At 46.3% G+C, this 57,671-nt stretch carries 21 protein-coding genes (1 of these 21 running past the window's edge); 8 read left to right on the top strand and 13 right to left on the bottom strand.

Translation table 11 applies throughout. From position 1 onward, the window contains the following. Positions 1-92: 92 nt before the first annotated feature. The 6 genes from Xind_RS04635 to maeB all read right to left on the bottom strand — a co-directional run bounded on the left by Xind_RS04635 (position 93) and on the right by maeB (position 9,401). The gene (locus Xind_RS04635) at positions 93-323 is read right to left on the bottom strand and encodes a hypothetical protein (RefSeq protein ID WP_187649560.1); all 231 of its coding nucleotides are present in this window, start codon (positions 321-323) and stop codon (positions 93-95) included. 238 nt (positions 324-561) lie between these two features. Next, positions 562-2,814: a TonB-dependent receptor domain-containing protein gene (locus Xind_RS04640; RefSeq protein WP_187649561.1), complete on the bottom strand. Its 2,253-nt coding sequence runs from the start codon at positions 2,812-2,814 to the stop codon at positions 562-564. A gap of 123 nt (positions 2,815-2,937) precedes the next feature. Further along, the gene (locus tag Xind_RS04645; RefSeq protein WP_187649562.1) at positions 2,938-5,127 is read right to left on the bottom strand and encodes a S9 family peptidase; all 2,190 of its coding nucleotides are present in this window, start codon (positions 5,125-5,127) and stop codon (positions 2,938-2,940) included. Between the two features lie 24 nt (positions 5,128-5,151). Then, entirely contained in the window at positions 5,152-5,955 is an 804-nt protein-coding gene (locus Xind_RS04650; RefSeq protein WP_047684250.1) for a TonB family protein, read from the bottom strand. Positions 5,956-6,067: 112 nt separating this feature from the next. After that, the gene (locus Xind_RS04655; protein WP_187649563.1) at positions 6,068-6,970 is read right to left on the bottom strand and encodes a ChaN family lipoprotein; all 903 of its coding nucleotides are present in this window, start codon (positions 6,968-6,970) and stop codon (positions 6,068-6,070) included. Between the two features lie 151 nt (positions 6,971-7,121). Further along, positions 7,122-9,401, bottom strand: coding sequence for an NADP-dependent oxaloacetate-decarboxylating malate dehydrogenase (gene maeB / locus Xind_RS04660; protein WP_187649564.1), 2,280 nt, complete (start codon positions 9,399-9,401; stop codon positions 7,122-7,124). Positions 9,402-9,954: 553 nt separating this feature from the next. Between maeB and Xind_RS04665 the strand changes: the two genes are divergently transcribed. The 5 genes from Xind_RS04665 (at position 9,955) to Xind_RS04685 (ending at position 13,521) form a co-directional block, all read left to right on the top strand. Further along, positions 9,955-10,590, top strand: a complete 636-nt coding sequence (locus Xind_RS04665; RefSeq protein WP_047684258.1) for a response regulator — start codon at positions 9,955-9,957, stop codon at positions 10,588-10,590. Between the two features lie 456 nt (positions 10,591-11,046). Further along, positions 11,047-11,469 carry an ArsC family reductase gene (locus Xind_RS04670; RefSeq protein ID WP_047684263.1) on the top strand — a complete coding sequence of 141 codons (423 nt, stop codon included), beginning with the start codon at positions 11,047-11,049 and terminating at the stop codon, positions 11,467-11,469. 11 nt (positions 11,470-11,480) lie between these two features. After that, positions 11,481-12,608 (top strand): succinyl-diaminopimelate desuccinylase, encoded by a 1,128-nt coding sequence (gene dapE, locus Xind_RS04675; RefSeq protein WP_047684266.1) that lies wholly within the window; start codon positions 11,481-11,483, stop codon positions 12,606-12,608. Then, a complete protein-coding gene (locus Xind_RS04680) occupies positions 12,605-13,282 on the top strand; it encodes a M15 family metallopeptidase (protein WP_187649565.1) in 678 nt (225 codons plus the stop codon). Before dapE ends, Xind_RS04680 begins: the two co-directional genes overlap by 4 nt. Before the next feature lie 29 nt (positions 13,283-13,311). Further along, positions 13,312-13,521, top strand: a complete 210-nt coding sequence (locus Xind_RS04685; protein WP_072032546.1) for a YpfN family protein — start codon at positions 13,312-13,314, stop codon at positions 13,519-13,521. On the opposite strand, the gene Xind_RS04690 is transcribed toward Xind_RS04685, so the two are convergent. Together Xind_RS04690 and Xind_RS04695 are read right to left on the bottom strand one after the other, a co-directional pair. Beyond that, a complete protein-coding gene (locus Xind_RS04690; RefSeq protein ID WP_187649566.1) occupies positions 13,451-15,706 on the bottom strand; it encodes a tRNA(Met) cytidine acetyltransferase TmcA in 2,256 nt (751 codons plus the stop codon). The two genes, Xind_RS04685 and Xind_RS04690, sit on opposite strands and share 71 nt — an antisense overlap. Next, on the bottom strand, positions 15,703-16,155 hold the full coding sequence (locus Xind_RS04695; protein WP_047684274.1) for a DUF441 domain-containing protein: 453 nt from the start codon (positions 16,153-16,155) through the stop codon (positions 15,703-15,705). Before Xind_RS04695 ends, Xind_RS04690 begins: the two co-directional genes overlap by 4 nt. A gap of 302 nt (positions 16,156-16,457) precedes the next feature. Between Xind_RS04695 and Xind_RS04700 the strand changes: the two genes are divergently transcribed. Then, complete coding sequence (locus Xind_RS04700) at positions 16,458-16,793, top strand: hypothetical protein (RefSeq protein WP_047684277.1); 336 nt, start codon at positions 16,458-16,460, stop codon at positions 16,791-16,793. Between the two features lie 141 nt (positions 16,794-16,934). Here the strand turns inward: Xind_RS04700 and purC are convergent, their stop codons facing one another. The 3 genes from purC to dapA all read right to left on the bottom strand — a co-directional run bounded on the left by purC (position 16,935) and on the right by dapA (position 19,715). After that, on the bottom strand, positions 16,935-17,648 hold the full coding sequence (gene purC / locus Xind_RS04705; protein ID WP_187649567.1) for a phosphoribosylaminoimidazolesuccinocarboxamide synthase: 714 nt from the start codon (positions 17,646-17,648) through the stop codon (positions 16,935-16,937). 104 nt (positions 17,649-17,752) lie between these two features. Beyond that, positions 17,753-18,799, bottom strand: coding sequence for an outer membrane protein assembly factor BamC (gene bamC / locus Xind_RS04710; RefSeq protein WP_047684283.1), 1,047 nt, complete (start codon positions 18,797-18,799; stop codon positions 17,753-17,755). A 16-nt stretch (positions 18,800-18,815) separates the two neighbouring features. Next, the gene (gene dapA / locus Xind_RS04715) at positions 18,816-19,715 is read right to left on the bottom strand and encodes a 4-hydroxy-tetrahydrodipicolinate synthase (protein WP_187649568.1); all 900 of its coding nucleotides are present in this window, start codon (positions 19,713-19,715) and stop codon (positions 18,816-18,818) included. Between the two features lie 246 nt (positions 19,716-19,961). On the opposite strand from dapA, the gene Xind_RS04720 reads away from it, so the two are divergent. Next, positions 19,962-20,519 (top strand): glycine cleavage system transcriptional repressor, encoded by a 558-nt coding sequence (locus tag Xind_RS04720; RefSeq protein WP_047684291.1) that lies wholly within the window; start codon positions 19,962-19,964, stop codon positions 20,517-20,519. Positions 20,520-20,631: 112 nt separating this feature from the next. On the opposite strand, the gene Xind_RS04725 is transcribed toward Xind_RS04720, so the two are convergent. Then, on the bottom strand, positions 20,632-40,908 hold the full coding sequence (locus Xind_RS04725; RefSeq protein ID WP_187649569.1) for a non-ribosomal peptide synthase/polyketide synthase: 20,277 nt from the start codon (positions 40,906-40,908) through the stop codon (positions 20,632-20,634). A 483-nt stretch (positions 40,909-41,391) separates the two neighbouring features. Between Xind_RS04725 and Xind_RS04730 the strand changes: the two genes are divergently transcribed. Then, complete coding sequence (locus tag Xind_RS04730; RefSeq protein ID WP_187649570.1) at positions 41,392-42,618, top strand: MFS transporter; 1,227 nt, start codon at positions 41,392-41,394, stop codon at positions 42,616-42,618. 74 nt (positions 42,619-42,692) lie between these two features. On the opposite strand, the gene Xind_RS04735 is transcribed toward Xind_RS04730, so the two are convergent. Next, positions 42,693-57,671, bottom strand: the 3' portion of a protein-coding gene (locus tag Xind_RS04735; RefSeq protein WP_222941728.1) for a non-ribosomal peptide synthase/polyketide synthase. The gene runs 8,301 nt beyond the window's last position; only the last 14,979 of its 23,280 coding nucleotides appear in the window; its start codon lies off the right edge, out of view; its stop codon occupies positions 42,693-42,695.

A 57,671-nucleotide genomic window follows, 5' to 3' on the forward strand; every position in this document is an offset into this window, starting at 1 on the left:
ACTCTTAGTGTGCGTTGAAGAATTTATGACCGCCTTTTCATCAGGGCAACAGCCGGGAGTGAGAAAAATGAGTGTATCGTTATTATGAAAGCTTATTTATACTCTCCATTGACATCATAAACATCATATACCCCGCCACCTCTACTATAGAGATAGCCAATACAAAGACCTGTTTCATCGTCGATGATAGGAGATGATTTTGTTATTTTATCTTTATTTTTTTGTGGTTCAGTTGAAAAAAACTCATTCCCGGAAAGCGGAGAGTTGAAAGTGTAATATCTCCCATTATCACTAAGTTTTAAATACCCATTTTCATCATTCATTATAATCCTTATGATATTATTTTAATTAGAAATAAAACTTATAAATAAGAATGCATACTATATATAGTATGGCGAACATCTAAAAAATAAACAATTTTAAAATTTGTGGTAATAATAAGAAAACGAAAGATTTTTGATACAATAATATATAAAAAAGATATGTAAAAAAGTGGTGCATACGCACCACTATTATTTCTATTAATTGTTATCAAAAACATAGTTATCAGAAACATAGTTATCAGAAGCGAACTTCTGCACTCATAACATAAGTTCTGCCGCGGGCTGTTTGAGCTACAACTTCCCCTTCCGATATATTTGGTGAAGAATTCATGCGATTCAGGGCATCTGCATAGTTTTTGTTAGCCACGTTCTGTACAGAAAATTTAACAGAAATATTCTTATTGATTTGATAATCCGTATATAAATCAATAATGGTCGGTATCTTATGATCTTCTACCATTTTATTACTGATTTCCGCATTTCCATCTACATTAGAATCTTGGTGATAAGACTGACCTGTATATTTCACTATCGCACCAACACGAATTTTTTCTTCCAGTAAACGAACGCCAGTATCCAATGTCATATAACGCTTCGGTAACTGAGATGCGTAGCTTGTTCCCATAATACTTGCCGAAAGTGAGGCTGGCTGTTGTGTTTTCTGCTGGCTATATGCTAATAAGCTGTAGAATATACCAGCATCATAATTGACCGAAAGCTCATAGCCACGCATAGTTACCGGTGTCAGACTATTACCATAAATATATATATTAAAGTTAGGATCAACCCCTCCCCACTCTTCATCTGTCAATGTTCCATCATTTTTACAAATTCTACCTTCTGCACAAACCAGATAAGATTCACTGAAGATATAATTTTTGATTTTGGTATGAAACATCGTTGCTTTTAAACGGAATGAATCCCCTTCTATAAATAAATTCGGACGATAACTATTAAACCCAATCTGATAAGTATCTGCCGTTTCTCCTTTCAGGAATGGATTCATAGAAATTCCGCCTTCATTGGAATAGAAAACTTCCTGTGTATTTGGTGCCCGCATTGCATGAGTATAAGTTATGAATGGCTGGAATGCAGGTGTAATTTCTGCTGATAATAGAATACTTGGATTAAATCCACGTGATTTAATATCTAATTGTGCTTCTCCCTGTGGGAAACAGTTTACTCTCTTATCACAAGCTGGTTTTTTTCCCTTTATGCTGGAGTCTAAATAGCTTAATCCCAAATTAGCAGTATAAATACCATGTTCAATTTTTAACTGACTGTAAATACTTTTAATATCTTGCTTCCCGCTTGGTGAAAATGGATTGCGTTTCTCTGAGGATTTATATTCTCCACTAAGTCCGATGCCTGTTTTTCTTTTGTACTCACTGTGCATCAATTTACTACCAAGAGTAAACGCAAAGTCTGTATCACCATAATTAAACCGGCTGGTATTTTTAATATCAATAGCATCAGATTTATTATGTGATTCACCTTTACCTAATCCACTCATAGGATTAACAAAGGACTGTTCATTCTTTCCTGAACTAAGTAAAATCTTAGTATCAATTAATTCACTAAATGGTGTGTAGTGATATTTCAAATAATAATCATAGCTATCGACATGACGTTTAGTAAACTTATTATGATAAAAACGTCCAGACAACTCCAAATCATGAAAATCATTTGGCTTAATATTTATTTTCATCAATTGTGAATTTGGTCTCTGTTTAAATGCCTTATCCGTACCAAATTCTTCGCTGCTGATACCCATGCCATTTTTGTAGTGAGCATCAATACTGTGACCACTAACAGCAAGCATAGCACCAATGGAACCTTCTGAGCTGAACGCCTGCTTTTTTCCTGCAATAGTAATCATGCCGTTTTTACCTATGCCATTAGTACCATAAGTTGATTTAGCCCGTATACCCAGTTTGTTGCCCTCGAAAATAACATCATCAATCCCAATGGTACGAAAGTTAGCACTTCCCACCAACGCATTGACTGAATCACCATCGTTAGCCTGCCCACGATCAATATCTGTCCGGATAATAAAATTAGGGTCAATCAAAGTACCAAACTGATTATAAGGCATTCCCCCGTGCCCAAATGAATTCGGAGCTATACCATAAAAACTCTGGCTAACACCGTCTACCATCATATTGACACGGCCAAAACCACTTAATCCACGGATATTGACAGCGACTGTTCCCTGACTTGCATCCATCTGAGTGTAAGTCCCCGGCAAACTCCGCAATACGCTATCCATAGATTCAAGTTTATTATCTTCCCCTACAGAACTATAAGCACCGGGTTTTTCCATTGCTTCAATTTGCGGCGAATTCTTATTATCCTGAGAACCTGAAACTTTCAGTGTGCTAAATCGCATGACTTTTTGATTTTTATTGTCATTTGTATTTTCAGCATAAGCCAATCCCTGAAGCCCAATAAATACTGCGCTGGCTCCAGCTATTTTTGCCATGATTTTCATTAATATCATCCTAAATCAAAAAATATTCATTAAGGCTCACATTGCTTCGCAAATTTGGCGATAAAAAATCCGGATACTGATAAATAATTACCAGCATCCATAATTATTAATATATATTTTTTATTAATCTTTTAAGGTTGGAAAATATGTTTTAGCATCATCCAACATAAGCAGAAAACTATAATCAAGAGCGATATCATTTAATCGGTTAAAACGCCCCGGCTTTCCGCCATGACCGGTATCCATGTTGGTTTCCAATAACAACAGGCTATTCCCTTTTTTCATTTCCCTTAATTTAGCCACCCACTTTGCAGGCTCCCAATATTGTACCTGAGAGTCATGTAAACCCGTCGTCACTAATAAATGGGGATAACGCTGGTGTTTAATATTATCGTAAGGGCTATAAGATTTAATACGGAAATAAACTTCCTTATTATTCGGATTTCCCCACTCGTCATATTCACCTGTTGTTAAAGGAATAGAGGGATCAAGCATGGTAGTCACAACATCAACAAAAGGAACTTTAGCAATCACACCACGGTATAACTCCGGTGCCTGATTAATCACCGTCCCCATCAGTAAGCCGCCTGCACTGCCACCTTCCGCATAAACACGCTTACTGTCACCATATCCATCAGCAATTAATGTCTTAGTCGCATCAATAAAATCGTGGAAACTGTTCATCTTATTTTCGAGCTTACCTTGCAGATACCAGTTCCGGCCTAAGTCGCCACCACCACGTATGTGCACCAAAGCATAAACAAAACCACGATCCAGAAGACTCAGCATTGGAGAGCTAAAATACGGGTCCATGCTGATACCATAAGCACCATAGCCATAAATCAGAATTGGGTTCTGGCCTTTTTCAAACAGAGACTTACGGTAAACCAGAGAAACAGGGACTTCCACACCATCTCTGGCTTTTATCCAGATACGCTGGCTTTCATAGTTCTCTTTATTGAATCCTTTAACTTCTTGCTGTTTCAGCAATTCACGTTCGCCCGTTTGCATATTCCATTGGAATACAGAACTTGGAGTTGTCAGAGATGAATAGCTATAACGCAGTAAATCAGTATTTGGCTCCGGGTTATAACTTAGTGATGCCATATAGGCTGGATCGTCAAACTTAACCCGTTTTTCCTGCTGCGTTTTCCAGTCAATCTGACGGATTGAAGTTAATCCCTTTGTACGCTCCTGCACCACTAACCAATTGTTGAACAGTTCAAAATCTTCTAAATCAGTATTTTCCTGTGGCGCAATCACCGTTTCCCATGGCTTATCGAGAGCTTCTGTCCGGTATAAACCAAATAATGGATTTTCATAGTTGGAGCGGATATAAAATTGGCCACGGAAATGATCGACATAATATTCACGTCCAGCCTGACGAACAGAGAAAATCTGTGGTTCTAATTGTGGGTTATTAGCATCAATCAGTCGATATTCTGACGTTGAATAACTGGTAACCGAAATCAGAATATAATCAAGAGAAGTACTTTTCGAAATTGACAAACGGAAGCGATCATCATCTTCTTGATAGATTTTTTTATCCTGCTTCGTGTCTGTACCATATTGATGGCGAAATAGCTGGTAAGGCAGCAGGGTTTGTGGATCTCTGCGTACATAAAACAAAGTATTACCCTCATTAGCCCACAAAATATTGCCTGAAGTATTTTCTATGACATTATTCTGCCATTCATTATCAGCAAAGTTTTTGAAAGAAATTTGGTAGTTACGACGGCCTTGAGTATCTTCTGCTACAGCAATACGCTTATTGTCACGAGTAATCGCAAATCCACCGATTTGATAAAACTTATGGCCTTTTGCTCGTTCGTTACCATCAACCATTACCTGCCAGTCAGTTGAATTATCAACTGGCTTACGCTGATAGATTGGAAAATCTTTTCCTGCCTGATAAACGGTACGATAAATATAACCATTGTAAGTATAAGGAACTGACTGGTCTTCTTTACTCATTCTGCCAGTCATTTCGTTATACAGTGTTTTCCGCAACTCTTGCCCAGATTCCAGCACCTCTGCGGTATGCTTATTTTCAGCCGTCAAATAATCAATGACTTCTTTATCCTGACGGTTATCGTCACGTAACCAGTAATAATTATCAATGCGAGTATCACCATGAATAGTTATTGCATGTGGCTGTTTTTTTGCCATAGGCGGCACCATGTTTTCCTCCATCGCGATGGTCGTAACACTATTACTTAATAAACTTCCCCCCAACAAAAAACTAAGTATGATCCTTTTTGTTAGCACGGCTTTTTGGTTTTTTGGTGAAAACACCGTTTTATACTGTGACATGCCATTCGTCCTATTTTTTTATTGTTAGTGAGATAAAGTGAAATCAATTGGCAGTTCAACTGTAACACTGCCATTGGTTAAAATGACATCAGGTGGAGCTGGTAAAGGCTGTGCTCTTTCCAATACAAGCCTTGCTTCTCGGTCAAGTGAGTTCGTCCCGGAACGTCTTACTAATTCACCGTCAATCACTGCACCAAATTGATTAACCGTGAATTTCACCATTGGACGCCCTGTCCGTTTTCTTCTCTGAGCATCTGCCGGATATCTTTTATAACGGTTTAAATGACCACTAACCTCAGCCTGCCAAACTGCTTTTGCATCAGCAACTGCATCCGAGTTACTTTCATAAGATGCGGCTGTTCGGGAAGTCACATTATCCGCTGTAGCGCTACTGGTTGTTGGTGCTGAACGACTCTGGGATTTTTCACTTTCCTGCTCTTTTGCCTTCACTCGCTTAACAGGTTGGGCTTTTTTAGGTGCATCCTGCTCTTTTTGTTTTTTCTTTGGCTTATGAACTAAAATCTGTGCTTCTTCATTCACCGCCAATTTGGGCATACTGATTTCATCAACCTTGCTTTCTTGTTGATGGCTGGCAACAGATAATAATTGTTCAATACCAATCGGTTGTTTTTCGACCTTACGTATTGCTTCTGTCTGTAGTGATACTTCCATCATAACCGCAGGTGGAGGCAAAAATTCCTCAAGATCAAGATCCTGCGGTTTATAAATCAACCATCCGACCAATAAGGCATGAAGTGTGATAGCAGCGAGAAAGGATTTTGTCACGTGACCAACGTGAGTGGTTTGATACGTTGTATACGTCAACATTTTTTATAACACATTATGTCAAAGATAAATTCAGATAATGATAATCAATTGAATATATAAATGAAAACTATTTTTATTTATTAAGTTCATCACATCCTTGTGATAGATACCACTAATTATTTACGTTACTGGTCACTTTAGGGGTAAACCAGACAAAATCAGCATATTCGTTGTTCAAAGAAACCCCTTGTTCAGCGATAACAAGCACAACAACCCGTTCATTGGGCGCTATTTTTTTCACATGCTGAGGTACACCCATCGTTTTTACGGCGTGATACCCTCCTGCAAATAACAACGCTGGTGATGGCGCTTTCATCAATTGTTCTGCCATTCGCTGATCACGTAATTGCTGAATTTTGCTCATGGCAGAGAGAGATAGTTCATCTATATTTCCACCATGGGAATTTTTGATAGTGTCGTCGATACGTTTTTTGACATCACCGGAAACTAGTGAAGTTCTATCTCCAGCCCTGTAATTTTTGTATGCCTGATCGACTTCACTACGATCCAAGTTTGCCGCTAACAATGGGTAAGGTGCTTTCATCAGCTCCACAACCAGTTTTCCATATAACACCCAAGGCCAGCCTTGCTGCCACGCTAATAGATTTTTAATGCGTTCATCTCTGACTATTGGATTTCCCTGCAACCAGCTTTTCACTTTGTTCACTTTCTCTTGCTGGTCTGGGTTTATCATTTCCAGTAATACAGAGCCATGAGGGCGTTTTTGCTCAAGTTGTTGAACCAGCCATAACTCGATTTGATGATGATAAGGATTATCGTGTTTTTCACCCACAATGATTCTGGGATAGGTTGCCAATTGTTCGAGCAATTCATCAGAAGTGATAGATTTGCCTGCGTTCATATCAAGCAAAGCACCTGATTGGGTTAACTCACTGGGAAGAGATTGTTTTACTTCTTGAGAGTTATATTGAGTGGTAGTCAGTGATGTTGCACAACCACCAAGCAGGAAAGCACATACCAAAAAAGTTGTTTTTATATAAATAGATTTTTTCATTGATATTCATTATCACATTAAAAATTTTCCTGCATATTATAGATAATGAGAATTATTTACAAATAAAATACCCTGCCAGGCAAAGGCCCGGCAGGGCTGCTTACTTATTCATCTTGTTTATTACTTCAACCAGAATATTAATACGAATGAGTTATAGAGGGTCGGTTTGTGCTTCAACGGCGGCTAATGCCACCATGTTAACAATGCGACGAACAGAAGCGATCGGGGTCAATACATGTACTGGCTTTGAGACCCCCATCAATACCGGGCCAACCGTTACACCATCTGAGCCGGTAACACGTAATAGGTTATAACTAATACGTGCCGCTTCCATATTCGGCATAATCAACAGATTAGCAGAACCTTTTAATGGACTGTCCGGCATGATGTCACGACGAATACTTTCTACCAAGGCTGCATCACCATGCATTTCACCGTCAATTTCCAGTGACGGAGCCATTTGCTGTACCAGTTCCAGCGTCTTACGCATTTTTTGTGCAGAAGCACAATCAGAAGAACCAAAACTTGAACGCGATAATAAAGCAACCTTTGGTTCAATACCGAAACGACGTACAGTTTCAGCCGCCATCAGTGTGATTTCAGCCAATTCCTCTGGTGTCGGATCTTCATTGACATAAGTGTCAGCAATAAAGGTATTCCCCATTGGCAACAATAAGGCATTCATTGCACCGGCTGTACACGCTCCTTGACGGAAACCAAGGACATCTTTTATAACTTGATAGTGTTCACCATAGCTGCCAACCGTACCACAAATTAGGCCATCCGCTTCACCACGATGTACCATGATGGCTCCGATCAATGTCGGATTACCAATCACGGCGCGACGAGCCTGTTCCTGAGAAACACCACGACGTTTCATCAGTTGGTAATATTCCTGCCAGTATTCTTTGAAGCGCGGGTCATTTTCGTTGTTGACCACTTCAAAATCTTTATCGGCTTCAATGTGAAGCCCTTGCTTTTTGATACGCATCTCAATCACACTTGGGCGACCAATCAGGACAGGGAATGCCAATCCGAGAGACACGAGTTCCTGAGTTGCATGCAGCACCCGAATATCTTCCCCTTCCGCCAATACAATGCGTTTCTTCTCTTTTTTCGCCTGAGCGAAAATCGGCTTCATAAATAAGTTGGTTTTGTAGACAAACTCACTCAGTTTTTCAATATAAGCGCCAAAATCAGCAATAGGACGTGTTGCAACACCAGAGTCCATCGCCGCTTTCGCTACAGCAGGCGCAATTTTTACAATCAGCCGTGGATCAAATGGCTTCGGTATGATGTATTCAGGTCCAAAGAACAGATCCTGATCGCCATATGCAGAAGCAACTTCCTGACTCTGTTCAGCCAATGCCAGATCTGCAATTGCATGCACACAGGCCAGTTTCATCTCTTCATTAATGGTGGTTGCCCCAACATCCAGTGCGCCACGGAAGATGAATGGGAAGCAGAGTACATTGTTAACTTGATTAGGATAATCAGAACGGCCAGTGCAAATAATCGCATCAGGACGCACAGCTTTTGCCAGTGGTGGCAAAATCTCAGGTTCCGGATTTGCCAAAGCCATAATGAGCGGATCTTTCGCCATGGTTTTGACCATCTCTGGTGTCAGAACACCCGGCCCGGAACATCCGAGAAAAATATCAGCATCGGGAATGACATCAGCGAGTGTACGGCTACCGTTATCCTCAATAGCATAATCAGCTTTGGTTTTTTCCATGTTTTCTTCGCGACCACGATAAATAACACCTTTCGAGTCACAAACAACAATATTTTCACGTTTTAAGCCCAAAGCCACCAGCAGATTCATACAGGCAATGGATGCTGCACCCGCACCAGACACTACCATCCGTACTTTACTGATGTCTTTATTAACAACGCGCAACCCGTTAAGTACTGCCGCAGTACAAATAATTGCCGTACCATGCTGGTCATCATGGAATACAGGAATTTTCATCCGCTCACGAAGTTTCTGTTCAATGTAGAAACATTCTGGCGCTTTGATATCTTCAAGGTTGATACCACCAAAAGTCGGCTCCAACGCCGCAATGATATCGATTAATTTATCAGGATTGGACTCTTCAATTTCAATGTCAAAAACATCAATACCCGAGAATTTTTTGAATAGCACCCCCTTCCCTTCCATGACAGGTTTACCCGCCAATGCCCCGATATTACCCAACCCCAATACGGCACTACCATTGGAGATAACAGCCACCAGATTACCACGTGCAGTATATTTATAAGCCGCCAATGGATTTTCTGCTATTTCAAGACAAGGAGCTGCGACACCTGGCGAATATGCTAAGGCTAAATCACGCTGTGTAGTCAGCGGCTTAGTCGGAGTAACAGTGATTTTCCCCGGTTGTGGGAATTCATGAAAATCAAGGGCACTTTGTTTTAATTTTTCGTCCATCGTCTGATCCTTTATGAGTCATGTCTAAGTAAAAATCTGCTCAGTATAATAGTTAAGGAAGGTTATATCATGATACTAACAATATTTTTATTAATAGCCACTGAAATAACAGATCATAAAATGATCTGTTAATGGTTTAATATTAGTCAATAGTATATGAAAATACCTCAATTATACTCATAGAGAGGTATTCCCATTTTCCATTCATTAATAACTCACTAAATTAATTAAGAGAGACATCTAAGAAACAACTTAAAATGAGTTTACAAAAACAAAACTTAATCGATAAAATAATCGTAGACATTTGATTTGGAAAATTATTAGCAATTAGGGAAACTCATTTTCTTATGCCTGTGAATTTTATTTCACCTAAATGGATAAACCTGTTTGCGATATTTCTTTTTTTATATCAGGATATATTTTCAGGATCTCTATTATAGATGATTCAATATACTCCATAAAAATCACACAGCTATTTAACATAAAGCAGAATTCTGTTTTTTTATGTTTTATCAAAACATAAGATCTGCATTTCTATTATGGGAGAAGGAACATGCATAATCATACAGTCATGATAGTCGATAATCATCCTATCATTCGTCATGGTTTAAAAGGGTTGATTGAATCAGAGCGCGAACTCATTGTGACTGCTGAGACCGATAACGGCGAAGATGCCATTAATATCGCTTGCCAAATAAAACCAGATATTATTTTAATGGGTTTGGAAATCAACGGCTTTTCCGGGATTGATACGATTAAATCACTCCGCCGCAAAGGGCTTGATTCCTACGTTCTGGTACTTTCTGATTCAGCTAGCCGAAGCGATGTTTATGATGCTGTTGATGCAGGTGCGAATGGTTATTTATTAAAAGATATTGAACTATCCCCCCTGCTGGTTAACATAAAAAAAGCTGTAAATGGGCAAGCAGTATACAGTGAAAAAGTTTACCAATATTTATCTACTCGTCATCTTTATGTTGATCCTTTATCAAAATTAACTAAACGTGAATTAGACGTTTTAAAAGAAATCTCAGAAGGAATGACAAATAAAGAAATTGCTGATTTTCTTTTTATCTCAGAAGAAACTGTGAAAGTTCATACCCGTAACCTATTGAAAAAACTTAAATCCCGCTCCCGTCTCGAAGCTACCATCATCTATCTGAAACATAGAAAATCAGATTTAATATAACATCTGACAGTCAATCTCTATAATAGAGAGACACAATTTCCCTGTTGATAAAAATCAGGGAAATTGTGAATTAAATCAGATAAAAGTTAATTATAATTAATTCAATATAATTCATAGTCAATTATATTATAATAAATGCAATTATTGTATTTATTCGAAACTAATATTTTAGAATTAATTTGTTTATGAAATATATATATGGAAATTATGCCTAATGGTTCTTAAATTGCCGTATGTTGTTGAATGAGTATAAGCAATCAGAACATTATTTGACAGACAACCAGGTAAAATACAGCGTTTGGTTCAGCCAGAGTATATGAAAGGTTCGTGTTATCTGGATAAAATGGTAAATTTGCCGCATTATACCCAATGGACTTCAAGATGCGACTAGCAAAGCGGCAACCTGGCAGATGACAAATATATGCCGGATGTGTAAACAAAACTAAGGATCTCATAATGTCAGATACCACTCCTCAAAAAACATTCACTCTGTACGGTATCAAAAATTGCGATACTGTGAAGAAAGCTCGTCGTTGGTTAGAAGATCAAGAGATCCCATATCAATTTCATGACTACCGTGTTGATGGCTTATCCCCGGAACGACTGCAAATATTCATTGAACAAGTAGGTTGGGAGGCTTTACTGAATACCCGTGGCACAACCTGGCGCAAATTGACTGATGAGCAGAAGTCCACTATCAACAACGCTGAAACAGCTAAGGCACTGATGCTGGAACAGCCCGCTATCATTAAACGCCCACTGTTAGTTTCAGAATCAGTAACCTCAAAACCATCAGCAACAGAAAGCTACTTACTGGGTTTCAAGGCTGAACAATACCAACAGTTTTTTTCTCATGACTGTTCTCTTACGGCTAAATAAGGGCTTACATAATGACTTGTCCAGTGATTGAACTGACTCAGGAATTAATTAAGCGGCCTTCCGTCAGCCCCGATGATCAAGGCTGCCAGGAACTTCTGATCCAACGTCTGCAAAATACGGGTTTTACAATAGAAAGGATGCCTTTCGGTGATACGCTGAATTTCTGGGCCTATCGTGGAACCGGCGTAACTTTTGCTCTCGCTGGGCATACTGACGTTGTTCCCGCTGGTGATACCTCAGAATGGCAAAGCCCCCCATTCGAGCCAATTATCCGTGACGGTATGTTGTATGGTCGTGGTGCAACAGATATGAAAGGCTCCCTGGCTGCGATGGTAGTTGCAGCAGAACGCTTTGTTGCTGATAACCCTAATCATCAGGGTCGCCTTGCTTTTTTGATTACTTCAGATGAAGAAGCTAATGCAGTAAATGGCACTGTCAAAGTTGTTGAAACATTAATGTCACGTCATGAACGACTGGATTATTGCCTGGTGGGCGAACCTTCCAGCCAGAAACGTCTCGGTGATATGATCAAAAATGGACGCCGTGGCTCCCTGACTGCCAATGTAACCATTCACGGTGTTCAAGGGCATGTTGCATATCCTCAATTCGCTGATAATCCTATTCACCATTCCCTCCCCTTCCTACAGGAGTTAGTCAATACTCAATGGGACGACGGTAATGAATTCTTCCCTGCCACCAGTATGCAAATCGTGAATATTCTGGCAGGTACGGGAAGCAATAATGTCATACCGGGTAAATTGCAGGTTCAGTTTAATTTCCGCTTCAGTACCGAGCTGACAGACACCAAGATCCGCCAGCAGGTCGAAGACATGCTGAAAAAATATGAGTTAACACATGAAATCGAATGGTGGTTATCCGGTCAGCCTTTCCTGACCTGTAAAGGAGAACTTGTTGATGTTACGGTTGAAGCCATCAAACATTATTGCGGATATCAGCCAGAACTATCGACAAGCGGCGGCACATCTGATGGACGCTTTATTGCCAAAATGGGCGGGCAGGTCGTGGAATTGGGGCCTATTAATGCAACTATTCACAAAACAAATGAATGTGTCAGTGTGTCTGATTTACAGGAATTAAGCCTGATCTATCAACGTATCATGGAGCAATTAATCAAATGATGACGTCTGAAATGCTGACTGGTGTATCAACAGATCACTTGGTGACACTATCTGGTAATCATCGTTTACAATTTGACGCCACCAAAGCATTCCTTGCCATGCAACGAGACGCTGTCAGGGCAGGCTTTAAGTTACAACCCGCCAGCTCTTTTCGGGATTTCACACGCCAACAAACTATCTGGAATGAAAAATTTCGCGGTCAACGACCGGTATTAGATGTCAACAGCCAGCTTCTTAATATTACTCAAATGACCGAAGGAGAAATTTGTGAAGCTATTCTCCGTTGGTCTGCCTTACCGGGGGCCAGCCGTCATCATTGGGGAACTGAGCTGGATATTTATGATCCTTTTCTGTTGCCACAAGGCAAACAGTTATTATTGGAACCGTGGGAATATGAAGATGGTGGTTACTTTGAACCGCTATCAGACTGGTTAACAGAAAATATGTCACGCTATGATTTCTACCGGCCATTTACCCATGCCACGGTGCGAGGTGTAGCTTATGAACCATGGCATATTAGTTACTGGCCGCTATCTCACGAAGCCGAATGTTTATTCAATGAGCAAATTTTATTAGACGTCTGGCAGGATCGTGACATTGCCGGCGTTAATTGGTTGACAGCAAACCTCTCCTATGTTTTTGAAAAATACATCAAAATAACAGAAAAGGTTTAAGGTCAATCACAATATTAGAGGAGCTTGTTATGCACTGGCTAACGGATTATTGGTGGGGAGTTCTGCTGTTACTCGCAGGCATTATTATCAATGCGATAAAAGAACTGAGCCGTATCAATACAAAGCGTTTTTTGGATAACAAACCTGAACTCCCTCCTCACCGGGATCTTAACGCTGCATGGGATGATGAGGACGACTGGCCTCAGACGGATGGCAAGAAGACAAATCACAAGAAATAACTCGACCTTTCCATTGTCTGGCAAGTATTTCATCAATACTTGCCAATGCACTTGCTGTCTCTTCTCGCCAGCATTTTAACAACGCCTTACGTCCATTCAGAGACAAATCACTCACACATTGTTCAATCTCGATCTTCTGTTGGAGATGTTTTCTCAACGCAGGCAGAGCCAGATCATTCGCTAACAATAAGCGTTGCAAGGCAAAATAAGAAGCGGATAAAGGACGATGTGCAAATGCAAAACCAGCCAGCTCTTGCCAATCATTCTCATTAAGTTGGCTATCATCTTGGTGCGCAATAGGCAAAACAAACCCAATTAATGACTCCAACCAATTCGCATCACGGGATAAGTGTTGCTGTGCAGACTGAGCAAGCCATATCCCTTGTTCACTCAACGGCAAAATTGCCATCGCGGTATAGCAACCACTGCTCGCTTCAAGGTATGTTCCCATCCGCACTAACCGAAAACCGCATTTTTGCCAAAGTGCCCAAAGTTCAGCAGTGTAACCAAAACTGACCGACAAGAAGTCCAGATTTTGCTCGTGTGCTGCCTGACATTGTTGAGTAATCAACCCCTGCGCGATGCCAAGACGACGATATTGTGCTTGTACAGCAATGCGACTGACTCTTTGTGACCGCATTGTAGCAGCCTGCGGAAAACCACTGTGCGCAGCCAGCGATTGAGCCACCAGATTTCCCCTTGGACGACGGCGGCCAGCCCATATCTCATGCGCCAGTGCCGGTGACAACCCTCCTTCATTCACCATCCACAGTGCACCAATCAGTTGTGGGTTATCATGCACAGCACAAGAAGACATAGCAGCCAGAAATGTCATTCCATTGCCATCCAGCAAACGACGCAAATCAAGGGGGGAAGTTCGATAATGGGCACTTGTTAATAATCCATAGAACTGGCGCAATAACCAAGGTTGCTGTAACCACGTTGCTTGTTCAATGAAATTGAAGGATAAATTTTTTTCAATATCAAAATGAGGCGCTTGTTGAGAAAATAATCGGCTATCATCAATACCGTTATCAAATAACAATGCGCTATCCAGCCATGTTTCTAATGGATCATTTTCGGCCCAACGCATTGGTGTTTTCAGCTCTCTGATATGACAATCGGGTAAAGCAGAACAGAATTTCAATAAAAATCCTCGTCCGGTTCCTTCATAACCTTGTACAGTCGTGGTTAATAACACACGTGGAAAATGCCGAATAAGTTCCGTTAACTGTGGAATTGGCATTGCAGCCGCCTCATCAATTAAAAGCCAGTCTGCCGCTATCTTCTGCTCTGCACTATTGTTGTCTATGATATTGTTGTCTGTGCTCTGAAATTCTTTCAGTCGAAAAAATTTCAGTAAATTATCGGCCGACCAGAATGGTGTCCCCTGTTCATCAAGATCAGAATGATCACTCCCCCTGGAATAACAACGAATAATTTCTGTCGTTACTTTTGCTGGTGCACATAACCAACATTTTCCTTGCCACTGACGCACCAACATTCCGGCAAGCGCAGATTTTCCTCGCCCACGCGGTGCAGTGATCACCCAAACACCTTGTGAAACTTGTAACAACTGTTCAAGGATCAACTGCTGACTGATTGTCGGATTACCATCCGGCATGTTCCACGGCTGAGTTTGAGGCAATAACTCCGGATAAAAAGACGTTTCTTGCCGCCATAATAAACAATGCGGAGAAGTAAGGAGCTGCCATTGAATATGCTGAATAAAGCGCGGCGTGGGGATCACACCAACAGACTCATTCCAGCGAGAACTATCTTCATCTGGCAAATTAGCCCATTGTTTCCAGACAGGGACGCGCATCACCAGCCAGCTTCCTGCTTTCAGCGTCCCCGCCAGTATCGCTAACGCTTCAGCATTAAAGCCACGGGTTGCATCAAAAACCCCATGTAAAAATTCTCTTCCCAGTAAACCAGCCGATTTTGTGGGCTCAACAGCATTTATGGGTTCAACAACACCGTGAGTTTTAATCGTATCGGAAGTGTGGATAACATTATGAGCGTTGGAAGTTATTGTGATCCAATCTCCTTGAAACACCCCTTTCAAATAAGTGACGATCTGTTCACTCCACTGACTCTCACCGCTTAATACCAGCAAACGGCGCTGCCCTTGTCGTTGCATTTGTTCCTGCAACGCTCTCCATTTCAAATCCAGTTCTGTCATGATTTACCAATTACAATGGACAATATGCCTGCCGCAATCAATGGGCCGACCGGAACGCCTTTAAACAATGCTACACCTAACACCGTACCGACCAATAATCCCGCGACTGTAGCAGGTTGATTTGACATCAGGGATACACCCCGACTACCTAGCCACGACACAAGAATACCGACGACAATAGCAAGCAACGATTTCCAATTCAGGAATGAACTGAAAATTTCTTGCGTAGAAATTTTCCCACTGGCGATAGGAGCCATGACTCCTATTGTGAGAATCAAAATACCCAGAGTTAAACCATACTTTTCGACCCAAGGGAAAAATTGGTTCAATGGGGTAATGCGGACGACCAGCAAAAACAACATGGCCAATGTTATCGTCATGTTGTGGCTAATAATGCCAAGTCCAGCCAGCATTAATAAGATAAGTAAAGTGGGATCAATCTGACTCATAAATTCCCTGTTTTCTATAAACCTGTTTACTACAAAAATAGAAGATCATGCTTCTGACAATAAACCAATGTATTATCTGACGCAGCGCAGAATAATAGCTTAATCGTCTGGCATGTAAGCAAACCTATTGATGTTCTGTGGAAATATACCAACGAATAACTATATTTTCATAATAAAATAGTTGCTAAGATATCTTTAATCTTTCAAGTTACCTCTATGATAGATATTAATGCTTTTATTAAGGTGAATGCGGAAAGGTTGTGGGGAATACCTCGCAAACAGGATGCGTTCGTACAGGAAATATGAAAAAATCAGCACTTTTAATCACTATAAGTATGCTATTAACCGGTTGTACCACTCAATGGGTACCCGCAAGGAGTAACCCCACACCTTTTCACGAAGCAGATGCAGAGTGTAATATAAGCGCTATGCAACAATTTCCGGTGAAAAACGAAGTGGCTCAAACTTCCCACCTCCAAAAAGTCAAAAATTCCTGCGGTAAAGATTGTTTTTATGAACAAAGTGTTCCTATGACCCAAAGTTATATCATTGACGTCAACACGCGTCCCAGGAATCAGGTTTACCATTTTTGTATGCAGCAGAAAGGCTGGCAGCAAAAAACAAAATACCTGCTGTAACCCGTAGTAACTAATACATAATTGCTTTCACTTTCATACACTTCATCTTTCAAGTTGCAGCTTTGTTAGCTGCAACTTGAAATTTATTGGAATATAAATATAGCCCATTGGCTATATCCATTTAAGTAATCGTTTGCGTCATCAATCCAAAATAACGCCAATACGGTGAGCTACCTCTTCATACGCTTCAACTAAGCCACCAAGACTTTGGCGAAAACGATCTTTATCCATTTTATCCATCGTTTGCTTATCCCATAAGCGACTACCATCTGGTGAAAATTCATCACCTAATACGATTTTCCCTTTGAACAGACCAAATTCCAGCTTAAAGTCCACCAAAATTAAACCGGCACCATCAAATAACTGACGCAAAACTTCATTGGCTTTGTAACTTAGTCGCTTCATCTCAGCTAAATGTTCCTTGCTGACCCAGCCGAATGTTTCGCAATACGATTCATTAACCATCGGATCATGTCTGGCATCATCTTTCAGGAACAAATCAAACAAAGGTGGATTCAAAACCATCCCCTCTTCCACACCGAGGCGTTTCACAAGTGAACCAGCCGCACGGTTACGAATAACACATTCAACAGGCACCATATCCAGTTTTTTGACCAGAGATTCATTGTCTGATAACAACTGTTCCATCTGGGTCGGGATACCTGCCTCTTCCAATCTACGCATAATGAAATAGTTGAATTTATTATTCACCATTCCCTTACGATCAAACTGTTCAATGCGTTCACCATCCAATGCTGATGTATCATTACGGAATTCCAGCACAAGCAAATCAGGATTATCAGTAGCGTACACTGTTTTTGCCTTTCCACGATACAACTCAGCTTTTTTCTGCATATTACACTCCAGAGATGCGACATCTTTAAACGGAAAATTAAACAAAACATCTAACCTAAAACATTTCACTCAAATATATAAAGGGGCTTAAGCCCCTTTATATGTTATTTGTTTGTGGTCTTGCTAAATGCTGCTTGCAGCACCGCGACCATTTGATCATTTTCGGATTGAGTCAGTGGCTTACCTTTTTCGTTAATAAATTGCAAACTGCTTCGGTTATCCAGATCACCTACCTGTAACTTGTAGTTTCCTGCACTGATAGTCGGTGCCTCAACACCTAATGCTTCCCAACCTGAAGAAGATAGTTCCTTATATGTTAGCGTTATCGCGCCAGTCGAACGAGAGCGATCGGTAACTTGCATACCAATGCTTTCCAATGCATATGGCAGCCTGTTCCAGACTGTATTGTATGTTGCACGGACAATAATTTGTGGCAATCCTGTGTTATCGCTACCACTTTGTACCGCCAAAGCACCAGCATCTGGCGTGCCGTTCTGAGCCAACAATTCTTGTTGTTCACTCAAACCACTAACCAGTTCGTTAAACATTAATGCGTTGTAATGCTGGATTTCCAGTGGGTTGTCAACAACCTTGCCGCTATGTTCCAAACCTGCGTTTGAAACAGTCAAGGCTATCTGATAACCCTGCTGAGCAACCGAAATATGGTAACGTCCCTTATAAGGAACATTTTCATCTGACCGTGGCCACAAAATCCAGTCAGTTGTCAACGTCTTAGTGGCATCATTTCGTTGACTGACCGGATAACCTTTCTTAGCCAAGAAACTATTCACTTGTGACCACAATTTGCTGTATTCAGGCGTATTTTCAAGCAACAGCTTACTGCTTTGGGCGCTATTTTCAACACGCGATCCTGTCAATAACGCCAATGTCTGCAATGGTGGACGTATATCAACAGCCTTTCCAGTTGCCCCTTGTGAAGCCACTGGCGGAATATCATATTCACCATTTTGTAGTGGTAAGTTCATCCCTGCGGGAATATTCAATATCTTCAGAGGAGGAGTTTCAAGATAAGACTCATCCCCACTTACCTGACGTTTATAGCGCTGATCGCTGGAGCAAGCTGCCAGCAAAACAACCAATGACAGGCCAGCAACCTTCATGACCTTCGATTTTTGCAATAATGTTGCCATTAAAATTCCCTAAATTTTACAATAATTCAGCCGCTTTCAAGGCATTCTCAACTGAAATTTGCCCTTCTTGCGTCAATGAAATCATTGGCAGACGCAATGTGTCACCGGCAATTAACCCCAGTTTATGACAGGCCCATTTAGCTGGCGCCGGGCTAGGTTCAACAAATAGTTTATGATGCAATTCCATCAATCGGCTGTTCAGGCTACGCGCTTGCACAAATTCGCCGCGACGAGCCAACTCGCAAATTTGTGCCATTTCTGCGGCAGCCACATTCGTTGTTACCGAAATAACCCCTTTTCCACCAAGATGCATGAAATCGAGAAAACTTGCATCATCACCACTTAGCAGAATGAAATTTTCATCATTAACCAATTCTCGGATCTGACTGACACGACTTAAGTTCCCTGTTGCTTCCTTGATTGCGATAATATTTTTCAATTTCGCCAAGCGTGCAACAGTCGATGGCAGCAAATCACATCCAGTACGAGATGGTACATTATACAGAATTTGTGGTAAGTCGGTATTCTCAGCTATCGCTTTATAGTGCTGATATAAACCTTCCTGTGATGGTTTATTATAATAAGGTGTCACAGACAGGCAACCAACAACTCCCGTATTTTCAAAGCACCGGGTCAGTGAAATTGCTTCCGCAGTCGCATTTGCGCCTGTTCCGGCAATAATCGGAATACGGCCATCAGCGAATTCAAGTGTTGTCAGTACAACATCGACATGCTCATCATGAGTCAGTGTGGCACATTCTCCGGTTGTCCCAACAGAAACAATTGATGATGTACCACTGGCGACATGATAATCAATCAATTTTTTCAAACTGGCTTTGTCAACCTGACCAGTTGAATCCATCGGTGTGATTATTGCAACCATACTGCCCGTAAAATCGAAGTGACCACTCTCCATTACCATTTCCTCTTAACTGAACCTTACACTGCAAACAAGAAAATCATGGTACTTTCTTGTCATAAGGAAGGAAACTCTTTAACCATACGATTTCAATGAATTTTGTTAATACCAAGTGTAGACGATTAAACAGAGATTATAATCATGCTCTTTCTCCCATAAATGCCATTGACCTTCTCCTGATCATTTTTTATGTTTAATAACGACATGTATAGCAGACATCTACCATAGATAAGGAAAATCGCTTTGCCAAAACCAAAACAACATTTTTTAGTGATCACTGCTCTCGGTGCAGATCGCCCTGGTATCGTCAATACCATTACCCGTCTTGTGAATACATGCGGCTGTAATATTGAGGACAGCCGTCTGGCAATGTTTGGCGAAGAATTTACCTTTATCATGCTGCTATCTGGTAGCTGGAACTCGATTACCTTGATTGAATCCACTCTGCCCCAAAGAGCGGCTGAACTTGAATTACTTGTTGTGATGAAACGTACTCGCAGCGGCGCTCAGACAAAATTTCCTTCAATGGTTTCAGTCCGGGTAGATGTAGATGATTCTCCTGGTATTGTTGAACGTTTCACTAATCTGTTCACAACCCAGAATTTCAATATTGCTGAACTGGTATCAAAAACCCATCCAGTTGATGAAAATATGCCCGCTCGTTTGCAGATCCAAATTACAGGCCATAATCCACTGGATGATAATGGGATTGTATTTAAAGAAACCTTTTATCGCCTGTGCACCGAATTGAATGCGCAAGGCAGTATTAATGTGCAGGAAGCGTTGGATGGTAAAGCTTGAGTACACTCGCCATGATAGGAGTTGGCCCCAGAGCAGATTTTCCGCATGGACACCTTTAGTTAAAACCCCACCTTACTTTATCGAATAAAAATAAGGTGGGATCACCGGATACTTACCTTGCTAACGCCGTATTAAGCGCCTGAGATAAAACAATTCTATTTTCTTTCTCCTCAAATAAACTGGAATGATTACCAGGTATCGCAATCAACCGCATTAAAGAAGTTGGCATCACTTCGCGCCATCCTAATGAACAGTCCATAATTAAAGAGGTCTGTTCGGAATCTGTGGAAGCTGACGGAGATATAGAAGGAGAAGTATCTATCGCATAGAACTGATGTAATGTCACTGTCAATGTTTCTGGCACATAATCTTTCACTATTTGCGCATAATTTTCTCTCTGTTCCATCTGTTTTGCGGCTAAATCTGCACGCAAATTTGAGGGGTATAATCCTAATTTCTGAGCAAACTCAATTAATTGAACCCAATTTAATTCATCAACTTGTGGATACAATGCTGCTATCACCTCAGTGTGTTTGTTACCTGATTGCCTTTCCAACTCTGCCAGGAATTGATGTTTTTGAGTTCCCTGCTCCCTGAAACAGTGAGGAGCATATGTATCAATCAGTCCGAGGAAATTGACCTTATCACCACTATTCAACAGTTGCTGAGCAATAGCATAAGCCAGTATCCCACCAGAAGAATAACCACATATCCGGTATGGGCCCTCAGGCTGAACGGCTTTCATAAAGGTGATAACTCTGGCGGCCAGCATTTCCATTGTCGATATCAGTTCCTCATTCATAGAGGGCCAGGGTAAGGCATAAATCGGATAACCTGACTGGATATGTTCAGTCACCCCGAAAGCATAGGAATAATCACCTATTCCAGTGGGGACAAAGAATAAAGGTGGCAATGTTCCGCCAGAACGTACAGTAACGGCCCTGTTTTGTGGCTGAGACAATCCGTCTGATATGATTTTTGCAGCCAGTTCTGCCAGCACTGGGAATTGGAACAGTGCATTCAAGGTACAATACAGACCACGTTTTGTTGCAAGGTTTATCATTCTCATAGCAAGTAACGAATGACCACCCAATACGAAGAAATTATCATACCGTCCCACCTGCTCGACGTTCAGCAACTCTTGCCAAATTGCTGCAAGAGTAATTTCCGTCTCCCCTTGTGGTGCTTCATACACCTGACGAGCAAATGCCGCTTCGCCCGGTGCCGGCAACGCGCGGCGATCCAGCTTGCCATTTGGTGTTAACGGCAGTGCTTCCAAACGGACAAAGGCGGCCGGCACCATATAATCAGGTAAAAGAGCACTCACATAATTACGCAGATGATTAACCAACTCGTCATCGGGTTCTGCCACGACATAGGCAACCAGACGCTGCTCCTGCCCTTCTCCCAATGCCAGTACCACGGCGTCATTCACTGCCGGATGCTTTGTCAGTTTAGTTTCAATTTCTCCTGGCTCTACCCGGAAGCCCCGGATTTTGATCTGATCGTCATTGCGTCCCAGGAATTCTAGATTGCCATCCGGCAAATAACGCGCCAAATCGCCGGTTCGATACATCCGTGCATCAGGTTTATCACTAAATGGATCTGGCAGAAAACGTTCAGCCGTCAGTTCTGGTTGGTTCAGATACCCCCGTGCTACCCCCACTCCACCAATATACATTTCTCCAATGCAACCTAATGGCACGGGTTGCCCATATTTGTTCAGCAAATAAATACAAGTATTACTTATCGGTTGACCAATTGAACGAGCATCCTCTGGGGAGAATATCTCCTGACAAGTCGCAATTACGGTATTTTCAGTAGGGCCATAAGTATTTAATAACTGTAGGTGATGGGTTTCCTGTGCAAACCAATCCTGAATAGCGCGCTTTTTCACCGCCTCGCCACCAATAATGATTAACCGGAGGCAATCCGGTAATTGTAATGTATTATTTCTGGCGGCCAGTTCAGACCAAAACAGGGTCGGTAATGACATGATCGTGATACAGTACTGCCGGGCCAAAGAAATAAATTCTTGTATAGAAGACAACCAGCTATCATTACGTATCACCAACGTAGCCCCATTACATAACGATGCGAAAAATTCTTCGATCGATGCATCAAATGCAAATGATGAAAATTGCAGCATCCGGTCTTGCTCTGTGACAGCGTAGATCTCATTAAAGCCGAGAATACGTTGGTAAACAGCCTGATGTTCTACCATCACCCCTTTCGGTATGCCAGTCGAACCCGAAGTATAAATCACACACGCCAAATGCTGTGGTGTCAGTGTTGCTACCCATGGATTATCGACCGGTTGCTGATCGAAAATCGTATTCGGATCAAGTATCACCAAATCAGTAAACCGTTTCCCCCCCAATGCTACTTGCCCTATCCTGTCTGCTAATAATACTAACGGGGCTGTGTCAGCCAAAATATGCACCAAACGTTCACTTGGATAAACGGGGTCTAGAGGTACATAAGCTCCTCCCGCTTTTAGCACCGCCAGCAATCCCACCACCATAGCTGGTGAACGAGTCACACAAATTGCCACTCGCTGCTCCGGCTTTATACCCAATGCAATCAGCCGATGAGCTAACTGATTGACCCGGATATTTAATTCGGCATAACTGAAGGTTTGTTCTTCATATACTAACGCCGTAGCATCCGGTGTTTTCTCCACCTGTTGTTCAAATAACTGATGAATACATAACGTATTAGGATAAGTTATCTCTGTGACATTCCAGGTTTTTAACAACAGATTCCATTCCGCTTGTGGCAAAATTCCCAATTCCCGTATCGGGGTTTTGGGCGCTTGTTCAAGGGCCTCTACCAAACTTTCCAGTGCTTGTTGCATATAACTGCATATCCGTTTCGGATCAAATGGCTGTACTACCTGAGCCGTTAGGCCCAAAGCATCACCCAGATCCTCTACTGACAATGTTAATGGATAGTTAGTACGCTCCTGTGCGTCAATAAATTCAACATCGGCCATCATTTCATCGACAGTGGTTGACGGCACATTATGTCGGTAGTTTAGCAATGCACTAAAGAGTGGAGTGTCACCCTGTACACCACTGCAACGCTGAGCCAGCGCCAATGACGCATGTTCATGCTCTAACAAACCAGCCAATCGGCTATGCGCTATCTGTACGCTCTCGCATACGGAGGTCTCATCCATATCCAACCGCAATGGCAAGGTATTGATAAACATCCCCATACCACTATCAGTCCCTTTTCCTCCCGCCATACGCCCAAACAGCACCGTACCAAACACCACCTTTTCCTGCCCGCTGGTATGTGATAACACCTGTGCCCAAGCCACGTGACATAAAGCTGCTAAACTGATATTCAGGCGTCTGGCCTGATTACGAAGGCTGTCATTCAGAGTGAACGTCAGCATCTGGTGATATTCCGTCATTTGTAAATCACTGCGATACACTTCCATCAGTCCAAACGGTAACGTTGGCTCTTCCACCTCAACCAGCATATCGGTAAAGAAATGAATATGTTCTTCTTGACTTACCCCCATCCGTGCCTGAGCAATCAAATTCCGGAAGGGAACCGGATCAGGCAGGTGATTCTCTTCACCAGACAGATATGCCCGAACTTCCCGATTCATCACATCCAGTGTGGTATGGTCACCGATCAAGTGATGCTGATGCCTCAACAAGAGCCAACGGCCATCCGTTTTTTCCTGTGCAATCACAAAGCGCAACAACGGTGCCTGCCTCAGATCAAGGCGATAGTGACGTGGATCAAAGCGTTGAGCCAGTTGCTCACTCACCGGGCCATCAGCCGGATCTAATGTCAGTTCCGTGACTGATAAAGAAGCCTGACGCCAGACTACCTGAACCGGAACCGATAAGCCTTGCCAGATAAAAGCGGTACGCAGGATATCGTGCCTATCAACGACCCGTTGAACGGCTGTCAAATAACGGTCCAATAAGGCTCTGTCAGCGAAAGCTTGTTGAGTTATCAACAGGTAGGTATCCCCTTTATTTTCCAATAAATGGTGGAACAAGATACCATCCTGTAGCGGAGACAAAGCATAGATATCCTGAATATTAGCAAGCCCACCCGGTACTTGCTCAATAATGGAGTCGATGTCAGATTGCGTCAGATCAACCAGAGGTAACATCTCTGGGGTAAGCGTCGTGGTTGCCGAGGTAATGATATTAGGTGGCACTTCCACAACCTGATGCTGACCTAATGACTGAGCCAGTTCAAACAGCACCGGAGACTGAAACAGATCACGCACCGTCAATGCTAAGTCCTGGTGACACAAGCGTTCTACCATCCGTACAGCCAGCAATGAATGACCGCCCAACGCAAAGAAATTATCATATCGACTTATCTGTTCAACACCCAATAACTCCCGCCAAATCGCCGCCAAAGCCGTTTCCAGTTTTCCACTTGGTGCTTCGTAAATCTGGTGAACAAAGGCTTCATTGTTCAGAGCAGGTAATGCCTGACGATCCAATTTTCCGTTTGGCGTCAATGGAAATGCATTCAGTTGTACAAACGCGGTTGGCACCATATAATCTGGCAAGAGGGTACTCAAATAGGTATACAGACTATTAGGCAACGCCTCATCAGCGTGTGCTACCACATAAGCCACCAGACGTTTATCCGGTCCATCATCTAAGGTTAATACCAGCGCTTCACGTACCAGCGGGTGCTCTTCCAATCGGGTTTCAATTTCACCCGGTTCAATGCGGAAACCACGGATTTTCACCTGCTGGTCATTACGGCCGACAAATACCAGATTGCCATCCGGCAGGTAACGAGCCAAATCTCCGGTGCGGTACATACGTGCCCCCGGTTGATGGCTAAATGGATCCATCAGAAAACGTTCCGCTGTCGGCTCAGGGCGATTAAAATAACCGCGGGCTACACCTGTACCACCAATATATAACTCGCCTACTGTTCCCAATGGCACTGGCTGACCATAAGTGTCCAGCAGGTAAACACGCATATTCGCAAGGGGCCGGCCAATGATATTGGCTTGTTCTGTGCTTTCATTCAGGCACGAAATCGTCGTGGTAATTGTCGCTTCTGTCGGCCCATAGCAATTCACCAAAACAGGCCGTTCCCGGTGAACAGATAACCAGCGTTCCAATTCATGATGAGGTATCGTTTCCCCGCCAATACACATGACCCTTAAGCCCTTATAAATACTGCCTTCATTAGCTTCAGCAATGACCCGCCAAAATTGAACCGGAATTGACAGATAACTAATTTGATAAAGTTCGCACAGACGCCAGAATTCCTGTGCGCTGGATATCCACTGATTTGTCCGCAATACGAGTTCTGCACCCTGGGTTAGTGCACAAAATATTTCTGATGCACAGACATCAAAAGAAGGATTGCAGAACTGCAATATCCGATCAGACGCATTAAACGACCATTTCCTGCTCAGTGCAGTAATTTGATGGACCAGTTGCTGATGTTCAACCATCACGCCTTTTGGTGTACCGGTCGAACCGGAGGTATAAATCACATACGCCAGATGCTGTGGAGTCAGGGCAAGTACCTGTGGATTATGTACCTGTGAATTGAGTACCTGTAGATTGTTCTCCGGCTGATGTGGCAACACATTAGGATCGAGTACCGTTAAATCAGCAATGGCTTTCTCACCCAAGGCAAGACGTCCGGCCTTATCCGCCAGCAGGATAGCAGGCTCTGAATTCGTCAGAATATGCGCCAGGCGTTCACCCGGATAATCAGTATCCAGAGGTACATAGGCTCCGCCCGCTTTCAACACAGCCAACAATCCTGCTACCATCGCTGGTGAACGTGTTACACAAACCACTACCCGCTGATCAGGAGTTATACCCAGTGTGATCAATTGATGTGCTAGCTGGTTAGCCCAGGCATTCAGTTCCGCGTAACTGAATTTTTGTTCTTCATACACGAGCGCTGTTGCATCCGGGGTTTTCGCTGCCTGTTGTTCAAACAACTGATGAATATATAACGTGTCAGAATACGTAGTTTCAGTTGTATTCCACGTTTCCAGCAATAATTTACGTTCCACTGGCGACAAAAGATCGATTTTTCCGACCTGTTGTTGATGGTCAGCCACCATCGCTTGCAATACTGTCTGTAAGTACCCGATATGCCGCTCAATGGTTGGTTGATCAAACAGAGCCGTAGCATAATGCAGTGCTCCAACTATCTGCTCATTCTCCTCAAACAGGCTCAGTTCGAGATCAAATTTAGCTATATTAAAGGCCTGATCCATGGGGGTAACAGCCAGTCCCGGCAGTTCCCAATCCTGGCGTTCGTTGTTTTTCCCGGTCAGGCTTTTCCCGGTAAGACTTTGTCCGGCAAAGCTTTGTCCGGTAAAGCTTTGTCCGGTAAAATTCTGCCAGGCAAACATCACCTGAAACAGCGGTGTATGTGCCAGACTACGTGGCGGTTGTACGATTTCCACTACCTGTTCAAACGGCAGGTCCTGATGTTCCTGTGCTGTCAATGCGGTTTGCCTTACGCGCGCAAGTAATTCAGTCACATTCGGTTCATTTGATAAATCAATGCGCAAGGCCAACGTATTAACAAAGAAACCGATCAGGGATTCCACTTCCTGATGGCCGCGGCCTGCACTCGGAGTACCTATAATCAGATCATGCTGACCTGACAAGCGCGACAAAACCGTGGCCCAGGCTGATAACAGCGTCATAAATAAGGTGACACCATGCTGTTTACTCAGGTGCTTGAGGGACGCCGTTAATTCTGTCCCCAGATTAATGGCGATAGCATGCCCGGAAAATGATTGCTCCAATGGACGAGACCGATCAGTCGGTAAGTCCAGCAAAACAGGAGCATTTGCCAACACCGTTTTCCAATAGTCAGACTGAATTTGTACCCGTTCCGATGATAACCACTGACGCTGCCATGCGGCATAATCAGGGTACTGAATCGCCAATGGCAGCAACGGCTCGGTATTTCCTGCCAAAAGAGCCGTATAGAGGGCACTCAGTTCACGGATCAGTATGCTTATAGACCAGCCATCTGACACAATATGATGTTGAGTCAGCAGGAAAACATAATCATCATCAGCCAGTTGTATCAATTTAGCGCGAATTAAGGGTCCCTTAACAAGATCAAACGGTGTTTCCATTTCCTGTGTACATAAACACTCAATTTCTTCATCTGCATCAGGTGAATTACGTAGATCATGTTTTTTCATCGGCAGACCAGATGCAGCCGGTAATAATTCGACCTGAGGCTGACCATTAATCGTGATAAAAACTGAACGCAGCGCTTCATGGCGGGCAAACAGAGCATCAAGTGCCTGCTGCCAGGCAGTCATATCAAGCTGACCACGCAAGCGCAGAGACATCGGGATAAAATAGGTGTCACCAACGCCCTCAAATTGTGTCAGGAACCACAGGCGTTGTTGAGCAAATGATAACGGTAAGTGACTCTCACGGGATATTGGCAAAATAGCAGGAAGTTTATTGCTATATTCACCCAATCGACGTTCACCAAACTGACTTTTCATCTCCTCAGCAAAAGCAGCCAAGATTGGGGATTTAAACAGTGTCACCAGAGGTAGCTCAATGCCTAAAGTGATTATCCGATTCATCATTTGTATCGCCAGTAATGAATGACCACCCAGGGCAAAGAAATTATCGTGCCGACTAATCTGCTCAATCCCTAGCAATTCTCGCCAGATAGCCGCCAGAGCAATTTCCATTTCTCCTTGTGGTGCTTCATAAATCTGGCGGGCAAAGGCTTTCTCGTCTGGTGACGGTAGTGCCCGGCGATCCAGCTTACCATTTAGCGTTAATGGAAACGCATCCAGACGGACAAAAGCGGCCGGCACCATATAGTCCGGTAATAAGGCACTCAGGTGGGCACGCAGGCTGTTCGCTAACCCTTCATCGGTTTCCGCCACCTTCGCTTCTGTGTCTCCCGTTTCTGTTACCACAGTTTCCGTTACCACATAAGCCACCAGCCGCTTATCCTGCCCTTCTCCCTGCGCCAACACCACCGATTCCCGCACCGTTGGGTGCTCTACTAACCGGGCTTCAATTTCCCCCGGTTCAATACGGAAGCCACGGATTTTCACCTGCTGGTCATTACGGCCGAGAAACTCCAGGTTACCATCCGGCAGATAACGGGCTAAATCCCCGCTCCGGTACATGTGCGCATCTGGGCTATCACTGAACGGATCGATAAGGAAACGTTCAGCGGTTAATTCAGGCCGGTTCAGGTAGCCCCGTGCCACTCCCACTCCGCCAATATACAACTCACCCATCGCCCCTGGCGGCACCGGCTGATGATGCGCATCCAACAAATAAATCTGGGTATTCGCCGTTGGACGCCCGATAGGCACCGCGGAATCGGTATAGTCTGACGGACACTGCCAGGTCGTGGCACATACCGTTATTTCGGTCGGGCCGTAGACATTGAACAGAGTAACCCGGCCACACAGCGCCTGGATTAACGCCGTACTGGGCGCTTCTCCCGCCAATGTCAAAGTGAATTTTTTCGTTAATACCGGTACATCTGCCCCGTCATTAAGCAGAGACGGTGTCAGACAAACATGTGTCACCGCTTGCGCTTCCAGATAACGCCATAGCTGGATTGGGTCCTGACGCACATGGTCTGTGGGAATAACCAGCATAGCACCGCTGCACAGTGTCATCATGATTTCCCAGACACTGGCATCAAAACTCAATGAAGCGAACTGCAACACCCGGCTCTCCGCACCAATTGCAAATTGCGTAATTTTCTCCTGAATCAGGTTGACCAATCCACGATGTTCGACCATCACCCCTTTCGGGGTGCCGGTCGAACCGGAAGTGTAAATCACGTACGCCAGATGGCGTGAAGTCAATACCGGTATCTGCGGGTTGTTGTCCGGCTGGTCAAACTGGACATTCGGGTCGAGCACGTTTAGTTCTGCCAATGCGTGTTCACCCAATACTGACCGGCCAAGACGGTCTGCCAACACTATCAACGGTGCCGTATCCCTCATATTGTCGGCCAGACGCTCTCCCGGATAAGCCGGGTCCAGCGGCACATAGGCCCCACCGGCTTTTAAGACGGCCAACACCCCGGCCACCATGGCCGGGGAACGTGATACACAAATGGCGACCCGTTGCTCCGGTGCTACACCCAGAGCGATTAACTGATGTGCCAGCCGGTTAGCCCAGGCATTTAATTTCGCATAACTGAGCACTTGGTTTTCATAGACCAGTGCGGTGGCCTGTGGCGTTTTCACCACCTGCTGTTCAAACCACTGATGAATACACAACGCCTCAGGATACGGGGTTTCCGTCATATTCCAGGTTTTTAATAACAGTGTGCGTTCTGCTTCTGGCAGGATATCCAACTGCCATACCGGTGTTTCCGGAGCCTGCTCCAACACGCCTGCCAGACTTTCCAGTGCCTGCTGCATGTAACTACATATCCGTTCTGGCTCAAATGGCTGCACTATTTGTACTGTCAGGCCCAGTGCTTCGCCAAAATCCTCCACCGATAATGTTAACGGGTAGTTGGTCCGCTCCTGTCCATCAAGAAACTCAATCCCCGCCATACTGTCATCTATTTCCACCAGCGGTGTATTGTGTCGGTAGTTAAGCAGGGAGCTAAAGAGAGGCGCTTCGCCTTGTATGCCACTACAACGCTGAGCTAATGCTAATGAAGCATGTTCATGCTCCAACAATCCAGCCAGCAGATTATGTGCAGCCTGTACACACTTACGTATTGGGGTGTCATCCATATCCAATCGCAGCGGCAAGGTATTAATAAACAGCCCCATCCCGCTATCCGCACCTTCACCCGCCTGCATACGTCCAAACAATACCGTGCCAAATACCACTTTCTGTTGCCCACTGGTACGCGACAGCACTTGAGCCCAGGCGACATGACATAACGCCGCTAAACTGACTCCCAGACGTCGGGCCTGACGGCGAAGACTGTCATTCAGTGCGGCAGTTAACATCCGGTGTGATTGTGTCACCTGAGAACCATCGTGATGTACGCCAGTCAACCCGAATGGCAACGTTGGTTCTTCTACTTCAGCCAACATATCAGTAAAGAAGCGAATATGCTCCTCCTGACTCATACCTAGACGTGCCTGTGCAATCAAATGACGGAAAGGAACCGGAGCAGGCAGATTACGCTCTTTCCCGGCAAAGTACGCTTGAACTTCACGGTTCATGACTTCCAACGTTGTGTGATCACCAATCAAATGATGCAACAGTTGCAATACTCGCCAGGAACCATCCTCTTCCCGCGCCACGACAAAACGCAATAGCGGTGCCTGACTCAAATCAAGACGATGCTGATGAGGATCAAAATGTTGGATTAGTTGATCACAAACAGGCCCATCAGCAGGGTTTAATGTGAGTTCAAGCACTGATAAGGGAGCCTGACGACAGACCACCTGAACCGGAACAGATACCCCCTGCCAGATAAAGGCCGTACGCAGAATGTCATGCCGATCAACGACCCATTGAACGGCTGCCAGATAGCGATTCAGCAAAAACCGATCTGCAAACCGCGCTTGTCTGACTAACAGATATGGATCCCCTGCATCAGTCAGTAAATGGTGGAATAGAATACCGTCTTGTAACGGTGATAAGGCATAGATATCTTGGATATTGGCAATGCCACCCGGTATTTGTTTGACAATGAGGTCAATCTCAGGTTGAGTCAAATCAATCAGTGGTAACATTTCCGGTGTTAACGCCGTCGTTGCTGGTGTAATGACATTGGCCGGCGTTGTCACAATCCGATATTGTCCCCATTTTTCGGCAAGTGTTCTGGCAAGATTAGACAACTCTGGAGATTGAAATAAATCTCGTACCGACAGCATGATTCCCTGATGACGTAAGCGCTCCACCATCTGTACAGCCAATAAAGAGTGACCACCTAAGGCAAAAAAATTGTCATCACGGCTAATCTGTTCAACTCCCAACAATTCTTGCCAGATAGTGGCCAGAGCGATTTCTATCTCCCCTTGTGGCGCTTCATACGTCTGACGGGCAAAAGCTTTTTCGTCCGGTGCCGGCAGTGCTTGACGATCCAGCTTGCCGTTTGGTGTCAGCGGAAATGTATCTAAACGGACAAAAGCCGCCGGGATCATATAATCCGGCAGAACTGTACTCAGGTGAGTTCGTAAATTATTCGCCAACTCATCATTCTCTTCTGCCACGACATAGGCAACCAGACGCTTATCATATTCATCTCCCAACGATATCACCACGGCTTCACGCACTGCCGAATGTTCGGTTAACCGTATTTCAATTTCACCCGGTTCAATACGGAAACCGCGGATTTTCACCTGCTGGTCATTGCGGCCGACAAATACCAGATTACCGTCCGGCAGGTAACGGGCCAAATCTCCGGTGCGGTACATACGTGCCCCCGGTTGATGGCTAAATGGATCGACCAGAAAACGTTCTGCCGTCAGATCAGGATGGTTCAGATAACCCCGTGCTACACCAGCGCCACCAATATACAATTCACCGATTGTTCCCAATGGCACTGGCTGACCATAAGTGTCCAGCAGGTAAACACGCATATTCGCAAGGGGCCGGCCAATGATATTGGCTTGTTCTGTGCTTTCATTCAGGCACGAAATCGTCGTGGTAATTGTCGCTTCTGTCGGCCCATAGCAATTCACCAAAACAGGCCGTTCCCGGTGAACAGATAACCAGCGTTTCAATTCATGATGAGGTATCGTTTCCCCCCCCACACACATGACTCTTAAGCCCTTATAAATACTGCCTTCATTAGCTTCAGCAATGACCCGCCAAAATTGAACCGGGATTGACAGATAACTAATTTGATAAAGTTCACACAAACGCCAGAATTCTTGTGCACTGGACGTCCACTGATTTGTCCGCAATACGAGTTCTGCACCGTGGGTTAGTGCACAAAATATTTCTGACATGCAGACATCAAAAGAAGGATTGCAGAACTGCAATATCCGATCAGACGCATTAAACGACCATTTCCTGCTCAGTGCGGCAATTTGATGCACCAGTTGCTGATGTTCAATCATCACGCCTTTTGGCGTACCGGTAGAACCGGAGGTATAAATCACATATGCCAGATGCTGTGGAGTCAGGGCAAGTATCTGTGGATTGAATACCTGTGAATTCGGCTGGTCTGGCAACGCATTAGGATCGAGTACCGTTAAATCAGCAATGGCTTTCTCACCTAAGGCGAGGCGCCCGGCTTTATCCACCAGCAGGATAGCAGGCTCTGCTTCCGTCAGAATATGCGCCAGGCGTTCACTTGGATAATCAGTATCCAGAAATACATAGGCTCCGCCCGCTTTTAACACGGCCAACAGCCCTATTACCATCGCTGGTGAACGTGTTACGCAAACCGCTACCCGTTGATCAGGAGTTATGCCTAGCGTGATCAATTGATGTGCTAACTGATTAGCCCTGGCATTCAGTTCCGCATAACTGAATTTTTGCTCTTCATACACGAGTGCTGTTGCATCCGGGGTTTTTTCTGCCTGTTGTTCAACTAACTGATGAATATACAATGTGTCAGGATATGGGGTTTCAGTTGTATTCCACGTTTCCAGCAATAACCTGCGCTCCACCGACGACAGGATATTGATTTCCGTGACCCGTTGTTGATGATCAGCCACCATGGCTTGCAATACTGTCTGTAAGTACCCGATATGCCGCTCGATGGTTGGCTGATCAAACAGAACCGTAGCATAATGCAGTGCTCCAACTATCTGCTCATTCTCCTCAAACAAGCTCAGTTCGAGATCAAATTTAACTTTATTAACAACCTGATCCATTGGAGTGACGGCCAGTCCCGGCAATTCCCAATCCTGAGGCTCATTGTTTTTCCCGGTAATGTTTTGCCCAGTAATACTTTGTCCGGTAAAGCTTTGCCCGGTAAAATTTTGCCAGGCAAACATCACCTGAAACAGCGGCGTATGGGCTAATCTGCGCGGTGGTTGCACGATTTCCACCACTTGTTCAAACGGCAGGTCCTGATGTTCCTGTGCTGTCAGTGCAGTTTGCCGGACACGCATAAGCAATTCGGTTACATCTGGCGCCCCCGATAAATCGATACGTAAGGCCAGCGTGTTAACAAAAAACCCGATTAACGATTCTGTTTCCTGACGATTTCTGCCTGCACTTGGGGTGCCTATCACAACATCATCCTGACCCGACAAACGTGACAAAACCGTGGCCCAGGCTGATAACAGAATCATAAATAGTGTGACACCGTGTTGCTCACCCAGGCGTTTGAGAGATATCGTTAATTCTGTACCCAGATTGATAGAGACAGCATTCCCGGAAAACGATTGTTCAGGTGGGCGGGTTCGGTCAGTCGGTAAATCCAGCAAGATGGGCGTATCGGCCAGCTTCATCTTCCAATAATCGGACTGAATTTGTATCCGTTCTGCCGATAACCACTGGCGCTGCCATGCCACATAATCAGGATATTGAATTGCCAATGGTGGCAAGGGATTGGGTTGCCCTGTCAGAAAAGCGGCATAGAGGGCACTTAACTCACGCATCTGTACCCCAACAGACCAGCCATCTGACACGATATGGTGTTGAATCAGCAAAAAGACGTAATCGTTGTCAGTCAGTTGTATCAGATTAGCGCGGATTAAGGGCCCCTCGGTAAGATCAAATGATGCTTCTGTTTCTTGTATACATAAATGCTCAAGCTGTTCATGCATATCAGCAACTTTACGCAGATCATGTCTTTTCATCGGCAAGCCTGATTCTGTCGGTAACAATTTAACCTGAGGTTGACCATCAATCGTGATAAAGACCGAACGCAAAGCCTCATGGCGGGCAAACAGAGCATCAAGTGCCTGCCGCCAGGCATCAATATCAAGCTGACCATGCAAACGCAGAGCTATCGGGATATGGTAGATTTCACTGATCCCCTCAAACTGGGCTAAAAACCATAGACGCTGTTGAGCAAATGATAACGGTAATTGATCTCCACGAGAGACCGGTAGGATAGAGGGGAGTCTGACTTTCTGATCCCCTAATCGCCCCTTTATCTCCTCAGTAAAAGCAGCCAAAGTCGGGGACTTAAATAATGTGGTCAACGGTAATTCAACACCCAAGGCCACTATCCGGCTCATCATCCGTACTGCCAGCAGCGAATGCCCCCCTAAGGCAAAGAAATTATCATGTCGCCCCACCTGCTTAACTTTCAACAATTCTTGCCAGATAACGGCCAGAGCAATTTCCATTTCTCCTTGTGGCGCTTCATAGATCTGACGGGCAAAAGCCTTATCATCTGGAGCCGGCAATGCGCGACGATCCAGCTTGCCATTTGGTGTTAACGGCAGTGACTCTAAACGGACAAAGGCCGCCGGCACCATATACTCAGGCAAAAGAGCACTGACGTAATCACGCAGACGCTTAGCCAATCCGTCATCAGGCTCAGCCACAACATAGGCAACTAAACGTTGCTCCTGCCCTTCTCCCAATGCCAGCACCACCGCCTCACTCACAGCCGGATGCTCAGTTAATCGTGTCTCAATATCTCCAGGTTCTACCCTAAAGCCCCGGATTTTGATTTGATAATCATTGCGGCCCAGGAATTCCAGATTTCCATCCGGTAAGTAACGCACCAAATCCCCTGTTCGATACATCCGCGTATTGGGGCTATCGCTGAACGGGTCAGATAAAAAACGTTCTGCCGTCAGTGCTGGCTGGTTCAAATAACCCCTGGCTACAGCCGCACCACCAATATACAATTCTCCCACCGCGCCTAATGGCACCGGATGACCAAAGTTATCCAGTAAATAAAGCCGAATATTGGCAAGGGGGCGACCAATCGTCGGGCAAGGGTGCGCAGGTTCTATAATTGCCAATGTTGCATCCACTGTACATTCGGTTGGACCATAGACATTATAGGCTGTCAAGAATGGGATATTCGCAACAGCGTGCCAGGTTGGAGGAGATATGGCTTCACCGCCAACCCATAGCACCAGGGGTTTGTTATGTCGGTCTAACCCCGCAGCCAGCAACATTTCTAATTGCATCGGTGTGCAATCTATTACATCAAGATTAGCCGTGGTTAGAAATTGCAAAAAGGCCGTACTATTGGCTCGTACATCTTGTGGCACAATGACCAACGTATAGCCATTCAACAGACTCAATAAGTTTTTCACTGCTGCATCAAATGAAATACTGGCGTTCAGGCCAATCCGGGATACAGATAATTTTGCAAAAATACGTTGTGTCAGTGTTCCGTGTAAGTTCAATACAGAGCCATGCTCAACCATCACGCCTTTCGGCGTACCAGTAGACCCGGAGGTGTAAATGACATAAGCCAGATGCCGTAAAGTCAATGTCTGTATTTGTGGGTTACTGTCCGATTGATCTGGCAATGAATTCGGATCAATTACAGTCAGTCCGGTAAACGCTTTTTCACCCAGCGCTATCTGCCCCGCCTGATCAACCAATACCACTAACGGGGCCGCATCACTTAAGATATGCGCTAAACGTTCACTTGGATAGGCAGGATCCAGTGGTACATATGCCCCACCCGCTTTCAGCACCGCCAGCAATCCCACCACCATAGCCAGTGATCGTGTGACACAAAGGACTACTCGCTGCTCTGGTACAACACCTAATGCAATCAGTTGATGGGCTAGTCGGTTAGCACGGGCATTCAATTCCGCATAGCTGAGCGTCTGTTCTTCATATACCAACGCTGTTGCATCCGGGGTCTTCTCTACTTGTTGTTCAAATAATTGATGAATACACAACGAATCGGGATACGCTGTCTCCGTGGCGTTCCAGGTTTTCAACAACAACGTGCGTTCAGTTTCAGGCAGGATTTCTAATGCCCGTACTGGTGTCTCCGGGGCCTGTTCAAGTGCCTCCACCAAACTTTCCAGTGCCTGCTGCATATAGCTGCATATCCTTGCCGGGTCAAACGGCTGCTCGACATGAGCGGTCAGACCCAATGCGTCTCCAAACTCTTCCACCGACAGGGCAAACGGATAGTTAGTACGTTCCTGTTCACCCAGGAATTCAACGCCATCCAAGATTTCATCCGAACCTTCCGGCAGTAAGTTATACCGATAGTTCAACAAGGTATTGAATAACGGCAAGCCACTGGCAACTCCGCTGCAACGCTGAGCCAATGCCAGTGAAGCATGTTCGTGTGCCAGCAATCCGGCCAGTCGGGTATGTACTACCCAGACACTATCCCGTACCGGAGTCTCATTGATATCTAAACGCAGCGGCAAGGTATTGATAAATAATCCCATCCCGTTGCCCGCTCCTTCCCCCGTCTGCATACGTCCAAACAACACGGTACCGAATACCACTTTTTCCTGCCCGCTGGTACGCGATAACACTTGCGCCCAGGCAAGGTGGCACAAGGCAGCCAAACTCACTCCCAACCGTCTGGCCTGAGTACGCAAACGATCATTCAATGCGGCCGCCAGCATCTGGTGATATTCCATCACTTGAGAGCCATCACTGTGTACTTCCGTTACCCCAAATGACAACGTTGGTTCCTCCACCTCCGCCAACATATCGGTAAAGAAACGGGTGTGCTCTGTCTGGCTGGCACCCAATCGGGCTTGGGCAACCAGATTGCGGAAAGGCGTCGGAGCAGGCAGGCTATCTTCCTGCTCAGCAAAACAGACCTGAACTTCATGGTTCATCACCTCCATCGTTACATGATCACCAACCAGATGATGCAGCAATTGTAATGCTACCCAACGGCCATCAGCTTCCTGGGCGACCACAAAACGCAGCAGCGGTGCTTGCCCCAAGTCAAGACGATAATGAAGCGGATCAAAACGTTGAATAAGCTGGTCATGGACGGCCCCATCAGCAGGATCTAATTTCAGCTCAGTCACGGACAAAAGCGCCTGACGCCAAACCACCTGAGCCGGGCTTGATAACCCTTGCCAAACAAAAGCGGTGCGCAAGATATCATGACGATCAACCACTTTTTGAGCTGCGGCCAGATAGCGATCCAACAACGATCGACTATCAAAAATTATCCGGTTGGTTAACAGATACGGGTCGCCTTTTTCCCTCAACAGATGGTGGAATAAAATGCCATCCTGTAATGGTGACAGGGTATAAATATCTTGAATATTAGCGATTCCCCCCGGCACCTGACTGACCAGCCTATCAATGTCTGCCTGTTCTATATCAATCAACGGTAACATTTCCGGCGTGATCCGTTCACATTCATGGCTTATCAGGTTTGGCGGAATAGCAAAGGTATCATCCACTTTTGTCAGCAAAGCGGCCTGTTCTGCCAGTACCGGACTGGAAAACAGCGCTCCGGCTTGTGCGGTATAGCCTTTCTCCCGCAACAATCCCATTAGTTGTACTATTGACAACGAATGACCACCTAATGCGAAGAAGTTATCAAATCGACTGATTTTATTGATACCCAGTAACTGGCTCCACATCGCTGCCAACAGGTTTTCTGTTTCGCTTTGGGGGGGCTGATAATATTGACGCTGATAAGCGGTGGCATCTGGTGCCGGCAGTGCCTTTCGGTTAAGTTTACCATTAGGCGTCAGTGGGAAATGTGTCATCACCATAAACGCAGCCGGCACCATATATTCGGGTAGTACAAACAACAGATATTGACGTAATTCTGCCGTAATCTGATCAGATTCATCACCTTGCACCAAGACGATATAAGCCACCAGCCGTTTATCTTCCCCATTCCCTGCATGAGCAATAACAATCGCTTGCTGCACCGCCGGATGGGTTTCAAGGCAAGTTTCAATTTCACCTAACTCAATACGGAAACCACGAATTTTGACCTGATGGTCATTACGCCCAAGATATTCAATATTGCCGTCATTATCATAACGGGCTAAATCGCCGGTACGGTACATGCGGGCATCCGGTTTTGAATAAAAAGGATCTGTTAAAAACCGTTCTGCTGTTAGCTCTGGTCGATTCAGATAACCGCGGGCAACACCGATACCACCAATATATAATTCACCAATCGCCCCCAAAGGGACCGGCCGTTGTTGGTTATCTAATAAATAAATACGGGAATTGGTAATGGGCTTACCTATCGGCACTACCTGATCCTCAAAATGATCGGGACAATGCCAGTATGTCACATCAATTGCGGCTTCAGTCGGGCCATATAAATTGTATATCCTGACCCAAGGCATCAATGCCTGGCACTGCTTCACTGTAATAGGATGTAACGCTTCGCCGCTGCAAAACAGGTGTTTTAGCGTTAAACAACGGGCCACATCCGGTTCTTTTAAGAATGCGGTCAACACCGAAGGCACAAAATGCAGAGTGGTTACCTTCTCCTGATTGATTAATTCAATCAACTGAGAAAGGTTTTTCTGTTGTGCTGTGGTAGCCAATACCATTTTGGCGCCACTCATGAAGCTACAAAACAGCTCCCAAACAGAAACATCAAAGCTAAACGTGGTTTTTTGCAAAACCACGTCGTCAGGGGTGAGTTGATAAGTTTGCTGTATCCAATACAACCGATTTATCACACTACGATGCTCATTCTGCACACCTTTCGGGTTGCCGGTCGAGCCTGAGGTATAGATAACATAGGCCAGATTACGTGAACTGAGTCCCATAACACAGGGATTCTCTGCCGAGAATTCAACGTTCTCCGACAGAACAGTACCAATATCCAACTGTTTTTTTGTCGCAGAGATGTCATACAACTTATCTGCACCGATATCGTCATGTAATAGTAAAACAGGAGCGGCATCATCAAGAATATAATGAAGACGTGCTGATGGATAACTGGGATCAAGCGGCACATAAGCCCCGCCCGCTTTGAGTATTGCCAGCAAACCAATAACCATCAGGGGTGTTCGGTCAACACAGATAGCTACGCAACTATCCGGCACTACCCCTTCAACAATCAACCGATGGGCTAAGCGATTAGCCTGTTGATTCAATTCAGCGTAACTCAGAATACGATCATTAAATACCAATGCAGGTGCATTTGGCGTTTTCGTCGCCTGTTGCTCAAGTAATTCATGAATACAATATTCGGCGGGGTAATAACCCGCGGTGTCATTCCATTGATTTAATAATAGTTCTTTCTCAGTTGCTGACAGAATATCGAGATCTTTAAGGCGCTGAGTCACATTGTTTGTAATAGTGTGTAACACAGTAAGACAGTAATTTATCTGGCGTTCTATAGCTTGTTTTTCAAACAATGTCGTAGCATAGGTTATTCCCCCAACAAGCTCATCATCTCGGTGGAATATAAACAGCTCAATATCTGATTTTATGCAATTAGATCTGTAACCCATGGGTGACGTTTTGATTCCCTCCAGTTCAAACTCTCCATCATAAAAATCTGGCCAGGTCATGATAGCCTGAAAAATAGGTGAATCAGCGACATGAGATCCCGGATTGATGATTTCAATAAGGTGCTTAAACGGAATATCCTGATTATTTTGCGCATCAATAACAGTATGATTTACCTGTGAAAACAGTTCTGCAACGGTGGCATCATCATCAATATCAATCCGGATTGGTAAAATATTGGCTAAGGGCCTCACCGTTTTTTCTGTTCCTGTTATATTTCTATTCGTAAAGGAGGTCCCTATAATGATACTGTCCTGCCCTGAAAGGCGATGAAGCACAATCGCCCAAGCCGTCATGATTGTCTCTAATAGTGTTATTCCGTGTTCTTGGCTAATTTGTTTAAGCTGATTCGTGAATTCTTTATCGAGCGTAAACGAACAGGTATCTCCTTTTGAGGATAACTGATTAAGTCTGGGAGATATTGTCGGTAAGGTGAGTAAAGGAGGGGCATCAGCAAGTTGTTGCTGCCAATATTCACGTTGTATTGATATCTGTTCTTCAGTCCAGCTAATTTCATTAGCTTCGTGTTGAGCAATAAGAGGTAAAGAAAGCGTTCGATGATTCAGCAGGTCATTATAAATGACACATAATTCATTAATTAAAATTTTAACAGATAAGTTATCAACAATAATAGGATGGAGATTTAACAAAAAGATATATTCATCATCTTTCAATAATACTAACAATACCCTTAACAAGGGTCCCTTCGCAAGATTAAAAGACGTGTTAAGTGTGTTATCAATAATCTGAGCAACCTTATTTTCTTTGTCATCAGAGGTGCGAATATCAGAAATTAGAAAAAGGCTTTCAATATTTTTGCTCAGAGTATTAATCACTGATTCATGATCATCTTCAACTAATGTTGATAATAATGCATCATGCCGAATCAATAAAATATTTAAGGCCTGGTGCAATAGTTCAACATTTAAAATACCACTTAGTTTATAATATACTGATACATGGTGGTTTGCAGGAACATAATGATCTGGCCGCATGTGTTTTTTTGATACCGATAAATATTTTCTATCACGTCCGCTTGCCGAAGTCATCACCTTATCATTTTTCATTTATAATTCCTCATGTTAATCATATCAAAAAGAACACCAAATACTGAATATTTAAAAACCGAAGCAATCATTAACTCGTTTTTTCTTGCGACCACTTTAACTTTATCACATGTTTGATATTGATTTATTTGAGGTTTCTATCATTATTTCATTATTAATAGTCTTAACTTTAAATTCACAATAGATATATTTTAATAAACACAAAAACAATTATATTACACTATTAACACTAGATGGTTAGTTTATTGTTAGTGAATATTTTTTAATTTTAGATATTGAGATGTCATATAATCAATCATCATCACGAAATTCATTATACTTGTTGATATTTTTGTTTGTTTTCCTGAACTGAAATCATATGATATTTAGCATGATACATTTAACATGTATGTTATCATTACCTTTTCGCATAAAATTCTTAACGTTGAGCCCTTCCTTTTCCAATAAAGCAATTTTTCAAACAGTAGGGAAATGTAAATACCCATGAAGCTTTTTACGCCATTATTGATGTACCGAGGATTACCTAAAGATATATATTTTATTGCATTAGCAAAATTTGTTCTTGGTCTTGGAAATTTTATTATACCATTCATTATTCTTTTGCTAACACAAAAACTTGGGTACTCAACAACAATAGCCGGCGGGTTAGCTATGGGAATAACTGCGCTTTTCCTTATAGGTAGTCTTATTGGCGGTAAAATAGCTGATTCTTTCGGGCATAAAAGAGTGATGGTATATGGAGAAATGGCCGGTTCATTGGTTCTAATTGTTAGCGGTTTTTTTTCAGACTGGCCTGTGATGCTCCCTGTTTTACTTTTTTTAAGCTATTCCTTTTATGGCCTGTCTATTCCTGCCAGTAATGCACTTGTTGCAGATATATCGTCTCCAAATAATCGCAGTGCTGTTATGTCATTAAGTTACCTTGCATACAGCTTAGGCTCCGGCATTGGACCTATATTGGCTGGCTACCTTTTTTGGAACTTTACAGCCTGGGTTTTTTGGGGAAATGGGATTGCGAGCTTAATCGCTGTTCTCATCGTTTTATTCGGTGTAAGCAATCATATTCGCGATCATAAAACCAGTGAAATAGCACTTTCAGAACTTGAAAAAGCGACTGACGGTTCAGTATGGAAGGTGTTTAAGGAGCGACCCAGATTACTTATTTTCGGTGTCTTGTGTACTTTTCTTTGGTTTGCCTTAAATCAAATGACAATAACCACTCCCCTCTACTTAAGCCATTTATTTGACAAGCAAGGTCCGATTTTATACGGACAATTAATGACATTTGTAAGCATTTTAGTGGTTGTTATTACACCGGTAATAATCAGGTTAACGTCAAATTTATGCGACATTAAAAGTCTTTCCATCTCCGGTTTTATTTTTGCACTAGGATATAGTTTGATACTATTTTATAGTTCAGTCAGTATGCAGTTTATAGCGTGGTTTTTCCTTGCTATTGGAGAAATTCTACTTTTAACCAAAGAAGGTGTATATTTGGCTAATCACTCTCCAAGCAGCCATCGTGGGCGTATAAGCGGGATATTGACAACAATCAGACACATTCTTCTTATGCCTACCTATATTTTAATCGGTGCTTATATTCAATCATATGGATATGTGAGTACTTGGAGTTTGATCATCATTGCTTCATTAATAGCTGGAATAACATGCTGGCTTTTTTCAATTCAACAAAATAAAGTTAAAAAATGACATCTTAAAGAGGCATCTAAAAAATCCGGTATCAATGGTTTATACCGGATTTTTATCGTCAGGTTAAATTAATACTATTGCTTTGCCGTTCTCAAAATATCCATTTCCCCAATCCGTTTTTGAGAGTCATTTACCATGGCTTGCAGCACAATAAGAAAATGGTCAATGTGCCGCTCTATGGTCGATTGATCAAACAGAGCTGTGGCATAATTTATCGCTCCGGCAATCATGCCATTCTCCTCAAAAAACTCTATTTCGAGATCACAGTGGATAATATGTAAATCATGAATAACCGATGACACTGTCAGCCCCGGCAGTGTCCAGTGGGGATCTTCATAATCCTGCCAGGCAAACATCACCTGGCACAACGGTGTATGGTCTGGCCCGCGTGGCGGCAGAACACTTTCCATCACCTGCTCAAACGGCAAATCCTGATGCGCCTGTGCCGCTAATGTGGTTTGCCGCACTTGTGCCAGCAACTCCGCCACCGTCAGATCATCCGAAACCCTCGTGCGCAACGCCAGTATATTCACGAAGAAGCCAATTAATGGCTCCACTTCCTGACGACTGCGGCCAGAACTGGGAGTGCCAACAATAATATCCTCCTGACCAGACAAACGCGATAAGACCACCGTCCAGGCAGACAATAATGTCATAAATAACGTGACATTGTGCTGCGCACTCAGGCGTTTCAGGGCGGCTATTAATTCCACATCCAAATTGATGGGTAAAACCTGCCCGACAAACGACTGCTCAGATGGTCGTGGCCGGTCTGTCGGCAGATTCAGCAGAGCCGGTGCATCAGCCAACGCCGTGCGCCAATAGTCAGCTTGTGCCTGCATACGTTCAGCGGAAAACCACTGCCGCTGCCAGGCTGCATAATCAGGGTACTGGATCGCCAGCGCGGGTAAAGGATCCGGTTGCCCGGCCAGAAAAGCCGTATAGAGCGTGTTCAGTTCAGCTATCAGCACTTCTTTCACTGACCAGCCATCGGAAATAATATGGTGCTGTGTCAGCAAAAACTGATAGTCGTCATCCGCCAGCCGGATAAGCATCGTTCGAACAAGCGGGCCCTGGCTGAGATCAAATGGCGCAGATACCTCCTCAATACGCAATCGTTCCAATGCTGTTTCGGCATCCGGGCACTCACGCAGGTCATGATGAACCAACGGCAGTCCGCGGTCTGCCGCCAGCAGGTGGACCTGAGGCTGACCGTCAACAGAAACAAAGACCGAGCGCAAGGCTTCATGACGAACAAATAACACATTCAGTGCCTGCTGCCAGGCTGCAATATCCAGTTGCCCACGCAAATGCCACACGAGTGGCATATGATAGCGTTCACTGACACCTTTAAATTGTGTCAGGAACCACAAGCGCTCTTGAACGAATGACAGTGGTAGCCCCCCTTCGCGGGAGAGAGGCAGAATGGGGGGCAATGTGTTTTGTTGTTCAAACCGGGTATAAAGTTTTTCAGCCAGAGCCGCCAAAGACGGGGAGCTAAACAGTTCACTCAGTGGCAATTCTATCCCTAAAGCTGCTATTCGATTCATTACCTGCATTACCAGCAATGAATGGCCGCCCAATGCAATAAAATTATCATGTCGGCTAATCTGTTCAATCCCTAAGACTTCCCGCCAAATCGCCGCCAACGCAATTTCCATTTCCCCTTGTGGGGCTGCATAAATCTGCCGGACAAAGGCGTCGCCGTCCGGGGCAGGCAAAGCCCGGCGATCCAGTTTGCCATTCGGAGTCTGCGGGAAGCTGTCCAGACACACAAAAGCCGCCGGCACCATATAATCCGGTAACACCGCGCTTAGGTGGGTACGCAGATTGTTAACCAGCGTTTTATCGGCTTCTGCTATCCCCGTTTCCGCCACGATATAGGCTACCAGCCGTTTACCCTGCCCGTCATCCCGTGCCAGCACGACCGCTTCCTGCACCGCCGGGTATTCCAGCAAGCGGGTTTCAATTTCCCCCGGTTCAATACGGAAACCGCGAATTTTTACCTGCTGGTCATTACGGCCGAGGAATTCCAGATTGCCGTCTGGCCGATAACACGCCATATCCCCGGTGCGGTACATGCGCGCCTCCGGTACGGGGCTAAAGGGATCGGGAATAAACCGTTCTTCACTTAAAATTAGCTGATTCAGATACCCCCGTGCCACTCCTACACCACCAATATAGATTTCTCCCACACCACCTAATGGCACTGGTTGCCCGTGGCTGTCCAGCAAGTAAATACGGGTATTGCTGAGTGGCCGGCCGATAGCTCGGTCATCGTCGGGGGAGAAGATTTCTTGACAGGTGGCGGTCACGGTATTTTCTGTCGGACCATAAGCATTTAATAACCGGGGACGGTGACCCGCCTGGGAAAACCAGTCCTGAAGGGCTTTTTTCTGGACGGCCTCGCTACCAATAATCATCAGTCTGAGCACGTCAGGCAGCGGTAATCCTTTATCTCTGCCCGCCAGTTCAGACCAGAATAACGTGGGCAGGAACAGTACCGTGATTCGTTTTTCCCGGACTAAGGTAATAAATTCCAGCATGGATGTCAGCCAGCTATCATCGCGGATCACCAGCGTGGCGCCATGACATAATGCTGAGAAACACTCCTCGACAGCGATATCAAAGGCAAACGCCGCAAACTGCAACACCCGATCCTGCGCCGTCACACCATACAATTCATTGACGCCCAACGTGCGTTGATAGATCGCCTGATGTTCCACCATCACCCCTTTTGGCTGCCCGGTAGAGCCGGAGGTGTAAATCACATAAGCCAGATGCTGCGGCGTTAACACCGAAACCTGCGGGTTACTGTCCGGTTGATCCGGCGGCACCGTCGGGTCAAGAACGGTCAACTCAGCCAGCACTTTGTCACCTAAAATAGACTGCCCGGCCCTATCCGCTAATATCACCGATGGCGCACTGTCACTCAGGATATACGCCAGCCGCTCTGCCGGATAGGTTGTGTCGAGTGGCACATAGGCCCCACCGGCTTTCAGTACGGCCAAGAAGGACACTACCATGACCGGTGAGCGTGCCACACAAATCGCGACCCGTTGCTCCGGCTCTACCCCTGACTCAATCAACTGATATGCCAGCCGGTTAGCCCAGGCATTTAATTCGGCGTAACTGAGCGTTTGTCCCTGATATTCCAGTGCCATGACCTGCGGGGTTTTTGCCACCTGCTGTTCAAACAGTTGGTGGATACACAATATTTCAGGATAAGTGGTTTCTGCCGCGTTCCAGATGCCTAACAATAAAGTCTTCTCCGCTTGCGGCAGAATGTCCAATGCCCGCACGGGCTTAGTTGGTGTGTTCTCCAGCGCCTCCACCAGACTTTCCAGCGCCTGCTGCATATAGCCCCATATCCGCTCCGGCTCAAACGGCGGCACCACACTTGCCGTCAATCCCAACGCGTCACCAAAATCCTCCACCGACAGCCCAAAGGGGTAATTGGTGCGTTCTTTGCCATCTAAAAATTCAATGCCTGCCAATGTGTCATCCGACAGCGTTGAAAGACTATTGTGCGGATAATTGATATGCCGGTAATTGAGCAGGGCGCTAAAAAGCGGCGTACCACGTTCAACACCGCTACACTGCTGGGCCAGCACCAGTGACGCATGCTCATGGGTTAATAATCCCGCCAGCCGGCGATGAGCGGCCTGTACACTGCCTTGTACTGGCGTGTCATCTATATCCAGCCGCAACGGCAGAGTATTGATAAACAACCCCATCCCACCGTCTGCTCCTTCGCCGCCAGTCATACGTCCAAACAGCACGGTGCCAAATACCACTTTTTCCTGCCCACTGGTGCGCGACAACACCTGAGCCCAGGCCAGATGACACAAAGCCGCCAGACTCACCCCTTGCTGCCGCGCCTGATGACGCAAGCGGTCATTCAGTTCCGGCGTTAGCAATCGGTAACATTCCCTTTCCTGTGATCCATCAAGATGGACCGCCGCCAGTCCGAACGGCAGTGTTGGTTCTTCCACTTCTGCCAGCATGTCGGTAAAGAAACGGGTATGTGCTGCCTGACTCACGCCCAACCGGGCCTGTGCTACCAGATTGCGGAATGGTACAGGCGCCGCCAGACTCTGCTCGTGTCCTGTCAGGCAGATCTGTACTTCACGATGTACCACCTCCAGCGTTTGATGGTCACCAATCAGGTGATGCAATAATTGCAGGACAACCCAACGGCCATCGGCTTCTTGCGCCACCACAAAGTGTAATAACGGGGCTTGCCTTAGATCAAGACGATAATAACTGGGATCAAAACGGCGACTTAACTGGTCAAGCACCGGACCATCAGCCGGATCCAGCGTCAATTCTGTCACTGACAAAGGAGCATGACGCCAGACGACCTGCACCGGAACCGATATCCCTTGCCAGATAAACGCGGTGCGTAAGATATCATGCCGCTCGATTATCTGTTGCATAGCTGCCAGATAACGATCCAGCAACGCGCGGTCAGCAAACGCCATCTGACCACTTAACAGGTACGTATCCCCTTCCCGTGCTAATAAGTGGTGGAACAAAATACCGTCCTGTAACGGGGATAACGCGTAGATATCCTGAATATTCGCCACGCCGCCCGGAACTTGTTTGACAATGTGGTCAATGTCCGCCTGCGTTAAATCTGCCAACGGCAACATAGCCGGAGTCAGTTGCTGCGTCTCGGCGGTAATCATATTCGGTGGGATTTCCAGGGTCTGGTGTTGCCCCAATGTTTGCGCCAACTCGGACAACACCGGCGACCGGAACAATTCCCGCGCTGTCAATGTTAACCCCTGCTGACGCAAGCGCTCAATCATACGTACCGCAAGCAACGAATGCCCGCCCAGTACAAAGAAGCTGTCATGACGACTGATTTGCTCAATGCCCAGTAATTCTCCCCAAATCGCTGCCAGCGTCATTTCGGTTTTTCCCTGCGGGGCTGCATAAGTTTGCCGGGCAAAGGCGTCACCGTCCGGGGCTGGCAGCGCCCGGCGATCCAGCTTACCATTCGGCGTCAGTGGAAACGCATCCAAACGTACAAAGGCCGCCGGCACCATATAATCCGGTAAAACCGCGCTCAGATGCGTTCTCAGGCTGTTTGCCAGCTCTTCCTCCTCTTCCACGACCACATAAGCCACTAACCATTTCTCTGTTCCATCCCCCAGAGCCAGTACTGCTGCCTCACGCACTGCCGGATACTCTGTCAACCGGGCTTCAATTTCCCCCGGTTCAATCCGAAAGCCGCGGATTTTCACCTGCTGGTCATTACGCCCCAGAAACTCCAGATTACCGTCCGGCCGGTAACGGGCTAAGTCCCCGGTGCGGTACATCTTCACATCCGGGCTACCACTAAATGGATCATGAAGGAAACATTCAGCCGTTAATTCGGGGCGATTTAGGTAACCACGGGCCACGCCGGCACCGGCAATATAAATTTCTCCGATCACGCCAAGAGGGACAGGTTGTCCAGCAGGATCAAGAAGATAGATGCGGGTATTGGCGATTGGGCGGCCAATCACTGATGCTTCCGGGATCCCGGTCTGAGCTTTATATTCATACCAGGTAGCATCACCATTAATTTCAGATGAACCATAAAAATTTAACAGACGCAGCCAGGGGTAATCTGCCACAACTTGTCGGGCCAGTTCAGGCGCCAGCCGTTCTCCGCTGCAAACCAGCGTCCTGATGAATTTTAACTTATCGCCATGGACTTGAATTAAGTGTTTTAGTAACGAGGGCACCAGTACCAGATAATTGACGTCAAAGCGGCGTAAACCATCACAGAAACGGTCAAGATCTTTCACTGCCTGATCACTGAAAACGACCAGTTTGCCACCGGACAACAAGACGCTCAGCATCTCGGTGACAGAATCAACAAAGCTGATGTTGGTTTTCAGTGCCCCTACCAATGGCACCGTTACGATATCGCGGACAAACCATAATAAGCGGTTACACAAGGCGTGATGACTGTTCATCACGCCTTTGGGCAGGCCCGTAGAGCCGGAAGTGTAGATCACATAAGCCAGATGGTGCGATGTCAGTCCCAACGCCTGAGCATCTGGGTTATCGGTGGAATGTGACATCAAGAATGCTGCCTGAGCATCAAGTACCACCATGGGCACAGTGTTGGCTAGTCGGTCAACCCACTCAGTTTGAGTCAATATCGCAACGGGGGCGGCGTCTTCAAGCATATACGCCAGCCGATCAACCGGATAAGCGGGATCCAACGGCACGTAAGCCCCACCCGCTTTCAGTATGGCTAATAACCCAATCACCATTGCGGGTGACCTTGACACACAAACCGCGACCCGTTGTTCCGGTTCAATCCCCAGTTCAATTAACTGATGAGCCAACTGGTTGGCTCTGGCGTTTAATTCAGCGTAACTGAGGGTCTGCTCTTCATACACCAGGGCCGTGGCATCCGGGGTTTTCGCCACCTGCTGTTCAAATAACTGATGGATACACAATGTGTCAGGATACGGCGTTTCCGTTGCGTTCCAAGCGGTTAACAACTGTGTGCGTTCCGCTTGTGGCAGGATGTCTAATACCCGCACCTGCCTATCCGGGGTGTGCTCCAGCGCATCTGCCAGACTTTCCAGTGCCTGCTGCATATAGCCCCATATCTGCTCCGGCTCAAATGGTTGCACGACACTCGCCGTCAATCCCAGTGCATCACCAAAATCCTCCACCGACAACACAAAGGGATAGTTGGTGCGTTCCTTGCCATCTAAAAACTCAATGCCTGCCAATGTATTATCCGCCGGTGCTGAGGGGCTATTGTGCCGATAATTTAGCAAAGCGCTAAAGAGGGGCGTACCGCGTTCAATGCCACTGCACTGTTGTGCCAACACCAGTGACGCATGCTCATGGGCAAGTAATCCCGCCAGCCGGCGATGGACGGTCTGTATGCTGTCCCGAACCGGGGTATCATCCATATCCAACCGCAATGGCAAGGTATTAATAAACAAGCCCATCCCATTGTCTGCCCCTTCTCCAGCGCTCATACGCCCAAACAGCACGGTGCCGAACACCACTTTTTCCTGTCCACTGGTACGCGACAATACCTGAGCCCAAGCCAGATGACACAAAGCCGCCAGACTCACCCCATGCTGGCGGGCCTGACGGCGCAAGCGGTCATTCAGTTCCGGCGTTAGCAATCGGTAACATTCCCTTTCCTGCGATCCATCAAGATGGACCTCCGCCAGCCCAAATGGCAGGGTCGGCTCTGTCACTTCCGCTAACATGTCAGTAAAGAAACGGGTGTGGGCTGCCTGACTCACGCCCAACCGGACTTGTGCCACCAGATTGCGGAACGGCACAGGCGCAGCCAGGCTCTCTTCCTGTCCCGTCAGGCAGGCCTGCACTTCACGGTGCATCACTTCCAGTGTTTCATGATCACCAATCAGGTGATGCTGTAATTGCAGCACAATCCAACGGTCATCCGCTTCCTTTGCCACTACAAAGCGCAATAACGGCGCATCACTCAGATCAAGGCGATATTGATTGATGTTAAAACGTTCATCCAATTGCCTGCTAACTGGCCCATCGGCCGGGTCCAGTATGAGCTCCGTTACTGACAAAGGGGCATGACGCCAGACCACCTGCACTGGTGTAGATACACCTTGCCAGATAAAGGCGGTGCGTAAAATATCGTGACGATCAACCACACGTTGTATCGCTGCCAGATAACGATCCAGCAACGCGCGATCAACAAACACCATTTGACCACTCAACAGGTAGGTATCCCCTTCCCGTGCCAGTAAATGGTGGAATAAAATCCCGTCCTGCAACGGGGATAACGCGTAGATGTCCTGAATATTTGCTACCCCGCCCGGCACCTGTCCGACAATATGGTCAATATCCGCCTGGGTTAAATCTGCCAGCGGTAACATCGCCGGAGTCAGTTGCTGCGTTTCGGCGGTGATCACATTCGGCGGGACTTCGACGGTCTGATGCCGTCCCAACGTTTGCACCAGATCAGACAACACCGGCAACCGAAACAAATCCCGCGCTGTCAGTGTTAATCCCTGCTGACGCAGGCGCTCAATCATACGCACCGCAAGCAACGAATGCCCGCCCAGAGCAAAGAAACTGTCGTGTCGGCTGACTTGTTCAATACCCAGTAATTCTTCCCAAATTGCCGCCAATGTGATTTCCATTGCCCCCTGCGGGGCTTCATACGCTTGCCGGGCAAAAGCGTCTTCCTCCGGGGCCGGCAGTGCCCGGCGATCTAACTTACCATTCGGGGTTTGTGGGATGCTGTCCAGACGCACAAAAGCTGCCGGCACCATGTAATCCGGTAAAACTGCACTTAGATGGGTACGCAGGCTGTTTGCCAGCCCTGCATCCCCCACCGTTTCTGTGACCACATAAGCCACCAGCCGCTTATCCTGCCCTTCTCCCTGCGTCAACACGACTGATTCATGCACTGCCGGGTGCTCTGCCAATCGAGCTTCAATTTCCCCCGGTTCAATACGAAAGCCCCGAATTTTCACCTGCTGATCGTTACGGCCGAGAAATTCCAGATTGCCATCCGACCGATAACGGGCTAAATCCCCGCTGCGGTACATGCGTGCATCCGGGGTATCACTGAACGGATCAGCCAGAAAACGTTCGGCGGTTAACTCAGGGCGGTTCAGATAACCTCTTGCCACTCCTACCCCGCCAATATACAGTTCTCCCACGGCTCCTAGTGGTACAGGCTGACCAAAATTATCCAGTAAATAAAGCCGGGTATTATCTAATGGGCGACCAATTATTGGGTAAGGATGCTCTGGGCCTATATGCGCCAGTGTTGCATCTACTGTGCATTCCGTTGGACCATAGACATTATAGGCAGTCAGTTGTGGGATGCCGATTACAGTCTGCCAGGTTTGTGTTGATATGGCTTCACCGCCAACCAGTAGTACTAAAGCTTTTTTATGCTGACATATGCCCGCAGCCAATAACATCTCTAATTGCATTGGCGTACAATCCAATACGTCAAGGTCAGCCTTAATGAGAAATTGTAATAAGGCCGCACCATCAACTCGCACCTCTTGTGACACAATGACCAATGTGTAGCCATTCAAGAGACTCAATAAATTTTGCAGTGATGCATCAAATGAAATACTGGCGTTCAGACTAACCCGATAAGGTGCAGATGAATTGGCAAAAACACGCTTTGTCAGTACTGCATATAAATTTAACAAAGAACCCTGTTCTACCATCACCCCTTTTGGCCGACCCGTCGAGCCGGAAGTATACATCACATACGCCAGAGAGCGTGAAGTCAATACCGCTATCTGTGGGTTACTATCTGACTGTTCAAATAAGATATTTGGATCAAGCACCCTTCGTCCTGCCAATGCTTGCTCACCCAAAGCTGTCCGGCCAGTATTATCGGCCAGCACTATCGCCGGCTCAGCATCCCTCAGATTATCAGCCAGACGTTCTCCCGGATAAGCCGGGTCCAGCGGCACATAAGCGCCTCCCGCTTTTAAGACGGCCAGCAACCCAACCACCATGGCCGGTGAACGTGCCACGCAAATGGCGACTCGTTGCTCCGGTTCCACGCCCAGAGCCATTAATTGATGGGCCAGCCTGTTAGCCTGGGCATTTAATTCTGCATAACTGAGCGTCTGGTTTTCATAGACCAGCGCGGTGGCCTGTGGCGTTTTCGCCGCCTGCTGTTCAAACAACTGGTGGATACACAACGTCTCAGGATAAGCGGTTTCCGTCCTGTTCCAGGTTTTTAATAACCGTATACGTTCTGCTTGTGGCAAGATGTCCAACTGTCGTACCGGGATTTCCGGGGTTTGTTCCAGTGCGTCCACCAGACTTTCCAACGCCTGCTGCATATAGCTGCATATCCGCTCTGGCTCAAATGGCTGCACTATTTGTACTGTCAGGCCCAGTGCTTTGCCAAAATCCTCCACCGATAATGTTAATGGGTAGTTGGTCCGCTCCTGGCCGTCTAATAACTCAATCCCTTCCAGCGATTTATCCAATTGATTCGATTGATCATTATGTCGATAATTTAACAGGGCACTAAAAAGGGGCGTACCACGTTCAACACCGCTACACTGTTGCGCCAGCGCCAGTGACGCATGCTCATGGGTTAATAATCCCGCCAGCCGGCGATGAGCGGCCTGTACACTGTCTTGTACCGGGGTGTCATCCATATCCAGCCGCAACGGCAGGGTATTGATAAACAAACCCATCCCACCGTCTGCTCCTTCGCCGCCGGTCATACGCCCAAACAGCACCGTGCCAAACACCACTTTTTCCTGTCCACTGGTGCGTGACAACACCTGAGCCCAGGCCAGATGACACAACGCCGCCAGACTCACCCCTTGCTGCCGGGCCTGATGACGCAAACGATCATTCAATGCCGGGGCCAGCAATCGGTGGGACTGCGTCACCTGTGTGCCATCACGATGTACCTCCGCCAGACCAAATGGCAGCGTCGGCTCTTCTACCTCGGCTAACATCTCGCTAAAGAAACGCGTATGGGCTGCCTGACTGACGCCCAACCGGACCTGTGCTACCAGATTGCGGAACGGCACGGGCGCCGCCAGGCTCTGCTCCTGTCCTGTCAGGCAGGCCTGCACTTCACGGTGCATCACTTCCAGTGTTTCATGATCACCAATCAGGTGATGCAGTAATTGCAGGACAATCCAACGGCCATCCGCTTCCTGCGCTACCACAAAGCGCAATAACGGTGCATCACTCAAACCAAGACGATAATGACTGACGTTAAAACGGGCCGCCAATTGGTGGCTCACTGGCCCCTCTGCCAGATCCAGTGTGAGTTCGGTCACTGATAAGGCAGCATGACGCCAGACAACCTGTACTGGCACGGATACCCCTTGCCAGATAAAGGCGGTGCGTAAAATATCATGACGGTCAATCATCCGTTGCATTGCCGCCAAATAACGATCCAGCAAGGTCCGGTCAGCAAACGCCATCTGACCACTCAACAGGTACGGATCCCCTTCTTGTGCCAGTAAATGGTGGAACAAAATCCCATCCTGCAACGGCGATAAGGCATAAATATCCTGAATATTCGCCACCCCGCCCGGCACTTGTTCAACAATATGGTCAATATCCGCCTGTGTTAAATCCACCAGCGGTAACATGGCCGGGGTCAGTTGCTGCGTTTCGGGAGTAATCACATTGGGCGGGATTTCGATGGTCTGATACCGTCCCAATGTTTGTGCCAGCTCGGACAATACCGGCGACCGGAACAAATCCCGCACCGTCAGTGCCAATCCCTGCTGACGCAGGCGCTCAATCATGCGCACCGCCAGCAGAGAGTGCCCCCCCAGCGCAAAGAAGCTATCATGACGGCTGACCTGTTCCATGCCCAGTAATTCACGCCAAATCGCCGCCAGCATCATTTCGGTTTCTCCCTGCGGGGCTTCATATACCTGCCGGGCAAAGGCGTCTGCATCTGGTATCGGCAATGCCCGATGATCCAGCTTACCATTCGGTGTCAACGGAAACGCGTCCAGACGCACGAAGGCCACCGGCACCATATAATCCGGCAAAACCGCACTCAGGTGGGTACGCAGGCTGTTAACCAATTCTTCATCCATATCTGCCACGACATAGGCCACCAGCCGTTTGTCCATTCCATCACCCAGTGCCAGTACAGCCGCCTCACGCACTGCCGGATACTCTGTCAGCCGGGTTTCAATTTCCCCCGGTTCGATACGGAAACCACGAATTTTCACCTGCTGGTCGTTACGGCCGAGGAATTCCAGATTGCCGTCCGGCAGATAACGCGCCAAATCGCCGGTGCGGTACATCCGCGCATCCGGGGTATCATTAAACGGATCGATGAGGAATCGTTCCGCCGTTAACTCAGGCCGGTTCAGATAGCCACAGGCCACCCCGTCTCCCCCTACATAAATCTCACCAATCGCCCCCAATGGTACGGGCTGACCATGACTATCCAACAAATACACCTGGGTATTGGCGATGGGCCGGCCAATGGGGAGCCGGATCATACCTTCTTCTAGTGCCTTGATAGGATACATTGTTGTAAAGGTGGTGCCTTCCGTCGGGCCATAGGCCTGCAACAGTTGTTGCGGAGGACGATGTTTCAGTACCTGAGCAATCAGCGGTAAATCGGGGATATCGCCGCCAAAAATCAGCGTCTTTATCTGCGGCAGCACTGGGGACAATTCTACCACCAGTCGGTTAAACAGCCCGATGGTCAGCCATAAGATCGTGATACGGTGGGTCTGTAAAGCCCGGACTAACTCCGCCGACGTCAATAAAGTGGTGTGATCAATGACTACCAATGCCCCTCCGTTGAGCAACGGCGCCCAGACCTCAAAAGTACTGGCATCAAACGCCGGGTTCGCCGTAAAAGCCACCCGATCATCCTGCTCAATGACCGCATAACCATTATTGATGACCAGCCTAACCACGGCACGGTGTGGCACCAGCACCCCTTTGGGTGTGCCGGTGGAGCCGGAGGTGTACATGATATAGGCCAATGCTGTGCTGGCACACGGTAAGTCAGGGTTAATACTATTTTGTTCACTGGCCGTCTTATCTTCATCAGCAAGACGCAGCAGCGGTACAACCAGGCCAGCCGGGGTTTCTGTCTGTGTATCGGTGAGTAACAATTTGGCAGTACAGTCATTGATCAGCCAGTTTTTCCGTTCATCTGGCATTCTGGGATCAAGGGGAACGTAAGCTGCACCGGCTTTAAGCACAGCCAGTTGCGCCACGACCAGCATGATGGAGCGCTCAAACAGCAGCACAATAGGATCGCCGGGGCAAACACCTTGTCCGATTAACTGATGAGCCAACTGATTTGCCTGTGTATTCAGCTCACTGTAGCTCAGGACCTTATCGCCCGCTATCAGGGCTGTCGCTTGCGGCGTTTTTACCACCTGCTGTTCAAACAACTGGTGGATACACAAGGCCGCAGGATACGGGGTTTCCGTTGTGTTCCAGGTAGTTAATAATAAAGTCAGCTCCGCTTCTGGCAAGATATCCAATGCTCGTACCGGTGTTTCCGGGGCTTGTTCCAGTGCATCCACCAGACTTTCCAGTGCCTGCTGCATATAACTGCATACCCGTTCCGGCTCAAACGGTTGAACGACCTGAACTGTCAAGCCAAGCGCCTCACTGAAATCTTCTACTGACAGCACAACGGGGTAGTTGGTTCGCTCCTGGCCGTCTAATAACTCAGTCCCCTCCAGCGTATTATCCAACTGGTTCGATTGATCATTGTGCCGATAATTTAACAGAGCACTAAAAAGGGGCGTACCGGGCTCAACACCGCTGCATTGCTGAGCCAGCGCCAGTGACGCATGCTCATGAGTTAACAATCCCGCCAGCCGGCGATGGGTGGCCTGTACACTGTCCCGTACAGGGGTGTCATCCATATCCAGCCGTAACGGCAGGGTATTGATAAACAAACCCATTCCTCCCTCTGTCCCTTCGCTGCCGGCCATGCGCCCAAACAGCACGGTGCCGAACACCACTTTTTCCTGTCCACTGGTGCGCGACAATACCTGGGCCCAGGCCAAATGACACAAGGCCGCCAGACTCACCCCTTGCTGCCGGGCCTGATGACGCAAACGATTATTCAATTCCGGGGCCAGCAGCCGGTAGGACTGCGTCACCTGTGTGCCATCACGATGCACCTCCGCCAGCCCAAATGGCAGCGTCGGCTCTTCTACCTCGGCTAACATCTCGCTAAAGAAACGTGTATGGGCTTCCTGACTCATGCCCAACCGGGCCTGTGCTACCAAATTGCGAAACGGCACGGGTGCAGCCAGGCTCTGCTCTTGTCCTGTCAGACAGGCCTGCACTTCACGGTGCATCACTTCCAGTGTTTCATGATCACCAATCAGGTGATGCAGTAATTGCAGGGCAATCCAACGTCCATCGGTTTCCTGCGCCACCACAAAGCGCAATAACGGCGCGTCGCTCAAGTCAAGACGATAATGACTGACGTTAAAACGGGCCGCCAATTGGCGGCTCACTGATCCCTCTGCTGTATCCAGTGTGAGTTCAGTCACTGATAAGGCAGCATGACGCCAGACGACCTGCACGGGCGCGGATAGGTTTTGCCAGATAAAAGCGGTGCGTAAAATATCGTGACGGTCAACCACCCGTTGCATTGCCGCCAGATAACGATCCAGAAACGCACGGTCAGCAAACGCCATCTGGCTACTCAACAGGTACGGATCCCCTTCGTGTGCCAGTAAATGGTGGAACAAAATCCCGTCCTGCAACGGCGATAAGGCGTAGATATCCTGAATATTCGCCACGCCGCCCGGCACTTGTTCAATAATATGGTCAATGTCCGCCTGGGTTAACTCTGCCAGCGGCAACATGGCCGGGGTCAGTTGCTGTGTATCGGGACTAATGACATTCTGCGGAATTTTGATGGTCTGATGCTGCCCCACTGTTTGTGCCAGTTCGGACAACACCGGCGACCGGAACAACTCTCGCGCTGTCAGGGCCAATCCCTGCTGACGCAGGCGCTCAATCATGCGCACCGCCAGCAGGGAGTGCCCCCCCAACGCAAAGAAGCTGTCATGGCGGCTGACCTGCTGCATACCCAGTAATTCACACCAAATCGCTGCCAGCGTCATTTCGGTTTCTCCCTGCGGGGCTTCATACGCCTGCCAGACAAAGGCCTCTCTATCCGGTGCCGGTAATGCCCGGCGATCCAGCTTACCATTCGGCGTCAAAGGAAACGCCTCCAGACGCACAAAAGCGGCCGGCACCATATAATCCGGTAATACCGCGCTCAAATGCGTTCTCAGGCTGTTTGCCAGTTCCTTCTCCGCTTGCGCAACCACATAAGCCACCAGCCATTTTTCGGCGCCATCACCCAGTGCCAGTACGGCCGCCTCACGCACTGCCGGATACTCGGCCAGCCGGGTTTCAATTTCCCCCGGTTCAATACGGAAACCGCGAATTTTCACCTGCTGGTCGTTACGGCCGAGGAATTCCAGATTGCCGTCCGACAGATAACGCGCCAAATCGCCGGTGCGGTACATGCGCGCATCCGGAGTATCATTAAACGGATCGATAAGGAA

The organism is Xenorhabdus indica (assembly GCF_014467235.1).
In the GTDB taxonomy this organism is placed as follows: Bacteria; Pseudomonadota; Gammaproteobacteria; order Enterobacterales; family Enterobacteriaceae; genus Xenorhabdus; species Xenorhabdus indica.

Coding starts and splice junctions, on each gene's coding strand:
- Xind_RS04680 (WP_187649565.1), top strand. CDS start 12,605: ATGATGACGTCTGAAATGCTGACTGGTGTATCAACAGATCACTTGGTG.
- bamC (WP_047684283.1), bottom strand. CDS start 18,799: ATGGCAACATTATTGCAAAAATCGAAGGTCATGAAGGTTGCTGGCCTG.
- Xind_RS04695 (WP_047684274.1), bottom strand. CDS start 16,155: ATGAGTCAGATTGATCCCACTTTACTTATCTTATTAATGCTGGCTGGA.
- Xind_RS04730 (WP_187649570.1), top strand. CDS start 41,392: ATGAAGCTTTTTACGCCATTATTGATGTACCGAGGATTACCTAAAGAT.
- purC (WP_187649567.1), bottom strand. CDS start 17,648: ATGCAGAAAAAAGCTGAGTTGTATCGTGGAAAGGCAAAAACAGTGTAC.
- Xind_RS04690 (WP_187649566.1), bottom strand. CDS start 15,706: ATGACAGAACTGGATTTGAAATGGAGAGCGTTGCAGGAACAAATGCAA.
- Xind_RS04645 (WP_187649562.1), bottom strand. CDS start 5,127: ATGTCACAGTATAAAACGGTGTTTTCACCAAAAAACCAAAAAGCCGTG.
- Xind_RS04685 (WP_072032546.1), top strand. CDS start 13,312: ATGCACTGGCTAACGGATTATTGGTGGGGAGTTCTGCTGTTACTCGCA.
- Xind_RS04725 (WP_187649569.1), bottom strand. CDS start 40,908: ATGAAAAATGATAAGGTGATGACTTCGGCAAGCGGACGTGATAGAAAA.
- Xind_RS04655 (WP_187649563.1), bottom strand. CDS start 6,970: ATGAAAAAATCTATTTATATAAAAACAACTTTTTTGGTATGTGCTTTC.
- Xind_RS04640 (WP_187649561.1), bottom strand. CDS start 2,814: ATGAAAATCATGGCAAAAATAGCTGGAGCCAGCGCAGTATTTATTGGG.
- maeB (WP_187649564.1), bottom strand. CDS start 9,401: ATGGACGAAAAATTAAAACAAAGTGCCCTTGATTTTCATGAATTCCCA.
- Xind_RS04665 (WP_047684258.1), top strand. CDS start 9,955: ATGCATAATCATACAGTCATGATAGTCGATAATCATCCTATCATTCGT.
- dapE (WP_047684266.1), top strand. CDS start 11,481: ATGACTTGTCCAGTGATTGAACTGACTCAGGAATTAATTAAGCGGCCT.
- Xind_RS04670 (WP_047684263.1), top strand. CDS start 11,047: ATGTCAGATACCACTCCTCAAAAAACATTCACTCTGTACGGTATCAAA.
- Xind_RS04650 (WP_047684250.1), bottom strand. CDS start 5,955: ATGTTGACGTATACAACGTATCAAACCACTCACGTTGGTCACGTGACA.
- Xind_RS04635 (WP_187649560.1), bottom strand. CDS start 323: ATGAATGATGAAAATGGGTATTTAAAACTTAGTGATAATGGGAGATAT.
- Xind_RS04700 (WP_047684277.1), top strand. CDS start 16,458: ATGAAAAAATCAGCACTTTTAATCACTATAAGTATGCTATTAACCGGT.
- dapA (WP_187649568.1), bottom strand. CDS start 19,715: ATGGAGAGTGGTCACTTCGATTTTACGGGCAGTATGGTTGCAATAATC.